The following is a 49,833-nucleotide window of genomic DNA, read 5'->3' on the forward strand; positions in this document are numbered from 1 at the left end:
AGGTTCGGGCGATTGGAGAGTCCTACTATCGCTTCTATCTGGAGGAATCGGACTATTTCTCGGCGCTGACGACGGCGTCAACCGCCATGGCAGATGCCGACGAGAACCAGGCTGAAGCAATGCTCTGCTCCGAATCCGATCTGATGGAGCTTATGGCGGGAGCCATTGAACAGGGGCTTGAGGACGGCACGATCAACCGAGAGCGCATCACCAACCCCCTCCAGACCGCCCTGTATCTGCGCGGTGCCCTCCACGGGGTCATTCTTCTCTGCCAGTCGGAAATGGGCGAAGGCAATCCGGACTTTCCCGCCGAGCAGCTGATCCGCCACACGATCGATATGCTGACGTCGTCGATCTCCGCCTAGCGCGGTTTAATCCGGAACAGGCCGGAATTGCGGCAGGTTCGCGCCGAACAGATCCAGGCTACCGGGGATGATTCAACGACCCCCCGCCGAGAGATATCAGAGTTTTGGTGGCGTTAACGCAGACACCAGCACACAGGTTTCTTCGAACGGGTTGCGGAAGCGATGTGGTCGGGTGGTTTCGAAGTAGTAACCGTCGCCGGGCTCCAATACGTAATCCTGGCCGTCAATGGTCAGCTCCAGCTTTCCGGAGATGATCAATCCGGCTTCCTCTCCCTCGTGCTCAAATAGCTCTCGTCCGGTATCGGAGCCCGGCGGATAGCGCTCTTCCATGAAGGCCATTTTTCGGTTTGGAAAGTTGTTGCCGACAAGCTTCCAGAGAATACCGTCTTCGGCATCAATAGACTGCATCTCATCCCGGCGATACACCACGGGCGCCGAGGGATGTTCGGTTTCCTCGGTCATGAAGAAATCGAGTAACGAAATGGGGATGCCTGACAGGACTTTTTTGAGCGAGCCGACGCTCGGTGAGACCTTGTTCTTTTCGATCATGGAGATCATTGAGTTGGTGACACCAGCTCGTTTGGCCAGCTCTCGTTGTGAAAGCCCAGCGGCTTGGCGCACGGCGCGCAGCTGGCTACCTACATCATCCAACGGCTTGCTCCTTTCCCAATTCGTGAAGTGATTTTCTATCGGTCAGCACGATTTCAATTGACCAAAATCAAGAACGGTTGTCAATAATAATTAACAATTATGCCTTGTTATCCCACATAGCTTTGTTAAGATCGCTCAAAATATTCACCAGTCCCTGCAGTAAAAATCGGCCGAGAGATGATGCTGAACCCAAAGACCCATCGCCCCACCTATCCCGACTCCTACTATGCCGCCAGTAAAAATCTGAACCTGAACCTCTCCAGCCTGGCGGAGGACATTCAGACAGAAATCTGCGTCATCGGCGGCGGATTCAGCGGCGTGAATACCGCCCTGGAACTGGCGGAGCGCGGCCACAAGGTTGTCCTGCTCGAAGCCTACCAGATCGGCTGGGGCGCCACCGGGCGGAACGGCGGGCAGATGATCCGGGGCATTGGCGAGGATGTCGACAAGTTTGAAAACCAGATCGGACGCTCCGGTGTTGATTCCATCAAGAAGATGGGACTGGAAGCCGTCGACATTGTGCGCGAACGCATCAAACGCTACGACATCAACTGCGATCTGGTCATGGGCTACTGTGATGTTGCCCACAAGCCCCGCCAACTGAAGGCCCTGGAAGAAGACAAGGCCTGGCTCGAAAGCATGGGCTATACGCACGAAGTTCGCATGGTTCAAAAGGAAGAGCTGCACACCATTGTCGGCTCCGACAACTACGTCGGCGGCATGGTGGACATGGGCAGCGGCCACCTGCATCCATTGAACCTGGTTCTTGGCGAAGCAAAAGCGGCCATGGACTGCGGTGCTCAGTTATTTGAACAGTCGGCGGTCACCGAGATTGAGTACGGCCCAACCGTTCACGTGAAAACAGCCAGTGGCTCGGTTCGCTGCGACAAACTGATTATCTGCGGCAACGCCCACGTCGCGGGCCTCAACCCCAAGCTTGAAGGTCGGGTCCTGCCGGCCGGCAGCTACGTGATTGCCACCGAGCAATTGCCCGAAGATCTGGCGCGGAAACTCCTGCCGCAGAACATGGCCGTCTGCGACCAGCGGGTGGCTCTGGACTACTACCGCCTCAGTGCCGACAACCGCCTGATCTTCGGCGGCCTGTGCAACTATTCCGGCCGCGATCCCGCCTCCATTGTCGGCGCCCTGAAACCGAACATGGACAAGGTCTTTCCCTATCTCAAGGACATCAAGGTCGACTACCAGTGGGGAGGCATGATCGGTATCGGCGCCAATCGTATGCCGCAGATCGGCCGCCTGATGGAAAACGTCTACTTTGCCCAGGCCTATTCCGGCCATGGCATCAATGCGACGCATATGGCGGCGCGAGTGATTGCTGAGCACATCGCGGGTGAGTCCGACCGGATGCTGACGTTTGAAAGCATCCATCACATGCGCTTCCCTGGCGGCCGGAGATTCCGCTCGCCGCTGCTGGCTGTCGGGATGCTCTACCATCGGGCGAAAGATCTGGTCTGAGGGCGCGGGAGCGCTTTCAGCGGACTCACCAGCGCTGTCCGCCTCGAACACTTTTTGAGGCGGACGGAAACACTTAAGGTCGGAAAAGTGCATGCCGTGCGCTTCAGCAACGCACCCGAGTTCTCCACGCCCATCGCAGTGATCAATGACCGCCGCTTGCCAGGAGCTTCCTATATGGATAGGTCACGCTTGGCATATACATGACCGTCGCCGTCTCTCAAGGGTGCGCGCACAAGCCGCACCCGATGATGCAATAAAAACCGACTTCAGAATCATTCAGTTCAGGCACCTACCAACGTAACGCTACGCCAAATTGATCCTTGGAATCCGCTTTTTTATTCCCCAGTCGAGGAGTGATAAAGCCCTGCGGTTGCGAGTCTGGCAACTGGCCTGCAAGAAGTACAGGGCCACAGCCGTCAGCGGCGAAATCGCTGGTAGAAAGAAGGTGCCACAGTCGCCCGGGCGCACGAGTTCCCAGTCTGCCTGATTGAAGGAATAGGCGCCTGCCTGCCCGGATACTCCCGCTGCAACAGCTACGGCCAGCGGAAATTTGATCCAGTGGTGCCGTTGTTCTGTTTTTCTTGTCACTGGCAGGTTTCTCCATTGTTGTTATAAGTTGCTTTGCTCATTATTGGTGTACACGATGATTGGAGGTGCCATTCATAGCACTCATAATGCCGACATTGTAGCTGGCGCCATCGAGCACACTGATCAGCCTTGAGGTTTCTGATGCATCATCAGCGCTAGCAGTGCGCCACCACTCGCTGCTACCACCACGTTCTCCCGTCGTTCTGGACACGTATCCGGCTTGTTGTTATGTTCGATCGCATTGGCCAGTATAAATAACAGACCTTCCCAAAGACGGTTTAAATAGGACAGTAAGGCGGAAATTCGAGCCACAAATGGCAATATGAATACAGTCAACAACCTTTACGCCAAAGCGCTGTCGCAATACGCAGAACGTGCAGGCCTTGCAATTCCCCCACCCCTCCAGCAAATGGTTGACCAGAACAACCGCCTTCCGTTGGCGTTACTGGATCAGCTTTGGGATGTCTGTTGCAAAACCAGCAACGATCCATTGTTCGGGCTTCGTATCGGGCTCGAACTGCAACCTGGTCACCTTGACAGTGCGGGGCTTCTGCTGATGACCTGTACCACACTGGGAGAGGCGCTGGAACAACTGACTGAGGTTGCTCCAATCGTTGGTGGAGGGGGTGACTTTATATTTGTGCGTAAAAACGATGGCAAGGCCGCGATTCATTATCAGCCCCGTCTTGCCAGGCGTCAGGCAGAGCGAGTGGAGGCGGCCCTGGCGGCGATTCTCAATCTGGGCCGCTGGGCCAGTGGAGATAAATTTGAGGTGAGCGAATTTCATTTCATGCACTCGCCACTGGCATCCAGAGAGAGCTACAGCAGCCTGTTGGGCGTGAAGACCTATTTCCAGTCAGCAAACAATTCACTGGTTTTTTCTGAAGAGCAGCTTGCCCTGCCTCTGGTTCAGGCCAACAATAACCTGCACAACTACCTTCGACATCTTACTGACCGCACATTGGCTGAACTGGGGTGCCAGGGTTTGAGCGCTGAGACTCAGCGACTCATTGAGCGGCATCCACGCTGGGGAAAGGATCGTATTGCGGCGGAGATGAACTTGAGTGGCCGACACCTCAACCGCAAATTGGCGGAGGAAGGTTGTTCGTTCAAATCCTTGCGTGACAGTACGCTGCACCGGTTGGCTCTGGAGCGTCTTCAGCGGCATGAGCGGCTTGTTGATATTGCAGACGCGCTGGGCTTCTCGGGCGAAAGTTCATTCGCCAAGGCATTCAGACGCTGGACCGGCACCTCTCCTGCCAAGTTGCGCCGACGGCTCCTCTCCGACAAAGACGACCATTCACAACCCGAGCTGATTGAAGGCAGAAATAGATAAAAATTAGGGGGTTACCCATCACGCCCTCCCCTCGGCACTTTCCCCCTCAGCTTTCTCCAAGTACCGAATATATGGATTACTTACTCCGTACTCCGGCATGTAAAACCTGTCTTGCAAAGCCAGACATACCTTTTGGCACAGTAGCAAGTTGTAGGCAATCGGCTCCGGCAGCGTCATGTCATGGCTCGAATTGTCATGACTTGTGTCCCTTCTTGTCAGAAAAAGCAGCGCTTGAAATCGTAAGATGCAGCAACTTAGTAATAAAAGCAGGAATACCATTATGTACGCAGTAATCGGCGCCGGCCCCATGGGCTTGGCCTGTGCTCGCAACCTTCAGAAGCAGAATATCCCCTTTACCGGATTCGAACTCCACAGCGACGTGGGTGGCCTGTGGGACATCGATAACCCCCACAGCACCATGTACGATACCGCCCATCTGATCTCATCAAAACGGATGACGGAATTCGCAGAGTTCCCCATGAAGGATTCCGTAGCCCAGTACCCGAGCCATATTGAGCTGAAAGCGTATTTCCGGGACTTCGTAGATCATTTTGGCCTGCGGGAACACTACGAGTTCAATACCCGGGTGGTCAGGGTTGAACCGGACGGAGATCAGTGGGCAATCACTACTGAACATGACGGGCAACAACAGACCCGCAACTTTGATGGTGTGATGATTGCCAACGGGACCCTGCACACCCCTAACATGCCGACACTCCCTGGCGACTTTGCCGGCGAGGTGATGCATTCCGCCGATTACCGCAGCCCGGAGGTCTTCAAGAACAAACGCGTGCTCATCATCGGCTGCGGCAATTCCGGGGCGGACATTGCGGTGGACGCCGTGCACCATGCCCGCTCGGTGGACTTGAGCCTGCGCCGGGGCTACTACTTCCTGCCCAAGTTCATCAACGGTCGACCGGTCGATACCCTCGGTAGCAAGTTGAAACTGCCCCGCCCCATTAAACAAAAGCTCGATGCCCGGCTGATGCGCATGGTGATCGGCAAGCCATCCGACTACGGCTTACCGGACCCGGAATATCTTATGTACGAGTCGCACCCGGTGATCAACTCCCTGATTCTTCACCACCTCGGTCATGGCGACATCCAGCCTCGCAGGTCCATCGACCGGATCGAAGGCCATACAGTGCACTTCCGCGACGGCGAGTCCGGAGACTATGACCTGATCCTGATGGCTACCGGTTATCTACTGGACTATCCCTTCATCGACCGGAAGCACCTGAACTGGCCTGAGCACGAAGACGCGCCCCAACTGTACCAGAACATGATGCACCCGGATTACGACAACCTGTTCATCATGGGGATGGTCGAGGCCACCGGCCTGGGCTGGGAAGGCCGCAACCAGCAGGCCCGGCTGGCTTCCCTGTTCATCCGGGAACAACAGCGGGGCTCTGCTGCTGCCGCCGACCTGTGCCAGAAAAAGAAAACCCGTGCCGGGGAGCGGCTGGACGGTGGCTACAACTACATCAAACTGGCCCGTATGGCCTACTATGTGAACAAAGACGCCTATTTGGACAGCCTGGCCAGGCACATTGCAGACCTCGAACCTAGCAGTAAGGGGTAACGTCGTATGCAATCGTCCATGACGGTGCAGTTTGACCCCACCAGCCTGGTTCTTTTGAACCTCATTCTTGCGCTGATGATGTTCGGGGTGTCCATGACCTTGAAGCCGGCAGACTTCCGGCGGGTACTCACCATACCTCGTGCACCAGTGGCCGGACTGTTCGCCCAGTTTTTCCTGTTGCCCATGGCCACCTGCATGTTCACCTGGTTCTTCCGCATCGACCCGGACCTGGCACTGGGTATGATTCTGGTGGCCTCCTGCCCTGGCGGCAGCTTTTCGAACATCATGACCTGGCTGGGTAGGGGCAATGTGGCGGTGTCAGTGAGTATGTCGGCAGTCTCCAGTCTGGCGGCTACGGTGATGACTCCCTTCAACTTTGCCCTTTACGGCTGGCTTAACCCTCATACCCGGGCCTACCTTCAAGAAATTACCCTGGAGCCGGGCAATATCCTGCTGCTGGTGTTACTGGTGCTGGCCTTGCCGCTGGTACTGGGCATGATCACGGGCGGACGGTTTCCCAAGCTGGCCATGCGCAGCGAGAAGCCACTGCGCGTTCTCTCGCTGTTGATCTTCATGGTGTTCGTGGCTATTGCCTTCCTGAACAATATGGAGCTGTTCCTGGCCCGTTTCCATAGCTTCTTCTGGCTCGTCGTAGGGCACAACCTGCTGGCTCTGGGGCTAGGCTATGCCATGGCGCGGCTGATGAAGCTGTCAGTGCCGGATCAGCGTGCGGTGACCATGGAGGTGGGCATCCAGAACTCAGGACTCGGGCTGGTTATCCTGTTTACCTTCTTCCCTGATGCCGGTGGCATGATGCTGATCACTGCCTTCTGGGGCGTCTGGCACCTGGTGTCCGGCTTAACCCTGTCACAGATCTGGGCCCGGCGACCTCTCCCTAATCCAATTGAGCAATACTCCTGACCCCATGACCACAGAAAAACGGATACTCATTACCGGCGCTGCCGGCTACATTGGCCACCAGCTGGGCAAGCGGCTCGCCAAGGATTATTTCGTCCTTGGCACCGATATAAGAACAAGGGATGACCTGGATTTCCCGCTGGAAGTGCTGGATGTGCGGGACAACAAACTCGTGCACACTCTGACGGAAAACCGGATTACCCATGTGATCCACCTTGCGTCGATACTCCAGGCATCGCCAGACCGACAGCGTGACTACGATATTGACGTAAACGGTACCCGCAACGTACTGCAGGCGTGTGTCGCCGCCAAGGTGAAGCACATCACCGTCACGAGCTCCGGTGCCGCTTACGGTTACCACCCGGACAACCCGGCCTGGATCGATGAGGATGATCCTCTGCGGGGCAACCCGGAGTTTGCCTACTCGGACCACAAGCGCCAGGTGGAGGAACTGCTGCGGAAATACCTGGACGAACACCCGGAACTACAACAACTGGTCTTCCGACCCGGCACGGTGCTGGGGGCCGAAACCCGCAACCAGATCACCGGCCTGTTTCTGGCACCGCGCCTGTTGGCCATCCGAGGCAGTAACTCGCCGTTCGTGTTTATCTGGGACCAGGATGTCATCGGAGCCATGGAGCAGGGCATACGGGATGACAGGGTTGGCCGGTACAACATGGCCGGTGATGGTGCCCTTACCATTCAGGAGATCGCCCGCAGGCTGGACAAGTCCTTACTGACCATACCTGCGAGTGTGGTGAAAGGCGCATTGCAGGTGGCCAAATGGCTGGGTAAACCGGTAAGTCCGGAGCAGGTCAACTTCCTCCGTTACCGACCGGTTTTGAGCAACCGCCGGCTGAAGGAGGAGTTCGGCTATCGACTGGAAAAAACCTCTGCTGAGACCTTCGAGTTCTTCATCGAACAAGCGAGAAAGAAGGGCGATCTATGACCGTTACTCTGATCACCGGCGCCGCCAGCGGCCTGGGTTGGGCCATGGCCCAACACTGGTTCCAGGCCGGCCACTGCCTCGTGCTGGCGGATATCAACACTGATGCTTTGCTGCGACGGCAGACGGAACTGGGCGACGACTCCCGGGTGCATATTGTTACCGTGGATGTCACCAACACACCGGATCTTGAGCGACTGGTACGGGAGACGGAGGCTGCATTCGGTCGCCTCGACCTGCTGGTAAACAACGCAGGCATTACTCACCGCTCCCCGGCTATCAGCACAAAGCCAGATGTATTCCGCAAAGTAATGGCCGTCGACTGGCAGGGGCCAGTGGAACTGACGCAGCTGGCCTTGCCGCTGCTGGAACGTAGCAAAGGTCAGATTATCTGCATAGGCTCCATGGCTGGCTGGATGCCGGTGCCGGGTCGGGCCGGATATTGCGCGGCCAAGAGTGCCCTGACCCAGTTCTTTGAGGTGCTTCGGCTGGAGCTGGAGCACAAAGGCATTCATCTGCTCATGGTCTACCCCAGCTTTCTGGATACGCCCATAGAGCAGAGTGCCCTGGGGGCCGATGGCAACAGGGCAACTCATGCCCGCTCCACCGTTGGCACCATGGCCAGTGCGGATGATATTGCGCGATTGATCGCCGTGGCCCTTGCCAGTCGCAAGCGCTGGCTACTGCCGGATCGAATATCCCGTTTCGGCAGCCTTCTGTGGCGCATTGCCCCGTCGCTGTACCTTAGAGTCGTGCGCCGAAAATTCGCAGGTGACATTGCGGACCGTACAGCTCCAGCAACCACCACCTCATACGGGAACCCGCCACATGAATGACCCATGGCTGTGGCTTGGCTTGGCCATATTGCTTGCCTACACCATTGAGGCCATAACCGGGTTCGGCTCTATTGTCATCGCCCTGTCCCTGGGTGCCATAGTTCTGCCTATTCCGGAAATGCTGCCAGTACTGGTGCCCCTGAACGTGTTCATGAGCGGCTATCTGACCTGGAAACACCGCCAGCACATCGACTGGCACCTTCTCACAGCCCTGATTCTTCCATTGATGGTAGCCGGTACTTTTACCGGATATGTGCTCACGCCCTGGCTCGGGACCAGCCTTCTCAAAGCGCTATTTGGCGCACTGGTAGTGTGGTTTGCCGGTAAGGAACTCTGGCGACTGTTCAGTGGCCATGTGGCCGAGCTTCACGGCCGGACGACCAGCCGCATTCTCACCTTCGGCGCTGGAATAACCCATGGTCTGTTCGCCTCCGGCGGCCCACTGCTTGTCTATGCTTTGACCGGTATCCAGCAGGACAAAAGCCGCACCCGCGCTACCTTGCTAGCGGTTTGGTTTACTCTGAATCTGACCCTGAGTGTGCTTTACCTATTTGATGGCAGCCTGGTCAGCAGTTTTGGTCGGCTAGTGTGGTATCTGCCTTTGCTGGTGGTTGGTGTTCTGGCAGGAGAGTTTTTCCACCACCGCCTTGACGAAACACGGTTTAGGAAGGCCGTATATGGTGTGTTGCTGGTCACTGGATTACTGCTAATTGTGAGGGCCTAGGACTGGCTTCCCAGGTTTTCAGACTAAAGCCGTGAAGGTTCATCTTCTCGGCCTCGTAGCGAGGCCGAGCCGCTATTACGCTGTGCTTATGTTGTTGGTTGCGCTTTATCCTTAATCAGCACCGCAGTCGCACCTAGTCCCAGCATCAAGGCGCGCTCAGCTTTTTAAATATCGATTTACACAACATCAAAACGAAAAAAGCCCCGGACGCTATTCATCCGGGGCTTTCAATCCGTCACTCACCTGCTCACACAGGTTTGACTCTACGCCAGCGTTCCTAGCTGAACTCCGGATCTTTAGCCGATGCCAGCAGACACACCAGGTTGGTAGCCACCGTCGCACCGGCCAGGGCGGTAACCTCGGCGTGGTCGTACGGCGGTGCCACCTCCACCACATCGCAGCCGACCAGGTTCAACCCTTTCAATCCCTTCAGCAGTTTGATCGCGATCAGCGTATCAAAGCCACCGCATACCGGCGTACCGGTGCCCGGTGCGCAGGAAGGATCGAGGAAGTCGATGTCGAACGTCAGGTAGGCAGGCCGGTCGCCGACGATGGACCGGATCTGTTCAACCGCCGCATCAACGCCGTTTTCATGCAACCACATGGCATCAAACACGTTAAAGCCGGGGTTGCGCTCATTCACGGTACGCATGCCGATCTGAACGGAATCCTCCGGCGACACCAGCCCCTGCTTGGCGGCGTGATAGAACATGGTGCCATGATCGATCCGCCCGTCTTCGTCGGCCCAGGTGTCGCAGTGCGCGTCGAAGTGGATCAGCGAGATCGGACCGTGCTTTTCAGACAGCGCCCGGATGATCGGATAGGTCACGAAGTGGTCTCCTCCGATGCTCAGGGGCGTCACGCCCGCCTCGAGGATCGGCTGATACCATGCCATGACCTCTTCCACGATGCGGTCTGGACGGCCGGGGTCGAACACACAGTCGCCGTAGTCGACCACATTGAGGGTGCGGAACGGGTCCTTGCTCCAGGGCCAGGGGCGCGCCCAGGACAGCTGGGTGGACGCCGCTCGGACCCCACGGGGCCCGAACCGGGCGCCGGGTCGGTTGGAGGTGGCCAGATCGTAGGGAACACCGACGACGGCAACGTCGACGTCGGTGAGATCCCGGGAGTACCGCCGGCGCATAAAGCTGGTGGCGCCGGCGTACATGGCTTCTATCGTAGTTCCGTAGTTGCTCTGGCGCGTAAACGCCAGATCTCCGTTTCCGTATTGGTCAAAGGATTCAGACATGGATATACCCTGACTGACTGCCCCGTCAATTGAAATCAGGACGTGGCTAACTGAGCACTGACTCGATCATTCATCCGTTTGGTGAGGTACCAACTTCCGATGGCCACCAACGAGACAGCGGCAATAATCAATGTGGCCAACGCATTGATCTTCGGTGTAACACCCAGGCGAACCGAACTGAACACTTCGATCGGCAGGGTCGTCGCGCCAGGTCCGGTCACAAAGCTGGCGATAACCACATCGTCCAGAGACAGCGTGAACGACAGCAGCCAGGCGGAAACGATTGCCGGCGCAATGATCGGCAGGGTCACCTGGAAAAAGGTACGAATCTGATTGGCACCCAGATCCAGCGACGCCTCTTCAAGGGAGCGATCCATTTCACGCAGGCGTGAACTGATCACCACCGTGGAATAGGCCAGACAGAAGGTGGTATGCGCAATCCAGACGGTCAGCATGCCCCGGTTTTCCGGCCAGCCGATCATCTGCCCCATGGCCACAAACAGCAGCAACATGGACAGACCGATGATGACATCGGGCATTACCAGCGGCGCGGTGATCATGCCCGAGAACAGCGTACGCCCTTTGAAATTGCGGTGCCGAACCATGATCAGCGAGCCCAGGATGGCCAGTACAACCGCCGCCGAGGCCGACAGGAAGGCGATCTGCAGGGATCTCCAGACTGCCGTCATGATCTGCTGATCCTGGAACAGTTCGACGTACCATTTGCCCGAAAAGCCTGCCCATACGGTCACCAGCCGGCTTTCGTTAAACGAGTACACCACCAGCACGAGCATCGGCACATAAAGAAACGCGATACCAACCCAGAACATCAAGCGGGAAAAACTGAATCGCTGTGGCATTACAAGCCCCCCTCTTTGTTCTGAATGCGGTGGAACAGGCCGATCGGAACCAGCAGGATCAAGACCATGATCAACGCCAAGGCAGACGCCACTGGCCAGTCACGATTGTTGAAGAATTCCTGCCACAACACCTTACCGATCATGATGGTTTCAGTACCGCCAAGCAGTTCAGGGATCACGTACTCACCCACCACAGGAATAAAGACCAGCATCGAGCCCGCAATCACACCGTTCATCGACAACGGGAAGGTGACGGTGAAAAAGCGTTTGATGTGGCCAGCACCGAGATCAGCGGCCGCTTCCAGCAGGCTGTTATCGTGCTTCACCAGGTTGGCGTACAGGGGCAGCACCATAAACGGCAGGTAGGAATACACCACGCCGATGTAGACGGCGAAGTTGGTGTTCAGCATCTGAATCGGCTCGTTAATCACCCCCAGCCACATCAGCGCGTTGTTGATGAGGCCGTTGTTCTTCAGCAAGCCCATCCAGGCATAGACCCGGATCAGGAAGGACGTCCAGCTCGGCAGCAGCACCAGCAACAGCAATACCGTCTGCTTGTCCTTAGGCGCCTTGGCGATGGCATAGGCCATCGGATAGCCGATCAGCAGGCAGTAGACCGTCGACCAGAACGCCATCTTGATGGAATTCCAGTAGGCCTGGATGTACAGCGGATCGTCCAGCAGCCACTGAAAGTTGTAGAAGCTGACGCGGATGTTCAGTACACCGTCGAGCCATTCGATCAAGGCGGTGTATGGCGGGATTGCCAGCGCGCCTTCGGCGACGGAAATCTTGGCGACGAACAGGAACGGCAGCAGAAAGAATATGCCGAGCCAGAGGAAGGGCGCGGCCATCAGGGTATACCTACCCTGAGGCACAAACTTTTTCAGCGTCGGATACGTATTCATGAGCGCATCACCATGCCAGCGTCGTCCTGCCAGTAAACCCAGACGTCCTGCTCCCAATCCGGACGTTCAGCACGACGTTCGGTATTGGCCAGGAAGCAATGGACGATTTTTCCAGATGGCAGTTTGACGTAGTAAACCGTGTGCCCGCCCAGGTAGGCGATGTCCTCGACCACACCGCGGGTCACATTCTTATCCTTGTCCGGACGATCCATGCTGATGAACGTCTTCTCGGGACGCAGGGCGAACAGCATGCTCTTATCGTCAACGGCAGACGACACGCCACGGCCCACGAAGATGTCGCTCTCGACATCCGGTGAACGCAGGACCATGTAGTTTTCCTGGTCGTCGACGATTTCGGATTCAAATACGTTCACCGAGCCGATGAATTCAGCCACCATGCGGTTCATCGGGCTTTCATAGATATCCACCGGTGAACCAATCTGCTGAATCTGGCCTTCGTCCATGATGGCAATGCGGTCTGCCATGGTCATGGCTTCTTCCTGGTCGTGGGTGACCATCACACAGGTCACGCCGACCCGTTCAATGATGTCGACCACTTCGAGCTGCATTTCAGTCCGCAGCTTCTTGTCGAGAGCCCCCATAGGCTCATCAAGCAGGAGCAACTTCGGGTGTTTGGCCAGTGAGCGAACCAGCGCAACACGCTGACGCTGACCGCCGGAAAGCTGATGAGGTTTGCGGCTGGCATACTTTTCCATATGAACCAGCTTGAGCATGCTCTGCACACGATCGTGGATTTCGTCTTTCGACATGCCGTCGTGCTTCAGACCGTAGGCAATGTTTTTCTCCACGGACATATGCGGGAACAGTGCATAGGACTGGAACATCATATTGAACGGACGTTCATTTGGCGGCAGATGGGCAATGTCGTTGCCGTGCAGCATAATCGAACCGGACGAGGGCACTTCGAATCCGGCCAGCATTCTCAGCAGCGTGGATTTACCGGAACCGGATGCCCCCAGCAGAGCAAAGATTTCGCCCTGACGGATATCCAGATTGGTGTCATCAACTGCAAGTACGTTGCCGTAGTATTTGTTGAGGTTACGGATACTCAGCAGAATTTCGTCGTGCTTACGGCCGTCTTTTCGAGCAAGTTCATCAGAAGTCATAACAAAATCTTTTCAAAAAACACCACAGTGAACGCCGGGCACTGATGTGCCCGGCACAGATGCTTAGTCAGATTTGACCGAAGTCCAGGTACGCGTCATGTAACGATTGATTTTCTCTGGCAGAACTTCAAACGTGAACAGCTTGGTACCTTCGGCCGGGTAAATACCTGGATTGGCCAGGATTTCCGGGTCGATGAACTCCTTGGCCGCTTCGTTCGGGGAGCCGTACCAGACATAGTTGGTAATGTCGGCGCCGATCTGGGCGTCCAGAACGAAGTTGATGAACTCGTGTGCCTCGTCGACATTGTTGGCGTCTTTCGGAATCGCCATCATGTCGGACCACATCGCCGTACCTTCCTTCGGAATGTAGTAAGCGATTTCAACACCATTTTCGGCTTCTTCTGCACGTGCCATAGCCTGGAACACGTCACCGCTCCAGCCGATGGCCAGACAGATGTCGCCATTGGCCAGGTCAGAGATGTAGCGAGAGCTGTGGAAGTAAGTGATGCTCGGCTTGATGGACTTCATCAGCTCGCCGGCTTTGTCGTAATCCGCACGATCCTTTGAGTTGGGGTCCAGCCCCAGGTAGGACAGGGCCAGAGGCAGGACTTCACCCGGCGAGTCGAGAACCGCTACGCCGCAGTCGGCCAGCTTTGACGCGTACTCCGGGTTGAAGAACAGGTCCCAGCTGTCGGTCGGTGCATCTTCACCCAGGGCTTCTTCAACCTTGGCAACGTTGTAACCGATACCGGTGGTACCCCACTGGTAAGGAACACCGTACTGGTTGCCCTTGTCGTAGTTTTCCAGGTTGGCCAGCAGCTCGTCGCTCAGGTTGTCCCAGTTGGGGATCTTGGACTTGTCGAGCTTCTGGTAGGCACCAGCAATAACGTGGCGAGCCAGGTAGTCGGATGTGGGTACCACAACATCGTAGCCGGACTGACCGGACAGGACCTTGGCTTCCAGTACTTCGTTGGAGTCAAAGACGTCGTAGGTCACTTTGATGCCGGTGGCGGCTTCAAATTTTTCGATGGTGTCTTCGGCGATGTAGTCGGACCAGTTGTAGACGCGAACAACGCGATCGTCAGCTATGGCAGCTGAGGCGACGGTGCTTGCGACAGCTAACCCGAGAATGGGCTTCATTACTGCTTTCATTGTGCATCTCACCTTTATTGGTTTTTTACTGTCTGGGCACTGATGTGCTTGTTTTTCCCAGTCGATAGTTCGGCGCAACAAGTTGGGTCGAACTAATTCACTTTCGGCAGCGGTGCCACATCCTCTGCCTTTTTTATCGTTTATAACCGCTAACGCCCGGATGTGTTCAAACGCATCCGGGTCATGGATCAGACAGTGGAGAGCAGGTACTGACGCTCCCAGGAACTGATCACCTTCTTGAACCCTTCGTATTCCGCCCAACGGGTGGCCACGTAACCATCGACGAAGTCGTTACCGAGGATCTCGCGGATTTCTTCGCAATTGCTCATGTTCTCCAGGGCAGCCTCGAGGTTCCATGGCATGGTATCGTCGGCTTCATTGCCCATGCGACCGGTCGCCGGCGTTCTGGGCTTCACTTCGTTGAGCATGCCCAGGTAGCCACACAGCAGGTTAGCTGCCAGCGCCAGGTACGGGTTGACGTCGGAGCCCGGCAGGCGGTTTTCGACACGACGCGCGGCAGGCGGCGCATCGGGTACCCGCAGGCCAACCGTGCGGTTCTCTTCAGCCCACTCAATATTCACCGGTGAGTTGCCATCGGCACCCGGCAGGTAACGGCGATAGCTGTTCACGTTCGGTGCCAGCATCGGCATGACGCTCGGGATATAGGCCTGAAGGCCACCGATGTAGTGATGGAACAGTGTCGATGCAGTGCCGTCCTTATTGGAGAACAGGTTGTGGCCGGATTTCGCATCGACCAGCGACTGGTGCACGTGCATAGAACTGCCAGGCTCACCGGAAACCGGCTTGGCCATAAAGGTGGCATTCATCTTGTGCTTCAGGGCGGCTTCGCGAACCAGACGCTTGAAGATAAACACCTGGTCGGCCAGCTTCAGTGCATCGCCATGGCGGAAGTTGAACTCCAGCTGGGCGGCCCCTTCTTCATGAATCAGGGTGTCAATGTCCAGGCCCATGTCCTCGGCCCAGTCATAGATATCTTCAACAATCGGATCAAACTCGTTAGCGGCATCGATGCTGAAACTCTGACGCCCGCTCTCCTGGCGACCGCTGCGGCCATAGGGAGGCTCCAGAGGGATATCCGGATCCGTGCAGCGCTTGGTCAGATAAAACTCCACTTCCGGCGCAACAATCGGCTGCCAGCCTTTCTCTTCATACAGATTGAGAATCTTCTTCAGGACCGCCCGCGGCGAGAGCTCCATCAGGTTACCCATGGAGTCGTGACAATCATGAATGATCTGCGCAGAAGGTTCTGCGGCCCAGGGAATGGTAAAGGGAACACCGTCCGGGCGCAGCAACATATCAATGTCACGTGGATCGAGCAGTCTGTAGAAAACGTCATCGTCGGGATAATCACCCGTCGCGGTCTGCAGCAAAATACTCTCGGGCAGACGAATACCGCCTTCCGCCAGGAACTTGTCCGTCGGCATGATCTTGCCGCGGGCGATTCCGGTCTGGTCCGGCGTGATGCATTCGATCTCAGTAATCTTGTGCTCGGTTAACCACTTCTTAAGTTCTTCCATACATCCTACTTTGACTGTCGCGCACGACACGCATCGCCAAAGGCCTCGAAAATTAGCTTTTGTTCTTGGTTTTCCATGACTTTCCATTCCGGATGCCACTGCACGGCCAGGCCAAAGGACAGGGCGTCGATGGAAAGGGCTTCAATGAGTCCATCCGGAGCATTCGCCTCCACGGACAGACCCGACCCCAAGCGGTTAATGCCCTGGGAGTGAAGCGAATTCACATTCATGGACGGACGGTCGACGATGCGCTCCAGCAGGCCGCCGGACACAACGTCGACCTGATGTGCGGCGGCATACTGCTCTGGAAGAGAAAGCGACTTGTCTTCCCGGTGATCGTTCAGCCCGTCAACGTCCTGCACTGCCTGGTGCAAGGACCCGCCCAACGCCACATTAATATCCTGGAAACCACGGCAGACACCGAACAGGGGCAGATCCGACGCAATCACTGCATCGATCAGCGCCTTCGCCAACGCATCGCGACGGGTGTCGTAGCGGTAAGGAAGGTCGATTCGGGATTCGCCGTACAGGGAGGGCTCGGCCATTGAATACGAACCGGTCAGGAAGATGCCATCCAGGCGGCTAAGATAATCGGTGACCTGAACATCTGGCAATAAGGAAGGCAGAATGACCGGCACCACGCCAGACGCCTGCGCCAGTGCGTTGAGATATTTGTCGCCCGCCGTGTGAAACACATGCGGATCAATCGTCTGGGTGTCGCTGACGACCCCAACCAGCGGTTTTCGATTTAAATTCATCATTGTAGGCTGCACTCAAATCTTGAACACCCTCAGCATACACAACCATAAATTATTTTAAACACCAATTTCGTCTTTTTGTTGAAAAAACGGTTACACGTGCAGAATACTGAATTCGACTGCCCCATTATTGGGCGAGCAGTCCCCATTTTGTGCATTATATTGATCGAAAGGTGTGGGTTTTGTTTGAACTCACCCAGAAATGGCGTTAACTTATGTTCAATATATAGATCACTTGTAACGCAAGCATGCGCAGCCAGGCTGCGGAATAACACGGGCCGAACTCTATGACTGAGAATGAAGTCTCTGCTTTTTTAAAACGTTATCCGAAGGTCACCACCATCGAGCTGCTGATCAGTGACCTCAATGGGGTTCTGCGCGGAAAGCGAATCGAACGCAATCTGCTGGAAAAGGTAGCCACCAAGGGCTTCTATCTGCCCGGCTCCGTGATGTCTCTGGACGCCACCGGAACCACCGTGGAAGAGGCAGGCCTGGGCGTGAACGTTGGCGATCGCGATCAGAAATGCTGCCTGATTCCGGAAACCCTGGCCATCGTTCCCTGGATTGAGGACGGCAGTCGTGCGCAGGCACTGTGCACCATGGTTGATGACAACGATGAACCGTTCTTCAGCGACCCCCGCCAGATTCTCTGTAACGCCCTGGAACGTTTTGACGAACTGAACTATCAGGTGGGCTTTGCCGCCGAACTGGAATTTTACCTGGTGGATATCGACCGGGATGCCGACGGCCGGTTACAGCCACCGGCATCGTCGAAGACCGGTCGCCGTATGGGCTCCTGTCAAGTTTACTCCATTGACGATCTGAACGAGTACGATGCCTTTATCCAGGATGTCATCCAGACGGCCCGGGCCCAGGACATTCCGGCTGACACCGTAATTGCCGAGTACGCACCCGGTCAGTTCGAGGTGAATCTGCACCACTCGGACAACATCGTACGGTCGGTGGATCATGCCATTCTGCTCAAGCGGGTTATCCGTCATGTTGCCAAGCGGCACGGAATGGAAGCCACCTTTATGGCAAAACCCTATATCGAAGAATCGGGCAACGGCCTGCACATGCACCTGAGCCTGATGCAGGATGGGAAGAACATCCTGGCCGCGGACAACCCGGTGAACAATCCGACCATGCGTCATCTGGTCGCAGGCCTGTTGAGCATGGCCGACAGCACCCAGGCGTTCATGGCCCCGAACATCAACAGCTACCGGCGCCTGGCACCGGGCGCCTTCGCGCCGACCGCCAAAAACTGGGGCTACGATAACCGCACGGTCGCGTTGCGCATCCCCTCCGGCGGCAAAGCAGCCACCCGCATTGAACATCGCATGGCCGGCGCCGACGCCAACCCCTACCTGGTAGCAACAGCGTTGATTGCCGGTGTGGCCGAAGGTATCCGCCATCGGATGGAACCGCCCGAACCGGTCACCGGCAATGCCTACGATCAGACACATCCGCACGTGGCCGACAACCTTCGTGATGCCTTGCGCAACATGGAAAAGGACGTACGCGTCGCGGACTGGTTCGGCGAATCCTTTGTGAAGGTCTATAAAACCTGCAAATGGCACGACCTGCACCTGTTTGAACAACAGGTCACTCAGATGGAGTACGATCTGCTCCTGGGTTATGCCTGAGTCAACAGCGGTTCCCCAGAACCTTCTCTGGTGGCAGGGGCTGCCGGAACCCGAGTCCGCAGCCCCCTGCCCCGACCTGCAGTCTCTAGATGCCGCCATCGTCGGTGGCGGCTTCACCGGTCTCTGGACCGCCTACTTTCTCAAGCAACTGCGTCCGACGTGGCGCATCGCCATTTTTGAACAACACTACGTGGGCTATGGGGCCTCCGGGCGCAATGGTGGCTGGCTGATTGGCGGCATGGCCGGCCAGGAGGATTGGCTTGGCAGCCTACCGGACAGTCAGCGGCAGCAAAGCCAACAGCTCCTGTATGGCATTGTTGAGAGCGTTCGCGCTGTCTGTGATGCCCATCAGATCGATTGCGACTTCAACCACGCCGGCGTACTGTACGCCGCCGCACGCTACCCCGAACAAGCCCACTCGGCCCATGCCTGGCTGAAAGCGATTCAGGCCAGCGGACAGCCGGAGTCAGCCTTCCACTGGCTAGCCAAACCGGACGCAGAAAACCTTCTGCACATGCCCGATCTCTATGGCGGCCTGTACTCACCCCACTGTGCCACGATCAACCCGGTGAAACTCTGCCTGGGATTGGCTTCCACCCTGAGGGAGATGGGCGTTCAGATTGTTGAACGGGCACGGGTTGAAGAAGTATCGAACCGACGTGTGACGGTGAACTCCCAACCCCTTCTGTGTGGCCACATTGTGCTGGCCAGCGAAGCCTTTCCTCCTGCCTGGCAACCGCTGTCCAGAAAGCGATTGCCGGTTTACTCCAATGTGATTGCGACCCGGAGCCTGTCGGACCACGAATGGCAGCAGACCGTCAAGAAACCGGGACTCGCCTTCAGTGACCTGTGCCGGAGCATTACCTATGGCCAGCGAAGCCAGGGTGGTCACATGGTGTTTGGCGCGCGAGGTGGCTATCAGTTTGGTGCCAAAGCACGGTTTGAATTCACACAGAACGACCCGGCTTTCCGTGCACCGACCACCTTCCTCCAGCGTTTGTTCCCCAGCCTGACCGAACAGGACATCCAGTACCGCTGGGCCGGCTCGCTGGCCATGAGCAGAGGCTTCCGACCTTTCGCAGGATTCGATAAAGACAGCGGCATTGCCTATGCCGGCGGCTATGGTGGTGAAGGCGTTGGTGCCTCACACCTGTTTGGACAGACGCTGGCCGAGCTGATCACAGAGACCGGCAGCGTCTTTACGGAACAGCCCTGGGTGATTCGGGGTAAACCCAGCCAACTAAAAAACTGGGAAGCCGAACCGATGCCCTGGCTGGGTTTTCACACCCTCGGACGACTGTTCGCGCTGGAAGACTGGCTTTGCCATGAGAAGAAACTGCCGTGGCTGCATAAGCCCCTCAACACTCTGAGTCGTTTCGCGAGCGGACTGATCAGCTAACCCCCAGAAATAAGAAAGCCGGTCACACGTCTGTGCTACCGGCTTTTTTGTCAGAACTTAAACCTGATCAGTTACCAGATTTAATGGTCTGCCAGGAGCGCGTCACGATGCGATCGATCTTGCGCGGCAAAACCTTGAACGTGTAAAGCTTTGCTTCGACTTCCGGGGTTGGGTAAATGCTCGGGTCACCCGTCACTTCCTCATCGATCAGCGGCGTGGAAGCGCTGTTGCCGTTGGCGTACCAGACGTAGTTGGAAACGCCGGCAATGACTTCGGCATCCATCAGGTAGTTAATCAGCTGGTGAGCTTCGTCTACGTTGGAGGCATCCGCCGGGATGGTCAGCATATCGAACCACATGCCTGCGCCTTCTTTCGGAATGGTGTACGCCACTTCAACACCGTTAGCCGCCTCTTCTGCACGCGTGGCAGCCTGAAGAATGTCACCACTCCAGCCCACGGCAACACAGATGTCACCATTCGCGAGATCGGAAATGAAGCGAGAGCTGTGGAAGTACGTAATGTGCGGCGCCAGCTCGCTCAGCAATGCTTCGGATTTCTCATAGTCTTTCGGGTTTTCGGAGTTCGGATCCAGCCCCAGGTAGTGCAGCGCGGCGGGAATAACTTCCGCCGGCGCGTCCAGGAACGCAACACCACAGCTGTTGAGCTTGGCCAGGTTCTCCGGCTTGAACACAAGATCCCATGAGTCGGTCGGTGCATCTTCGCCCAGCACCTCAGCCACCTTTTCAGGGTTATAACCGATACCGGTGGTACCCCACAGGTAAGGGACGGAGTACTGGTTGCCCGGATCGATGGTTTCGATCACTTTCATGATCACCGGGTTGAGATTATCCCAGTTGGTGAGCTTGCTCTTATCCAGCTTCTGATACGCGCCAGCGGTGATCTGTTTGCCCATGAACGATGCAGAAGGCACAACCACATCATAACCGGATGAACCGGCCAGCAGCTTCGCCTCCAGAACCTCGTTGCTGTCAAAAACATCGTATTTGACATTGATTCCGGTTTTCTCGGTAAACCCGGGCAGGGTTTCCTCAGCGATGTAATCGGACCAGTTGTAAAAATTAACGTTACCCGCTGCCATGGCGTTGCCAGCCATCGTTACGCCGAGCAGTGACGTGGTGGCCAGTGTGGTGAGTTTCTGTTTCAACATGCTTTTACGTTCCTTTTTTTAATAATTTATAGATCGTTGCTGTTGACGAGTACGTCCCTGCGTTTCTCTTTTTTTATGTAAACGATGGCATCCATGCCATCGCCTGGGTTCAGACAAAAAAAATCAGGGCCAAGGCCCTGATTTAGAGTGTCATGATCATCTGTACAGCGCGGGCTCCATAGCCTTTTTCCGCCGCCACAGGGGTCGTGATTTCAAACCCCCGGTGCTGCCAGTAATCCTGGGAATCGTTCACGGCCACCAGAGCAAGGGTTGTCAGGTTTTCTCGTCGAACCTGTTCTATTAATGCCTGCCAAAGCAACCTTGAAAGCCTCCTCCCTCGGGCGCTCGGTGCGAGCGCCATGTCGTGGATATACATAACATTACCGCCAACGGCTGGCAATGGCTGATCGAGCGCTGGCACCTCCGTTGTGCTTTGCCAGCGATGGGCGAGCAGATAGCCCTGAACCTCGCCACCACCATCCACGACCACCCAGCAAGTGTCGGGTGACAGCTGCTGCTTGTGACGCAGAACCGCAATATCTTCATGCAGGTCGTCGGGGTAAGACTGCCATTGAATCTTATCAATGGCAGTCCAATCTGAGTCTTGAATTGCGCGCACTACAGCTGTCACAACCTGCACTCCACCTTAAATACCGAGCTTGTCGCGCAGCCCGTAATAAACTGCACCAATCGCGGTATAAGGCGCCCGGAACAGACGCCCGCCAGGGAACGGGAAGTGCTTCAGCTGCCCGAAGGCATCGAATCGCTCAGCCTGGCCTTTTAGAGCTTCTGCAACGAGACGACCGGCCAGATGCGTGGTGGTCACACCGTGACCGGAGTATCCCTGCGCGTAGAAGATCTTGGGTGTCAGACGGCCAAACTGCGGCAAGCGGCTCATGGTCAGCAGGAAGTCGCCACCCCAGGCATAGTCAAACTTCACACCTTTGAGCTGCGGGAAGGTTTTTTCCAGATGTCCACGCACGAAGCGCTCGATCGACGCCGGATCGCCTCCACCGTAGGTCACACCGCCACCGTACAGCAGTCGGTTATCCCCGGTGACACGGTAGTAATCGAGCTTGTAGTTGCAGTCTTCGACACAGTGGCCGCCCGGAATCAGTGACTTCGCCACCGACTCGTCAAGCACTTCGGTGGTGACGATCTGGGTGCCACAGGGCATGGCCTTGGCGTCAAGCTCCGGAACCAGCCCACCCATGTAGGCGTTGCCAGCCAGCAGAACATAGTCGGCGGTTACCTGGCCGGTCTCGGTCTTGACCACAGGACGTTCGCTGCGCACCAGGTCGACCACTTTGGAATCTTCGAACACCTGGCCACCCAGGCTTTCAAACGCAGCCACTTCGCCCAGCAACAGGTTCAGCGGATGAATATGCCCGCCGGTATGATCAAGCAGGCCGCCGAGGTAGGCATCACTGGCAATGTGCTTGCGAATGCCCTCGGCATCCAGCAGTTCCAGGTTGCTGTGACCGAAGCGCTCCCAGAGCTTTTTCTGTTCGCTCAGTTCATGCATCTGGCGCTTGTTGAACGCGGCGAAAATGCCACCCGGCTTGTAGTCGCACTGAATGTTATATTTTTCGATGCGTTCGCGGATGATGTTGCCGCCTTCAAACGCCATGTCACCCAGCGCCTTGCCAAGCTCTGCGCCATAGTTGTTTTCGATGGTGTCGATGTCACGACTGTAGCTGTTAACCAGCTGACCACCATTGCGACCGCTGGCTCCAAAGCCGATACGTGCCGCTTCCAGAACCACGACTTTGAAACCGGCTTCGGCCAGGTGCAGGGCCGATGAAATCCCGGTAAATCCGCCGCCGACAATACAGACATCGGCTTCGATGGCTTCGTTTAGCGCCGGACGATCGGTCTTGTCGTTACGTGTGGCGGCGTAATAGGAGCCCGTATGTTCGGTGCGTTGTGTCATAGTCAATCAGGCCTCGTAAACGACATAGATTTTCTTGCAGTACGATGGCACTGACCAGGTACCCTCGAACCCGGCAGGCATGACAAACTGATCCCCTGCCTTCACGGTTTTCTGATGGCCGTCTTTGTCGGAAATGACGGATTCGCCTTCCAGAATCAGACAGAATTCGTTTTCGCTGTAGCTGACGGTCCATTCGCCGGCCTGAGAGTCCCAGGTGCCGACGTGGAACTTCTCATCGCCTGACGAGAAACAGTTCCAGACATTCTGCTCGGGTTTTCCGGAAAGAATTTTGCCGGCGTCCGGCAGGAAGTTTTCAGCGTCGATGCCAGTAGTTGCGACATCGACGATGCCAGAGATTAGGCTCATAACCAGTCCTGTTCTTTATGGCTAACGGAGAGTCTGATGATGAAACGCAGAAAAGGTCACCCCCGACCCTGTCAGGGGTGACCTTTTCATCTTATTTCATGGTCGGCATCACGAATTCTGCGGTACCGATATCGCCTTCCGGCCAGCGTGCTGTCACGGCCTTGCGGCGGGTATAGAATTTCACGCCTTCCGGACCATGCATGTGATGACCACCGAAGAGTGAACGCTTCCAGCCACCGAAGGAGTGGAACGCCATGGGGACCGGAATCGGCACGTTTACGCCAACCATGCCCACCTGAATGTCGTGGGTGAACTTGCGCGCCACGGAACCGCTGCGGGTAAAGATAGAGGTGCCGTTGCCGTATTCGTGATCGTTAATCAGCTTTGCGGCCGTCGCGTAGTCATCCACGCGTACCACACACAGAACCGGGCCGAAAATCTCTTCCTGATAGATGGTCATGTCCGGGGTAACGTTATCGAACAGGCAACCACCCAGGAAGTAACCTTCCTCACAGCCGTCAACGACCAGATTACGGCCATCGACAACGAGTGTGGCGCCCTGTTCCACACCGGCGTCAACATAGCCCTTAACCTTCTCATAGTGCTCTTTGCTGATCAGCGGGCCCATATCCAGGCCGTGGTTTTCACCGTTGCCGATCTTGAGGCCACGGGCTTTCGCCGCCAGCTTGTCGACCAGCTCGTCGGCAATATCACCCACCGCAACGGCCACGGAAATGGCCATGCAGCGTTCACCCGCCGAACCGTAGGCGGCCCCGGTCAGTGCGTTAACGGCCGCGTCGATGTCGGCATCCGGCATCACGATCATGTGGTTTTTCGCACCACCCAGAGCCTGCACACGCTTGCCGTGGCTGCTTGCAGTGCTGTAGATGTATTCGGCAATCGGCGTGGAGCCAACGAAGGAAACCGCTTCAATATCCTGATGGCTCAGCAGAACGTCCACCGCTTCCTTGTCGCCGTTAACCACGTTGAACACACCGTCGGGCAGACCGGCTTCTTTCAGCCACTCGGCGACGACCAGTGCCGCCGTCGGGTTCTTTTCAGACGGCTTCAGGACAAAAGTGTTACCGCAGGCAATCGCCACCGGCCACATCCACATCGGCACCATGGCCGGGAAGTTGAATGGCGTAATACCCGCCACAACACCCAGAGCCTGATTTACCGAGTAGGCATCGACACCGGTACCGACCTGTTCGGTGATTTCACCTTTCAGAATCGACGGTGCACCACAGGCAAACTCAACCACTTCCATACCGCGGATAATTTCGCCCTTGGCATCTTCAAAGACCTTGCCATGCTCAGCGGTGACGATCTTGGCCAGTTCATCGATGCGCTCTTCCAGCATCATCTTGAAGCGGAACAGGATGCGCGAGCGAACCAGCGGGCTGGTATTGGACCAGGCCAGGAACGCGGCTTTCGCCGACGCGATGGCCTGCTCAACTTCACCGGCAGAGGCCAGTGACACGTTCGCAGTCTGTGCGCCCAGGGCTGGATTGAATACCGGCGCGTGCCGTTCACTGGCTGACGTCAGCTCTCCGTTAATAAAGTGGTTGATCGTTTTCATAATTCTCCTGATGTCCGGACGATTCCGGATTCTCACTCTCTTTTACTGGTTAAAAAATTCGGGTGATCAATACAGCGCCTTGATGCCATTTCGCAGGGCCGTAATGGCTTCATCGATATGCTCTTTCTCGACGATGAGCGGAGGCGACATGGCAAGAATGTCCATGGTGTAGCGAACCATCACGTTGCCTTTCCAGAAGCAGTGTTCGAATACGTCGTAGCCACGCTGCCCCGGTTTGTCGCCGGTGTGGAATTCAATGCCACCGACCAGGCCGTAATTGCGGATGTCCTTGACCACATCAAACTCTTTCAGACTGTGCAACTGTTCCTGCCAGTACTCGCCCAGCTCATAAGCCTTGTTGAACAGGTTTTCCCGCTCATAAATATCGAGGGTGGCCAGCGCTGCTGCGCAGGCGACCGGATGCGCGGAATAGGTGTAGCCGTGGAACAACTCAATGGCTTCTTCCGGGCCGGTCATGAACGCATCGTGAATGTCGTTACTGACAAACACCGCGCCCATCGGAATCGCACCGTTGGTGAGGCCTTTGGCCGAGGTCATCAGGTCCGGCGTGATGTCGAAATGGGTGGAGGCGAAGGCGCCGCCGATGCGACCAAAGCCAGTGATGACTTCATCAAAGATCAGCAGGATGCCGTGCTTGCGGGTGATGTCGCGCAGACGCTGCAGATAGCCCTTGGGTGGAATCCACACACCGCCGGAACCGGCAATCGGCTCAACAATAACCGCGGCGATGGTTTCCGCGCCGTGCAGGGCAATGATGCCTTCCAGTTCATCGGCCAGGTTGGCTCCCACCTCTGGCTGGCCTTTGGTGAACTCAGTGCCCGGAGTCCAGGCATGCTTCAGATGATCCACGCCAGTCAGCAGTGAGCCAAACGCCCGACGGTTGTTCACCAGACCGCCTACGGAGATGCCACCGAAGCCGGTGCCGTGATACCCCTTTTCCCGACCGATAAGACGCGTCCGACCGGAATCCCCTTTTGCCCGGTGATACGCCAGAGCAATTTTCAGCGCAGTATCCACCGACTCGGAACCGGAGTTACAGAAGAAGACATGATCCATGCCTTCCGGCGACAACTTACTCAGACGCTCAGCCAGTTCAAAGGCCATCGGATGGCAGAGCTGGAACGTCGGTGCAAAGTCCAGATTCTGAACCTGACGACTGACGGCTTCCGAGATCTGCGTGCGACAATGCCCGGCGTTCACACACCAGAGACCGGCGGTGCTGTCGAGCACGGAACGCCCGTCCGGCGTTTTGTAGTACATACCTTCGGCAGACTCGAACATCCGGGGATTGGCTTTGAATTGACGGTTTGCCGTGAACGGCATCCAGAAAGAGTCCATAGAGGGGGCTGAAGTCATACTCATTTCTTGCACCTGCTGTGTTTTTACATGCCGTGTTCTTTTTTTTGAACGATTTGACCCGAGTGTATGTTAAATAAAATAAACATCAACCCTAACCCCAACCTAAACGTCAAAAAAACTGAATTTTATTGTGAGATAAGCGGTCATTTTCAGCTTAATGTTGAATTATGTTCAATATATTGAAACAACCCCCCGAATTGCAGTATGTTGGCGACTGCTCTTATTTAAACAATGCAACAGTCGAGGCATGACATGGCAGAAAAGCACACCTTCGAACACTGGCAATCCCTAGCGGCAAGCCTCGAACCCGAGGGTCGCGCCTATATAAATGGCCATTATGTTGATGCGCTGGGCGGCGAGACCTTTGATACCGTCTCCCCAATCGACAATCGCGTGCTGGCCAAGGTTGCTTCCTGCCAGGAAGCGGATGTGAACGTCGCCGTGGAAGCCGCGCGTGACGCGTTCAACCGTGGTGTCTGGAGCGAACTGGCGCCAGCCAAGCGCAAATCGGTGTTGCTCAAGTGGGCCGATCTGATCGCGGCCAACGCCGACGAGCTGGCGCTGCTGGAAACGCTGGACATGGGCAAGCCCATTGGCGACTCCCGCGCTGTGGACGTTAACGCCACCGTGCGCGCCCTGCGCTGGACTGCAGAAGCCATCGATAAGCTGTACGACGAAATCGCACCGACCCCGCACGACCAGCTGGGCATGATTACCCGCGAGGCCGTGGGCGTGGTAGCGGCCATCGTACCCTGGAACTTCCCGATGATTATGGCGACCTGGAAGTTTGCGCCCGCGCTGGCCATGGGTAACTCCTTCATTCTGAAGCCTTCGGAAAAATCGCCGCTGACCGCCCTGCGCCTGGCGCAGCTGGCAACCGAAGCTGGTATTCCGGACGGTGTGTTCAACGTTCTGCCCGGTTTCGGGCACACGGCCGGTAAAGCACTGGCCCTGCATATGGACGTCGACACCCTGGCCTTTACCGGTTCAACCGCCATTGCCAAGCAGCTGATGATCTATGCCGGCGAGTCCAACATGAAACGGGTATGGACCGAAGCAGGCGGCAAGTCGGCCAACATTGTCTTCGCCGATGCGGACCTGGATGCCGCAGCAGCCGGTGCTGCCGGTGGCATCTGCTTCAACGCCGGCGAAGTCTGCACCGCCGGTTCCCGCTTGCTGGTGGAAGAAAGCGTGGCCGACGAGTTCATGGAGAAGGTGCGCGCACTGGTGGCGAAATGGCGCCCGGGGCACCCGCTGGATCCGAACACGAATGTCGGCGCGATTGTCGATAACGCGCAGATGGAGCGCGTACTGAGCTTCATCCAGATCGGTCAGAAGGAAGGCGCAAAGATGACCGTCGGCGGCCAGCAGGTCATGCCGGTGGAAGGCGGCCTGTTTGTCGAACCGACCGTATTCGAAAACGTGAACAACGACATGACCATTGCCCGGGAAGAGATCTTCGGACCGGTTCTGTCGGTCATTCGCTTCAAGGATGAAGACGAGGCGCTGCAGATTGCCAACGACTCCATTTACGGGCTGGCTGCCGGCCTGTGGACCAACAATCTGTCACGTGCGCATCGGGTTGCCCGCAAACTGCGCGCAGGCTCCGTCTGGGTCAACGAATACGACCTTGGCGACATGACGGCACCGTTCGGTGGCTACAAGCAGTCCGGTAACGGCCGTGACAAGTCGCTGCACGCCTTCGAAAAATACAGCGAAGTGAAGGCCACCTGGTTCAAGCTCTGAACCACAGCGGATCGGGAGCAGGGTTTCGTGACCCCTGCCCCCGATTCACCGCTGCTGCCTCCCTGCCTTTATCCATTACCCGACAGTCAGAATAAGAAGCGCGCATGAGTGAACCAAGAACGGGCGCCTATTACACGGCGACCATCAAAGAAGATTCCAACTACCCACCATTGACCGGCGATATCCAGGTGGATGTTGCCATCGTCGGCGGTGGCTTTACTGGTGTAAACACCGCACTTGAGCTCTCCGAGCGTGGCTACAAAGTGGCTCTGGTCGAGGCGAACCGCATTGGCTGGGGCGCCACCGGGCGCAATGGCGGCCAGATTACCGGCTCGCTGTCCGGCGACGAAGCCATGCGCAAACAGATGCGCAAGACGCTGGGCAGTGAGGCTGAGGATTTTGTCTGGCAGCTGCGCTGGCGCGGGCACGACATTATCCGAAACCGGGTGGCGAAATATGGTATCGACTGCGACCTGAAACACGGCCACCTGCATGCGGCCTACAAGCCGTCGCACATGAAAGAGCTGCAGGCCAGTTATGAGGAAGCCCTCAAACGAGGCATGGGTGACGAGGTCACGCTGCTGGAGCGCGAAGATATTCCGGATTACCTGGAAACCGACATCTACCACGGTGCGCTCTACAACCGCAAAAACATGCACGTGCACTCGCTGAACCTGGTGCTGGGCGAAGCACGGGCTGCGGTTCAGCTGGGTGCGCAAATCTTTGAACAGTCCAAAGTCATCGACATTGAGCATGGTGAAAAGCCGGTGGTTATTACCGACGGAGGTCGGATCACGGCAAACCGTGTGGTGTTGGCGGGCAACGCCTATCACCGTCTGGAACGGCGAAAAATGAGCGGGAAGATCTTCCCGGCCGCCGGTGGCATTGTCGCAACAGCGCCGCTGTCTGACGAAGTCGCCCAGGCGATCAACCCGAAAGACCTGGCGGTGTACGACTGCCGTTTCGTGCTCGACTACTACCGCCTGACGGCGGACAAGCGTCTGCTGTTCGGTGGTGGCGCCAATTACAGCGGACGCGAAAGCCGCGACATCGAAGCGGAACTGCGCCCGGCACTGGAACGCACCTTCCCTCGACTGAAAGGCGTCGACATTGATTTTGCCTGGAGCGGCATGATGGGCATCGTCATCAACCGGATCCCGCAGCTCGGCAAGCTGTCAGAGAATGTGTTCTACGCCCAGGGCTATTCCGGTCACGGCATCGCCACATCACACATTGTGTCTGAAGTGATGGCCAAGGCCATCGACGGACATCTGCGGGACTTCGACACCTTTGCGGCGTGCAGCCATATCCGGATTCCCGGCAGTGAATGGCTGGGCAATCAGTTTCTGGCCATCGGCATGTGGTACTACCGCCTGATGGAGACGCTGCGCTGAACCGCGGGCAACGGAAGGAAGGAGCCCGTTGGATTTGAGATTGAACAGGCTGCTCTGATCCCTAGCGGATCGGCCCTGAAAAACGAAGAGGCGAGGCAAGGATTGGCGCAAACCGCGTCACCCTTCCCTCGCCTCTTCACTTATCGGGCTCTCGACAGGCCCTCTCTGATCAGGCAGAGGTGTCTCAGAGCTGGAAGTCGTAGATGGAACCGAGCCCCAGGATACCGGTCAGCTCGTCCAGCGCTTTGCGAACCTCGTCCAGCAGCATCGGATCCGCCAGGTCCTCACGAGTCAGTTGATCACGGTAGTGAGCATTCACCCAGGTGGTCAGACGCTCGTACAAGGCGTCCGTCAGCAAGACCCCCTGGTGCATGGCTTTCAGTTCGTCGTCATTCAGCACCACACGCAGACGCAGGCACGCCGGCCCACCGCCATTGCGCATGGACTGCTTCACGTCGAATACTTCTACCGCCGTGATCGGGCCACCGGACTGAACCAGCTGATCCAGGTAGTTGCTCACCGACTTGACCTCGCGGCACTCGCCGGGCACGGCCAGCATCATGCCATCCGGCGTGTTCAGCAGCTGACTGTTGAACAGGTAGGACGCCACCGCATCCTGAATGGGCACCTCCGCACTGCTGACCTTGACGGCCTGAAGCTCGGTACCCTTCAGACGGGCCCGGATATCATCGAGAACTTTCTGCTCATCCAGGAACGCCATGTCGTGATAGAACAGCGTGTTGCCGTTACCCACCGCAATGACGTCGTTGTGGAAGACGCCAGCGTCAATGGCCTCCGGATTCTGCTGGGCAAACACCGCGTGGGCGTCAGACAGGCCGTGCAGGCGGGCAATCGCCTGAGAAGCTTCCAGGGTCTGGCGGGCCGGGAACTTCTTCGGCGCCGGAGCCTGTTCATTGAACGCCACCTGACCGTAAACAAACAGCTCCACACCCGGCTCACCATAGCCCCCGCACAGGCGGGTATGGTTGGCCGCACCTTCGTCACCGAAGTGACTGACCGACGGCAGCGCCGGATGATGGGCAAAGTAGGCGTCATCGGCAAAGATGGACTTCAGTGCGCGGCCCGTCACCACATGCTCGATCGAGCGGTGGAACTTGGCGCTCAGGTTTGCCGGCGTGAAGTGCACGCGACGGTCTTTGGTGTCGGCACTCGGCGACACCGTGGCCGCATTCGCCGTCCACATGGTGGAGGCTGAGGAAACCGCCGCCAGAATGGTCGGGCACTGCTTCGCCGCGTCTTCCAGTATTTTCTGGTCCGATCCCTCAAAGCCCAGGCCACGCAGGGTCGGGATGTGGGGCCGCTCGTGCGGCGGCAGAATGCCCTGCACGAAACCACGGTCCGCCAGCGCCTTCATTTTTGCCAGCCCCTGAAGCGCGGCTTCCTTGGGGTTGGACACCGCCGACTCGTTGGACTTGGACGCCACGTTACCCCAGGACAACCCGGCGTAGTTGTGAGTAGGTCCCACAAGGCCGTCAAAGTTCGCTTCTACTGCGTGCTTTACCATTGCTGGTAATCCCCTGTTACTTGTCGAAGTTCAGGCCGGGCGACAACGCCTCTGGCATTTCGGTCTTGGTCGCTTCTACCGAGGCCATCGGCCATGCGCAGTAATCGGCTGCATAGTAGGCACTCGGGCGGTGGTTACCGCTGGCACCCACACCACCAAACGGTGCTGCGCTGCTGGCGCCGTTGGTCGGACGGTTCCAGTTCACGATACCGGCACGGATCTCTTCCACCATACGGTCGTAGAGTTTGCGGTCGTCACTCAGCAGACCAGCGGACAGGCCATAACGGGTGTTATTGGCCAGCTCCAGGGCTTCATCGAAGCTCTTGTAGCGGTATACCGTCAGCAGCGGGCCGAAGTACTCCTGATCCGGCAGTTCAACGCCCGTGGCGTCGACGATACCCGGGCTGAGCAGTCCGGTACCTTCTTTGAGCAATTTAACCTCAAGCAGAGATTTGCACCCTTTTTCCAGCATGCTGGCCTGGGCCTGAAGGATCGTCTGTGCGGCCTCCGGAGACACCACCGACCCCATGTACGGCTGAGGGTCTGCATCAAACTCACCCACGCGAATACGGCCGGCCAGCTCGATCAGGCGATCCAGGAATTCATCGCCCTTGGTTCCCTTGGGCACCATCAGGCGGCGGGCACAGGTGCAGCGCTGTCCGGCGGACAGAAAGGCCGACTGCAGGGTGTGATGAACTGCGCCATCGATATCAGACACGTGCTGCACGATCAGCGGGTTATTACCACCCATTTCCAGGGCCAGGATTTTCTCCGGCTGACCGCCAAACTGCTTATGCAGAATGTGGCCAACGTTGGAGCTGCCGGTAAAGAACAGGCCATCGATCATCGGATGCCCCGCCAGCGACTTACCGGTTTCCATGGCACCCTGAACCAGGTTAATCACGCCTTCCGGAATGCCGGCCTTTTCCCACAGCTTGATGGTCATTTCAGCCACGCCCGGCGTCTGCTCGCTGGGCTTGAACACCACGGTGTTACCCGCCAGCAACGCCGGAACAATGTGCCCGTTCGGCAGGTGTCCCGGGAAGTTGTAGGGGCCAAACACCGCGACCACGCCGTGCGGACGGTGACGCAGGATGGCGCGGCCACCCGGCGCTTCATTTTCCGTATGACCAGTGCGATCGTGATACGCCTTGACGGAAATCGCCACCTTGCCAATCATCGCCGCAACTTCAGTGCGGGATTCCCACAGCGGCTTGCCGGTTTCCAGGCCAATCTGATGGGCCAGTTCTTCCTTATGGGCCTCCAGCTGATCGCGGAACGCCTCGACAATGGCCTGGCGCTCTTCAAAGCTCTTTCGACGCCAGCCCAGGAAGGCTTTGCGTGCTTCGCGCACGGCGGCATCCACATCTTCCAGATTTGCGCTGTTGCCGTCCCAGACGGTTTCGCCGGTGACCGGCTGAATAGACTCAAACGGAGCCCCGTGGCCCTGCAACCAGAGACCATCGATGTAAAGCTCACCTGTCAGGTTTGCCATGAAAACGCACCTCCAAAATCAGAATTCTTGTAACGTCAGGGCACTCTCCTGACGACCGGAACATCACTGCTAACGCGGTGACTATGCCCCCAGTCGTCGGCCCTGCCTTGCGCCCCGGGTACCACTCAGGGACCGGGAGCCTCTGTCTTTCAATGATGTCACGCGCACGGAATCACCGGACTCTACCTGCAGCGCTTCGGCCACCTCTGGCGGTAACTTGACCGTATCCGGCCCCACGCACGTGGCCGGCACTGTGGTCACCCGGAAATCCCGGAACGACCGGTTGGACACCATCACTTTCTCGTCAGCTGGCACGTCCAGTTCCACCGGCTTGCGCGTCACCATGACATGGCGATTGGCGGAATCCCGGACGGTACGAATGCTCGGAATGAACGCTTCCACCACCGGACCGCCGTCGAAGATGTCCACCAGCCCGTTGAAGTTGAACCCTTCCGCCTGGAGCATCTTCAGCGCGGGGGCGGTGTTGTCGTGCACCCGGCCAATCACCGCACGGGCGGAACTCGGCAGCATCGGCAGGTAGATCGGGTACTTGGGCATCAACTCTGCAATAAACGCCTTGTTGCCCAGACCGGACAACACATCGGCCTTGCTGAACTCCATATCGAAGAACTTGCTGCCCAATGCGTCCCACAGGGGGCTGTTACCCTCTTCGTCGGATACCCCCCGCATTTCCGCAAACACTTTCTCCGAGAAGTGGCTGCGGAACTCGTCCAGGTACATAAACCGCGAACGGGACAACAACAGGCCGTTACCACCGCCCTGATAATCCTTGGACAGCAAAAGCGAGCAAATTTCACTCACGTCCGTCATGTCGTTGGAAAGGTGCAGCGTGGGCGTACGCACATGGACGCCCAGCTCGCTGGACGCGTTCACGGTGACGCTGAGACGGTAGTTGTAAAACACTTCATCCAGACCAACACGGGCCTGGATACCGCTGATACCAACCGTTTTCTTGGCTTCCACGTCTTCCATGGCGAACAGGTACAGGGCCGCTTCCGGCGCGCACCGCTGCCGGAAACTTTCACGGGCCATGTCGATCTTGCGCTGCAGCAGCTCCCGATCGGCCGGCAGTGTGGTCAGGCCCTTACCGGCCTTTTGAGCCATTTCGTACAGGTCGTCGAGGTCTTCCTGCTGCAATGGACGGATCACCAGCATGTCGCGGTCTCCTTCCTGGTAATCATAGTCATAACGGCGCAACCCTCACTGCTTCGCCGGCGCTCTTGCCCAGCAGGTTCCAGGTTTTCACAGGCACTTTCAGCTCATTCTCAAGGGTGTCTTCAATGCCTGCCAGAACACACCGGAAGTCAGCACCTTCACCAGCGGCAACCAGGCAGTTTTCGCCATCATCGTCATGGCGTCCGTGCAGGATTTTCCGGTGACTGGTGACCAGGGTATGGAGGCTGTCGGTGCGAGCTTCCAGAACCGGGCCGGCGTCAAAGATGTCGAGGTAACATCCCTCCTGGAACCCTTCCCTACGCAACAGCTCGTAATTGCCGGAAGTGACGTCGTGGGGTTTGCCCAGCGCCTCCCGTGCCGCATCAGACAACAGGCTCACGTAGATCGGGTTATGAGGCATCATCTCGGCAAGGAACGTCTTGCTGAGTGAGGCGGAATACCGGTCAGCGTCTTCGAACGTCATATTGAAGAAATGACGGCCCAGGCTATCCCAGAACGGCACACTACCGTCGTCGCTCTGCACGCCCTGAATTTCCACCACCACACGGGAGGTGAACAGGTCACGGTGTTCCGCGATGAACAGAATCCGGGCCCGGGACAGAAGCTCAAAAGCCTCGGTGCCGCGCAACTCCGGACGGATCACGAACGAACACAACAGGGTCTGGTCAGTCAGCGAATGGGAGGGATACAGCACCTCGACCCGCCGGGATACACCCAGTTCGTGAGAGGCATGAATCAGGGCATCCTTGCGGTAGCTGTAGAACGGCTCGCCGCTGCCGGCACGGGCATCGATACCTGCCACACCGCCGATGGTACCGTCGTCGGTGTTTTCCAGAACAAACAGAAATCGGGGAGCCTGGTCTTCGGGCAATGAGCTCTCGAACGAGGCCACCGACAATTCAATTTTACGCGCAAGGCTATCGGATTCTTTCGGCAGCGTAGACGATAGACGGGCACCCTGGGTGCCCGCTATCGTGAGGATCTGCTTCAAGTCATCCAGCTGCGCCGGACGGACAAGCCACATAAAGACTCCTTAGGCCGCAGTCAGCTTCTTGACGGCGGTTTCGAAGCGCTCCAATGCCTCATCAATATCTGCTTCCGGGATGATCAGCGACGGTGCCAGACGGACCACGTCCATACCCGCAACCAGAATCATTACGCCTTCATCGAGGCCAGCGTTGAGGAAGTCCTTGGCACGGCCTTTCCACGCGTCGGTCAGTACGCAGCCGAGCAGCATGCCCGCACCACGAACCTCGCTGAACACGCCGTAACGCTCACCGATTTCCATCATGCCTTTTTGCAGGCGCTCGGAACGGGCGACAACGCCTTTCAGGATCTCCGGCTGGCTAACGGTGTCGATGACCTTCTGGCCAACGGCACACGCCAGTGCGTTACCACCGTAGGTACTACCGTGGGTGCCAACACCCAGACTGGCAGCCACTTTGGCGGTGGTCAGCATGGCCGCAATCGGGAAGCCGCCGCCCAGGCTCTTGGCGCTGGACAGGATGTCCGGAACCACATCGTACATCTGGTAGGCGAACAGGTGGCCGGTACGGCCTACGCCAGTCTGAACTTCGTCGAAGACCAGCAGGGCGTCATTCTCATCACACAGCTCACGCAGACCTTTCAGGAACTCGGGGTCAGCCGGAATAACGCCGCCTTCACCCTGGATCGGCTCAACGATGACCGCGCAGGTCTTGTCCTTGGAGATCAGCTGCTTCACAGACTCCAGGTCGTTGAAATCGGCATGAACTACACCACCAGGTGCCGGCTCAAAGCCTTCACGATACTTGGGCTGGCCACCCACACTTACGGTGAACAGGGTGCGGCCGTGGAAGGATTTTTTGAACGCGATGATCTCGTTCTTCTGCTCGCCGTAGTGCTCCCAGGCATAACGACGGGCCAGTTTCAGGGCAGCCTCGTTGGCTTCGGCGCCGGAGTTGGCAAAGAATACGCGCTCTGCGAAGGTCTGGTCACACAGAGTCTTGGCCAGGCGCAGCGCCGGCTCATTGGTCATGACATTGGACAAATGCCACAGCTTGCCGGCCTGCTCCTGCAGTGCACCAATCAGCCCCGGGTGAGTGTGGCCGAGGCAGGTAACCGCAATACCGCCCTGCAGATCGATGAATTCCCGTCCTTCCTGATCCCAGATCCGGGAGCCCTCGCCACGCACTGGAATAATGGAGCCAGGAGCGTAGTTGGGAACCATGACCTCATTAAAAAGTTCTCGAGTTAAGCTTTCTTTATTCATTACTGTTTCTCTCGGGATACACGGATGGAAGCATAACCATAGTGAAAGTGACGCAAGTCACAAGTAGGTACCTTTCCGGATATTCACCTAACTATAGGACACTCATGGCATTACCACATCGGGGCGTTTCAGGGCAGGCAACTCGATAATCCTGCGGTCATGACCATCGCGCCCGAGAAGCGCTTTTACCAGTAACTTGTAGGAATCCAGATCAAAGGTAACCGACGCTCCGCCAAGGGCCAGGTCCTGCAGATCCTGCTCCTCGTGCACCGTGGTTACATGGATCCAGTTGTAGATCACCAGGAAGTCGGTCTGGCCGGTAAACTGGTTGTGCTCCACCACACTGACCGGCCCCTCCCAGGGCCAGGTTTTCAGCCGCAGCCCGTGAAACGCAATCTGCATTCGCAGGTTGTAACGGGTGCGATCCTCACCGCCCTCGCAGGCCCCCTTGCAGCGCCCCAGAGTACGCTGAAAACAGGGGCCATCGTGGTCGGGTTCCAGACCCAGCAGTTTGTTGCACAGCTCGTTCTTTGCCGCGATGCCACTGAGCGCCTTTTCGGCATCCCGCTTGCTGCGGAACAGTCCGAAATACTCACCCAGTCGATGCGGTTCCAGTTCACGCACCAGGTGCGCCTGCAGGAAACCCTGCTCATTCTCCACCAGCTCAATGGTGACCAGTCGCTTGGCAGCCCGGGAGCGACGATTGTAGAGCGGGTTCAGGCTCTTGATCTGTTTCAGCTCCAGCAACAGCGCCCCCAGTTCGCCAGCGGTTTCCGTCCACTCCACCCGCCGGAGACTCTCCGACATCCGAACACCACGACTGGAGTTGTGATCTCCGGAAAAGTGCGATGCCACCCGCTGGGCGATGTGGGTGCTCTTGCCTACGTAGAGCAGCGCGTCGTTTTCCCCGTAGAAACGATACACCCCGGGACCGGTCGGCAGTTCATGCAGGATATCCGGAGGCAGATGAGAAGGCACACTGGGGGTTTGCAGCAGGTCACCGATAGCGCGCTCCAAAACCTCATCACCCTTTTCCACCCGGGCATGGAGGAAAAACGACAGCATGGCTTCGACGTCGCCCATGGCCCTGTGACGCTGCACCTGACCCAAACCGTGCCGCTCGATCAGCGAGTCCATGTTGTGGCGACGGAACTCCGGGTACAGCCGCCGGGACAACTTCACCGTGCACAGCACTCTCGCCGTAAACAGTCGCCCCAGCCGGCGGAACTCCTGCTTTATAAAGCCGTAGTCAAAGCGCGCGTTGTGGGCGACGAACACGGTGCCCTCCAGCTGCGATTCCAGTTCATCGGCGATGTCCTCGAACCGGGGGGCATCGGCAACCATCTCGTTGGTGATGCCGGTGAAGTGTTCGATAAAGGCAGAGATTCGAACGTCCGGATTGAGCAGGGTCTGCCACTCGCCTACCTGCTCCCCCTGCCGCCAGAACCGGATGCCGATTTCGGTGATGCGGTCCCGCGCAGAACTTCCGCCCGTGGTTTCAATGTCCAGGAAGGCGAAGGTGGTCTTTTTGAGGTGTTCTGTCTGTTTGGCCATATCTCATCATATATCCCCGCGGCAAGCCGGTCAGATCCATCTGTGTACGCACTTTCCTTAGACATTGGTCTAAGCAACGCCTGATTTCATTTGAATGACAGTCCCAGTGGCAATACCTTGTCGTGGGGTCCAACAACAATAAAACCAGTGGAGATAAAAACATGCAGAGCAACAAGCTAAGAACCGCGATTAAGGCGACAACAGCAGTGTTAGTGCTGGGTGTTGCTGGACAGGCTAGCGCAGCGAACTTCAGCGCTGGCGAATACGACATGTCTGTATACGGCTATGCACGCCTCAATGCCAGTTACGATATTGACGAAGAAGTAGGTATTTCAACGCGCTCAGGCGCATACAGCGCTATCAACACCACCGATGCCGACGAACCGACCGGCGTTTTTGGTGCTGACGCAGTACAAACCCGAATCGGGGTAAAAACCACCACTCCGGAAGGCGTCAACATTACCGTTGAAGGTGACTTCCGTGGCGGCACGCTTCGTCTGCGCCACGGCTTCGGCGAATACAACGGCGTTTTGATGGGGCAGACCTGGTCCAACTTCAACAGCTTCGTGGGTAATACTTCGACTCTGGACTTCGACTCACTGCCGGGCCTCGCTGGTCTGCAGGGCCGTGTTGCCCAGGCTCGTTACACGACAGGCCCGCTGTCTTTCTCTCTGGAGCAGCCCAACAACTTTGTTCTGGACTCCGGCGGTATTGAAAAAGACGGCATGCCAGCTCTGACGGCGCGCCTGGAAGACTCGCAGGGCGGATTCTCGTACGCTGCCGCTGTGCTGGCGCATCAGGTCGGCATTGATGATGGCACCGTAGACGAATCCACTTTCGGTTTCGCCACCTTCGGCGCCGCCAAGATCGCACTGTCTGACATGTTCACCATCCAGGGCACGGTGTCTTACACCGATGGTGCCAACAGCTACCTGTATCGCTCCGGCGATAACTTCGGTGCTGCCAGTGCCTATCTTTCCGGCGGTGATCTGGAAACCATCTCGGGCTACGGCGCCTCTGTCGGTACTGGCATAAGCCTCGGTGGCGGTCGCAGCGTTAACATCGGCTACGGTCTCGCTACTGTAGACTGGGATGACGCCGAAGCTGACCTCGGTGCAGCTGCCGTTGCCGACGAGAGCGAAACCAACTCAGCCATTATGGCTAACTATCAGTGGACCCCGGTAAACAACGTCATGATGGGCGTTGAATACCAACTCCTGAGCCGTGAAAACGTTGACGGCAGCGATGGCGACGCCAGCCGCGTCCTGTTCGCTGCGCAGTATAACTTCTAAACCCCCTTTAGAAGTTACCTCAGGATTTGCCCCGGCACTATGCCGGGGCCTTTTGGCTCCAGACCGGTGCATTCGCTGGTCTGGCCAGCCCAGCCCTCAAGCCACCCCCCCCAAAACACGTGACTTTTCATCAGCTTACTAAATTCACCATCTCTGGCATGACGAATGCATCAGAACAGGCAGAGAGCGGAAGGATTTCGCCCTCAGCAACAGATTCAGAGAGGTGACACCATGAAACAAGCTAAAGATTCCGACCTGCTGTTTGAGCTGACTCAATCCTGGGAAGAGGATGCGCTGCAAGCCATGCACGACTATTTCGACTGGATGTTCTTTGCAAACTGATATGCCAGAGGACACAAAAAAGGCCGGGAGCCAACAGCTCACCGGCCTTTTTAATTTGGGAGCGCGACGCCAGCAACGCTCCTCACCCGCGCCTAGAGAAGCAGGGTGCGGATATCACTGAGCAATTGAGACAACACGCTGGTGAAGCGCGCCGCATCGGCCCCGTTCACCGCACGGTGGTCGTAGGACAGGGACAACGGCAGCATTAGCCGCGGCAGGAAATCGCCACCGTCCCACACCGGTTTCATAGCCGCCTTGGACACCCCAAGAATAGCCACCTCTGGTGTATTCACGATCGGCGTGAACGCCGTGCCGCCAATACCGCCCAAGCTGGTAATGGTAAAGCAGGCACCCTGCATTTCCTTCGGTTTGAGCTGCTTGTCCCGCGCCTTCTGTGCCAGCTCGGCACTTTCGGCCGCCAGCTCCCACAAGCCCTTCTGATCCACATCACGGATGACGGGAACCATCAGCCCGTGAGGCGTATCCACGGCAATACCAATGTGGATGTACTTCTTGCGGACCACTTCCTTCTTGTCCATGTCCAGCGACACATTGAACTGGGGCAGTTCCGCCAGCGCAACGGCACAGGCCTTGAGCAGGAATGGCAGCGGGGTCATTTTCACGCCACGCTTTTCGCCTGCGGCCTTCTGGGCCTTGCGGAACGACTCCATATCGGTGATGTCCGCTTCGTCGAACTGGGTAACGTGCGGAACGTTCAGCCAGCTTCTCTGCATGTTCGTTGCGGTTGCCGACATCATGCGGGACATAGGCTCCCGCTCGATATCGCCAAACTGGCTGAAGTCCGGCAGTTTCACACCCGGTATGCCGGAACCGGTGGCAACACCACCGCCCTGCTGGACCTGCTGAAGCTGGCTCTTCACGTAGGCGTGAACGTCGTCTTTCAGGATTCGGCTCCTGGGTCCCGAGCCCTTCACCCGGGCGAGATCCGCCCCCAACTCCCGGGCCAGTTTTCGGACTGCGGGTCCTGCGTGGACCTTGGCACCGGGCGATGGCGGCTCATAAGTCGAACGCTGCGGCTCGACAGCATCGGCCTTCGACTCACCACCACCCGACTCAGACGCCCTGGATCCAGACTTCGACTCGGACTTGGATGCCGGTTCTGCCTCTTCAGAAGCTTCACCTTCACCACCCTCTTCCTCAATGGTCATCTCCAGCAGATCATCCCCTTCGGACAGCTTGTCGCCCTCCGAGACGAGGATCTTGCCAACCTTGCCCCCAAAGGGCGACGGGATTTCCATGGTGGCCTTGTCGGATTCCACCGTGACCAGCGGGTCCTCGGCTTCAATCGTGTCACCTTCCGACACGTTGATCTCAATAACCGGAACATCTTCAAAGCCGTCCAGCGAGGGCACCTTGACGGTTTCCTTGCGGGAACCACCAGAAGACTTGGCCGGCTTTGGCGCCTCTTCTTTCGTCTCCTCCGAAACGCTTGATGCTTCGTCGCCGCCTTCGGAGGCACTGGCATCGCCCGAATCGGCGCTTTCGGTGTCAGAAGAATCGTCGTCACCACCACCAGACGCATCCAGGGTACCTACCACATCTCCTTCCTTCACCTTATCGCCGACTTTCACGGAAATGCCCGTGATTTTGCCGGCCGCAGGCGCTGGCAACTCTACCGATGCCTTGTCCGACTCGACGGCCAGAATCGGGTCTTCGGCTTCAACCGAGTCACCTTCGCTGACGAGAACTTCAATAACCTCGACCTCATCCGCTCCGCCGAGATCGGGAACCTTGATTTCCTGTTCACTCATGGCGGACTCCTTAGCTCAGCACCGGGTTCGTTTTATTACGATCGATTCCGTACTTACGCATCGCTTCAAGGACCACATCCTGTTTGATGTCGCCGTCCCGGGCCAGGGCTGCAAGCGCGGTCACGGCCACATGGTAGCGATCCACTTCAAAGTGGCTGCGCAGTCGCTCCCGGGTATCGCTGCGACCGAAACCATCGGTGCCCAGGGTCAGATAGGTCTTCGGAATGTAGGCACGAACCTGTTCAGACAGCAGCTTCATGTAGTCGGTGGAGGACACGACCGGACCGTCCTGCTTCTCCAGGCACTGGGTGATGAACGGCTTCTTGGGCGTATCGTCCGGATGCAGCCGGTTCCAGCGCTCGATGTGCAAACCATCCCGCGCCAGCTCGTTGAAGCTGGTCACGCTCCAGACATCACTGGCCACACCAAAGTCGTCTTTCAGCAGTTCAGCCGCCGCCCGGACTTCGTTCAGGATGGAACCGGCGCCCAGCAACTGGACACGCGGTGATTTCTTACGGCCCTTGGTCTCGACCGACTCAAGCTGGTACATCCCCTTGATGATGCCCTCTTCGACCTTCTTGCCTTTCGGCATGGCCGGCTGCTCGTAATTCTCGTTCTCAATGGTCAGGTAATAGAAGACGTTCTGGTTATCCTCGAACATCTCCTTGATGCCGTGCTGAACCACCACCGCCAGCTCATATCCGTAGGCCGGATCATAGGACTTACAGCTCGGGATGGTTTGCGCCAGGATGTGACTGTGGCCATCCTGGTGCTGCAGCCCCTCGCCGTTCAGTGTGGTGCGGCCTGCCGTGCCACCCACCAGGAAGCCCCGGGCCTGGATATCACCAGACGCCCACGCCAGATCGCCAACCCGCTGGAAGCCGAACATGGAGTAGAAGATGTAGAACGGCACCAGCGCAAAGTTGTTGGTGCTGTAAGAGGTGGCCGCCGCCATCCAGGCCGCCATGGAGCCATCTTCGTTGATGCCCTCTTCAAGGATCTGGCCTTTCTTGTCTTCCCGGTAGTACATGATCTGGTCACGGTCTTCCGGGACGTATTTCTGACCCTCGGACGTGTAAATACCGAGCTGACGGAACATGCCTTCCATACCGAAGGTCCGAGCCTCATCCGGCACGATGGGGACCACACGCTTGCCAATGCGTTTGTCCTTGGTCAGCGCGGTCAGCAGGCGCACGAAGGCCATGGTGGTGGAAATCTTCCGGTCGCCGGAACCTTCCAGCAGTGCCTTGAACGTATCCAGCGGCGGCGCATCCAGCGGCTGGCAGTCTTTGCGCCGCTTGGGATAGAAGCCACCCAGTTCCTGACGCCGCTTCTTCATGTAGACCATTTCAGGGCTGTCCGGCGCCGGACGGTAGTAAGGCACCTTTTTAAGATCTTCATCTTTAATCGGCACGCCAAAACGATCACGGAAGGCTTTCAGCTGGTCCATGTCGAGCTTCTTCAGGGAGTGCGCCGTATTCTGCGCTTCACCAGCCGTGCCGAAGCCATAGCCCTTGATGGTGTGGGCAAGAATGACGGTCGGACGGTTGCCATGATCGTTCACCGCCTTGTGGTAGGCCGCGTAGATTTTGTACGGATCGTGACCGCCGCGATTGAGCTTCCCGATGTCCTCGTCCGACAGAGTCTCGACCAGCTTGGACAGCTCCGGATACTTACCGAAGAAGTGCTTGCGGGTGTAGGCCGGGCCGTTACTCTTGAAGTTCTGCAGGTCACCATCGACCACTTCGTCCATGACCCGCTGCATGATGCCGTCCTTGTCCTTCTCGAACAGTGGATCCCACATGCGGCCCCAGACCACTTTGAGCACGTTCCAGCCAGCACCACGGAAGATACCTTCGAGCTCCTGGATGATCTTGCCGTTACCCCGTACCGGCCCGTCCAGGCGCTGCAGGTTGCAGTTGACCACGAAGATCAGGTTGCCGAGGTTCTCCCGTCCCGCCATCGAAATGGAGCCCAGGGTTTCCGGTTCGTCACACTCACCATCGCCCACGAAACACCAGACTTTCCGGTCACCCATATCAATGAGTTCCCGGCTGTGCAGGTACTTCATAACGTGGGCCTGATAGATGGCCTGGATTGGCCCAAGCCCCATGGAGACGGTGGGGAATTGCCAGTAGTCCGGCATGAGCCAGGGGTGCGGATAGGAAGACAGCCCGTTGCCATCCACTTCTTCACGGTATTTATCCAGCTGCTCTTCTTCAAAACGCCCTTCCAGGAAAGAACGGGCATAGATGCCGGGCGACGAGTGCCCCTGGAAATACACCAGATCCGATTCGCGCTCGTCGTCACCGCCGTGGAAGAAGTAGTTGAAACCCACATCGTACAGGGTCGCTGCGGAGGAGAACGACGATACGTGCCCCCCAAGTTCGCCCGGGCGCTGGTTCGCCCGCAACACCATGGCCATGGCGTTCCACCGGATCAACGAACGGATGCGGCGCTCCATGAACAGATCGCCGGGCATCCGGGCTTCCTGGGTAACAGGAATCGTGTTTCGGAAGGGCGTGTTGATAGAGTACGGCAACTCGGTGCCGTCCCGACTGGCGCGCTCCGATAACCGCTCAAGAATAAACTTGGCGCGATCAACGCCCTCATTCTCAATCAGCGACTCAAGCGCATCCAGCCATTCACTGGTTTCGATGGGATCATCGTCCTGGTACATCAAACCCTCCCCCTAAGACCTATATAAAGAAGATGCTGGCGCCCGTTTCCGACTCGGCGCACGACCTGTTTGAATAGCTGCGTTGGATTACAGGGTGTTGCTATGCTCTTGTTTTAGCGTACTCATCCGCGCCATTTTGCGAACACAAAGCTCTCAACAAGCATAGAACAGCTTTGCCACTTTTCCTGCCGCGCACCCTTTACAGAATGGCCCACTCGCCACAAATGCCAGCGAGAGATCCCACGAAGAGGCAAAGCGCCCCACAAAATGTAGTAATTTTTACATCAGGATGAACAAAAATGCGCTTATTTGAGCAAACCTTCCGCAGCCAAATTGCTTTTGTTTAGATTACTTACGGAAGAATGACGACTTTACCCCCCTCAAGCAACCGGACTCAGACCAATGTCTTAGTCCAGCGCCGGTTACACAATTAGTTCAAACTCTAAACAAAAATTACGAACGAACGCCCACCAGCTTTGCTAAAAACCTCGCTCTTTCGATGGCTTACCCTTCACTCACAGAAACCAACTCTTTAGTGACAAAGATTTTTTTAATTAGACCTGAAAACAAAATCCAACTTTTGTATACTCGCTGCCCACTTTTCCACGGGGGCGCCACACCATCCCGCGCTCCCGCTCCAATGACACTTAACCCTGAGGGCGATCTATGAACTCCATCGTCACCTTCCCGAACCGGATTCCTACTACCGAGTTCGAAGAGAGGCGCTTTAAGGTCTACACAGACCGCCAGCTCGACAAAATCGAGGCGATCCAGAGCCTCCCGGAAGACACCCTGTTCGAAATGAAGGTTGTCGCCAGCGTGCTGCCATTCCGGGTCAACGAGTACGTGATCAACGAACTGATCAACTGGAACAAGGTGCCCAACGACCCGATCTACCAGCTGGTCTTCCCCCAGAAGGGCATGCTCAAAGACGAACACTACGAGCGCATGGCCGAGCTGCACCGCAGCGGTGCCGACAAGAAAGAGATTCAGGCGGTTGCCAAGGAAATCCGCGACGAACTGAACCCGCACCCGGCCGGCCAGATGGAAATGAACATGCCGACCCTGGATGGTGAAGTTCTGGATGGCGTTCAGCACAAGTACCGGGAGACCGTGCTGTTTTTCCCGGCCCAGGGCCAGACCTGTCACTCCTACTGCACCTTCTGCTTCCGCTGGGCACAGTTCGTGGGCGACAAAGACCTGAAAATGGCCAGCACCGAAGCCGAGAAGTTGCACAGCTACCTGAAGGAGCACACCGAAGTCACCGATTTGCTGGTGACCGGTGGCGACCCCATGGTGATGAAAACCAAGAACCTGGTGCAGTACCTGGAACCGCTGCTGGATCCGGAGTTTGACCACATCCAGAGCATCCGAATCGGCACCAAGGCCCTCACCTTCTGGCCGTACCGCTTTGTGACTGACAAGGATTCGGATGAACTGATGGACCTGCTGGCCCGCCTCGTGGACGGCGGCAAGCACGTGGCCATCATGGCCCACTACAACCACTGGCAGGAAATCAGCACCGACATCGCCGAAGAAGCCATTCGCCGCATCCGTGCCACCGGTGCCGAAATCCGAGCCCAGGGCCCACTGATCAAGCACGTCAACGACAACGCCGACGACTGGGCCAAGCTGTGGAAGAAAGAAGTCCAACTGGGCATCATCCCCTACTACATGTTTGTCGAGCGGGATACTGGCGCCAAGAACTACTTCGAAGTGCCACTGGCCGAGGCCTACCACATCTATCGCGACGCCATGAAGCAGGTCAGTGGCCTGGCCCGCACCGCCCGCGGCCCCTCGATGAGCGCGGGCCCGGGCAAGGTAGAAGTCCAGGGCATTACCGAAATCAACGGCGAGAAAGTGTTCGTCCTTCGCTTCCTGCAAGGCCGGAACCCGGACTGGTTCCAGCGCCCGTTCTTCGCCAAGTACTCAGACACCGCCACCTGGCTGCACGAACTGGAGCCGGCGTTCGGAGAGGAGAAATTCTTCTTCGAGGATGAGTATGAGGAAATGAAGAAGGGCAACGGCTGATTGACCGGACTGCCCTGAGCAGAAAAAGCCCCGTCACTGACCAAGCCGTTTGGCTTAAGTGTGGCTAGCTTCACTGACAACCCGACCGAAAGCACCTACAATACTGTACATCCAGACAGTGTAGGTGCTTTCAAATATGGGGAAGAAATCTTTCCAAAAACAACCGCCCAGAATCCCCCTTCCTGTTGAAGGCATCCAGGTCAATGGTTGTCGAAACCCGACGTGTAAGAACTTTTTGTCGCTCAACTCGATCAAAAAGTTTGATGGAGATGAAAAAGAGTTGCCAGAGGCCTATCAGCGCGGCGGCTCCTACCGGGTTGCCGGAACAGGAAAACATACCGCCTCTCTAGTTTGTGAAATCTGCTCGGGTCGAAAAAAACAGGGTGAGAACATTACCGCTGTATCGACAACCCTAAAGAGCAATCAAGCCGTTCATGAAGAACTGTCTAGGATCGCAAGCTATCTGGAAGAAAATCCGCTTGTTTGCCCGAATGAAGCCTGTGACAGCAACATAGGGAAAAAGCCGAAAGCCGTCAAGAAAAATGGCAAAACGAGTACTGGCAATCAGCGCTATCAGTGCCTTCATTGTGGCAAAAGCTTTTCCGAGAAACCGAAAACCCGAAAGCAGACGAAACCTCACTTAAACAAGCTTTTATTCAGGCTTTTGGTCAACAAGGAGCCAATCCGAAGAATTGCAGAACTGCTCAAAATCTCGGAAAGCACCGTGTACGACAAGATAAGATTCATTCACCGACAGTGTCTGGCATTTGCCAAGAGTCGTGAAAAAAAGCTAGAGAAAATCGATTTTGAGAGGCTGTACCTGTCGACCGACCGCATAATTCTTATGACGAACTGGTTTCGGAGGAACGACAAGCGGAACTCCGATCTTTACGGAATTGCGACTGCCTGCCTCGATTCAAGTTACGTTTTTGCTTTTAACTTCAACTTTGACGGGGCTGTAAGCCTCTCTGAGGCGGAGAATGACTCCAAGGAAACGGGAGACCACGAACTCGCAAAACACCACAGAAAGCACGCCAGGATCTGGCTGAGCCAAGAGTTTAACGAAGCCGCTAAGAGCCGACCGACGAAAGAAAAACTTCCGGTGGCCGGAAGTCTGAGGGACGAAATTCAGATTAAGGTGTTGGTCGACGCAAAATACAATGCTTCAGGTGGATCAGAGCAAATCGATCCAACGAAGCAATTACCTGCTCGCGGAGCCATGGTGCATAACGAATACACCATGCTCGCTCACTTCTTTTTGCTGAAGCGCTTTTTTAAAAATACTGAGAAGACTCGCTTCTTCCTCGATCTCGACAGCGGTATGAAGACCGCTTATATCTCAGCGTTTCGCGAAGAGATCGCTGAGGGACGCTCAGATGGATTTCTGGTGCGAACCTCAAAGAACAAGACGAATGATGAAAAAGAAAAGCTGGTTGCCGAATTTCGCAAAATGGCCTCTGAGTCGACGGGTATACCAGTGAGAAAACTGACACACCAAGACCTGAAGGGAGTCACGAACAATCTCATCGTCGAGCGCCTGGAACTGCCTATTAGAATTCCAAATTCTCCGGAGCGGTGGATAGAGCACCCGTGGGTTTCAAAAGCAGAACCCGAGAAAATGGTGGCCGCTGTGACCGACCTGTCAAAGTACGATGTCATGCATCAGGCCAATCTCTACCGAAAGGTGACTCTCGCTCCGGCAGATCGGTTCTTCATGAACATTCGGCGAATGTCGACGTACTTTGAGAGGCCTTTTCAATCAGGCACGAGCATGAGTCGGATTTGGCATGGATACTCGGCCTATAACCCTGAAATGTATACGATCATTGGCGATATATTCCGGGTTCATTACAACTACTGCGGGAGGTCGTCCAGGAAGGTTACGCCAGCGATGAAGCTCGGGCTTGCCAAAGCCCCAATTCCTGAGGAGAAGATTCTGTATTACAAAAAGTACTAGCAGGAGCTTTCCACTGTAATAGCACGACTCAAATCTGGCATCGTTTTTTGAAAACGTGAGGTTTAATGCAGTTTAAATGAGTCTGCACTTTTGCTTTTGTTAAAGAATATCCCGGTCCACGCAAACCCAACTGTGTGTCGATATTTTTTACATATCCAGCTAACGCTAAAATTGGATAAGTCAGTATAAGATTACGAATTAGCTTGATAAAAGCATTTTTGGTCCATTGCTTGCGTAAATCTTGCTAATTTAAATACGACCTACACTTGAGGGATGGTCATGAAAGGACTCAAAGCAACAATAAATAAGATTTTGGCGTTTTCTCTATTTGTGTTCTCGGGCGCTGCTTCAGCTGGCTTTATAAATTCCGGTTTCGAGACGGGAGATTTTACCGGGTGGACGGTCGGTGGTACCGCTCGTGACCATGGCGTAGCTGTAGATGGCACGCCGATATCATCGGCCCATTTTTCTTTTCAACCGTCGCATGTCAATGTCCATAGTGGTCAATACGCAGCCTACGGCACAACGGCTGCGCATTACGGGGAGTTCTTGTCACTGTCGCAAACCGTAAATGTTAGACCAGGACTACATACGATTGGCTTTTATATGGGGCATGCTACCGGTGGTGACTATTGGTTGGGGACTGATCCCGATGACAGATTCAAGATCGGTATTGATTTTGCGATCGAGCGCCATCAACTGGGCATCTTCATAAATGGCGTTTATGTTCCCTTCACAGAGCGCCATCCTGTAAATAACTTTCCTACAGGTTCAACCCCCCAAGACATGTATTTGTTCGCATCGAATTTTATTTTCCGAGGCCCCCCGGGGACGGCGAACATTGAGTTTCGAATCAGCGGGAGCGGATCAGGGGCTGCTGTGCTTTCAATCGACGACACATTCATTACGAGGGTTCCTGAGCCAAGCTCAATGGTATTGCTGAGCTTAGGTTTACTCGGGCTAGCTGCGGCTCGATATGGGCGGAACTGATCCCAGCTCTGAGTTCGGGAGGGCTAAGCCGTCCAACTTTTTGCGCTAGGTTTTAGGTTTAGTAGGGTCAACTACAGTTAGGGACTGGTCAGGTTGATAAAAAATACAAAGATCGCAATAGCGATGACCTCCGACCAATTGCTGCTAGCACTACAAATGATACAGAGGACGTATGATTTACGAGGCCCTAATAGCACCGTCAGAAACCCCCAACACTCTGTTGGAGATAAAAAGAGCGCTACTGACCTACGATAAAGTCAAACTGATTGATCCTAGTGATAGAGATGTTATACCGAGTATTGCATATGTAAGCGCTATCATGGGTATGCCTTTATTTGGATTCGATATTGGGGCAGTTAGGCCAATGGGAAAGACAATTGGCTATGACGATATTTTTGAGAAAATAATCGAATCTTGCCGGCCCGCTATTAAGCAAGGTTTGATCGAAGTAATAACAACATACAATATGGCGGATACGAAAGGCACGATTTCAGTAGGAACTGTACCAACTGGGGGCTACCCACTCGATACTCAGTTCGTTTTTTGGCTATATCGGAGCATGGCTCAGGATCAAGATTTTTTATCAAGTGCTATTTCCAATAGTAAAACAGAACTGCTATCCAACATGGAAACTTCCTACGACATAGCATTAAAAGGCGTCGGAGACGGAAAAGTAATAAATTTCGACGCGTTACCACTGATAGATGATGTCAATCTAAACGACAACCAAAGAGAATACCTAACAGAAATTTCCCGTGCGAGACTTGCTTCCGTTATAAAGTATTCGGGTTACTGTGAGGCTAAAGAACTTGTTCCAGTATTTAACGGGATTACATACGGAAGTATTGTGGCTAAAGTTCTTGAAAATGCACGTATAGTCCTTTCTGATGTTAAAGAAGATCCATTTTGGATGAAGAGGAATCGCATACTAGATCTTTGTCATGAGGAGTTTCTGGATGAAGTAATATTGGACTCGATGTCAATTGATGAAGTGCTAAAATTCAGATCAAAATCGTGGGGAAAACAAGCTAAAGTGTAACCATCCCCTAAAATCGGTGCATGCGTAATTAGAGTTCTCCGGCCTACAATGAGGCAAACGGAGAACAGCATGAAGAAATCACG

39 protein-coding genes and 1 pseudogene (1 of these 40 cut by a window edge) are annotated in these 49,833 nt (G+C 56.3%); 17 read left to right on the top strand and 23 right to left on the bottom strand.

All coding sequences use genetic code 11. The annotated features are described in order from the left end of the window. Positions 1-365 carry the 3' portion of a TetR/AcrR family transcriptional regulator gene (locus tag K8I84_RS09235; RefSeq protein ID WP_223794455.1) on the top strand. The gene continues 271 nt to the left of window position 1, outside the view, so 365 of the gene's 636 nt are visible here — the last part of the coding sequence; the start codon falls outside the window, past its left edge; the stop codon is at positions 363-365. 96 nt (positions 366-461) lie between these two features. Here the strand turns inward: K8I84_RS09235 and K8I84_RS09240 are convergent, their stop codons facing one another. Then, positions 462-1,016, bottom strand: a complete 555-nt coding sequence (locus tag K8I84_RS09240) for a cupin domain-containing protein (protein WP_223794456.1) — start codon at positions 1,014-1,016, stop codon at positions 462-464. A 183-nt stretch (positions 1,017-1,199) separates the two neighbouring features. Here K8I84_RS09240 and K8I84_RS09245 point away from each other — a divergent pair, with 183 nt between their 5' ends. After that, positions 1,200-2,492, top strand: a complete 1,293-nt coding sequence (locus K8I84_RS09245; protein ID WP_411722669.1) for an NAD(P)/FAD-dependent oxidoreductase — start codon at positions 1,200-1,202, stop codon at positions 2,490-2,492. Positions 2,493-2,784: 292 nt separating this feature from the next. Here the strand turns inward: K8I84_RS09245 and K8I84_RS17045 are convergent. Then, positions 2,785-2,984, bottom strand: a pseudogene (locus tag K8I84_RS17045) (DUF1302 family protein); the annotation flags it as partial. A gap of 418 nt (positions 2,985-3,402) precedes the next feature. Between K8I84_RS17045 and K8I84_RS09255 the strand changes: the two are divergent. The 6 genes from K8I84_RS09255 (at position 3,403) to K8I84_RS09280 (ending at position 9,422) form a co-directional block, all read left to right on the top strand. Next, the gene (locus K8I84_RS09255; RefSeq protein WP_223794458.1) at positions 3,403-4,416 is read left to right on the top strand and encodes an AraC family transcriptional regulator; all 1,014 of its coding nucleotides are present in this window, start codon (positions 3,403-3,405) and stop codon (positions 4,414-4,416) included. A 280-nt stretch (positions 4,417-4,696) separates the two neighbouring features. Continuing rightward, the gene (locus K8I84_RS09260; RefSeq protein WP_223794459.1) at positions 4,697-5,998 is read left to right on the top strand and encodes a flavin-containing monooxygenase; all 1,302 of its coding nucleotides are present in this window, start codon (positions 4,697-4,699) and stop codon (positions 5,996-5,998) included. Between the two features lie 6 nt (positions 5,999-6,004). Next, a complete protein-coding gene (locus K8I84_RS09265; protein ID WP_223794460.1) occupies positions 6,005-6,919 on the top strand; it encodes a bile acid:sodium symporter family protein in 915 nt (304 codons plus the stop codon). A gap of 4 nt (positions 6,920-6,923) precedes the next feature. Continuing rightward, on the top strand, positions 6,924-7,865 hold the full coding sequence (locus tag K8I84_RS09270) for an SDR family oxidoreductase (RefSeq protein ID WP_223794461.1): 942 nt from the start codon (positions 6,924-6,926) through the stop codon (positions 7,863-7,865). Next, the gene (locus tag K8I84_RS09275; RefSeq protein ID WP_223794462.1) at positions 7,862-8,698 is read left to right on the top strand and encodes an SDR family oxidoreductase; all 837 of its coding nucleotides are present in this window, start codon (positions 7,862-7,864) and stop codon (positions 8,696-8,698) included. The genes K8I84_RS09270 and K8I84_RS09275 overlap by 4 nt, the downstream gene beginning before the upstream one ends. Further along, the gene (locus K8I84_RS09280) at positions 8,691-9,422 is read left to right on the top strand and encodes a sulfite exporter TauE/SafE family protein (RefSeq protein ID WP_223794463.1); all 732 of its coding nucleotides are present in this window, start codon (positions 8,691-8,693) and stop codon (positions 9,420-9,422) included. The genes K8I84_RS09275 and K8I84_RS09280 overlap by 8 nt, the downstream gene beginning before the upstream one ends. A 277-nt stretch (positions 9,423-9,699) precedes the next feature. Here K8I84_RS09280 and speB read toward each other — a convergent pair whose 3' ends face one another. The 7 genes from speB to K8I84_RS09315 form a co-directional block, all read right to left on the bottom strand. Beyond that, positions 9,700-10,671: an agmatinase gene (gene speB, locus K8I84_RS09285; RefSeq protein WP_223794464.1), complete on the bottom strand. Its 972-nt coding sequence runs from the start codon at positions 10,669-10,671 to the stop codon at positions 9,700-9,702. Between the two features lie 35 nt (positions 10,672-10,706). Continuing rightward, a complete protein-coding gene (locus tag K8I84_RS09290; protein WP_223794465.1) occupies positions 10,707-11,531 on the bottom strand; it encodes an ABC transporter permease subunit in 825 nt (274 codons plus the stop codon). After that, positions 11,531-12,436 carry an ABC transporter permease subunit gene (locus tag K8I84_RS09295; protein ID WP_223794466.1) on the bottom strand — a complete coding sequence of 302 codons (906 nt, stop codon included), beginning with the start codon at positions 12,434-12,436 and terminating at the stop codon, positions 11,531-11,533. The genes K8I84_RS09290 and K8I84_RS09295 overlap by 1 nt, the downstream gene beginning before the upstream one ends. Next, entirely contained in the window at positions 12,433-13,563 is a 1,131-nt protein-coding gene (locus tag K8I84_RS09300) for an ABC transporter ATP-binding protein (protein WP_223794467.1), read from the bottom strand. The genes K8I84_RS09295 and K8I84_RS09300 overlap by 4 nt, the downstream gene beginning before the upstream one ends. A gap of 63 nt (positions 13,564-13,626) precedes the next feature. Then, on the bottom strand, positions 13,627-14,715 hold the full coding sequence (locus K8I84_RS09305; RefSeq protein ID WP_223794468.1) for a polyamine ABC transporter substrate-binding protein: 1,089 nt from the start codon (positions 14,713-14,715) through the stop codon (positions 13,627-13,629). A gap of 188 nt (positions 14,716-14,903) precedes the next feature. Then, complete coding sequence (locus tag K8I84_RS09310; protein WP_223794469.1) at positions 14,904-16,253, bottom strand: glutamine synthetase family protein; 1,350 nt, start codon at positions 16,251-16,253, stop codon at positions 14,904-14,906. Positions 16,254-16,258: 5 nt separating this feature from the next. After that, positions 16,259-17,014 (bottom strand): gamma-glutamyl-gamma-aminobutyrate hydrolase family protein, encoded by a 756-nt coding sequence (locus K8I84_RS09315; RefSeq protein ID WP_223794470.1) that lies wholly within the window; start codon positions 17,012-17,014, stop codon positions 16,259-16,261. Positions 17,015-17,298: 284 nt separating this feature from the next. On the opposite strand from K8I84_RS09315, the gene K8I84_RS09320 reads away from it, so the two are divergent. Both K8I84_RS09320 and K8I84_RS09325 read left to right on the top strand, forming a co-directional pair. Continuing rightward, a complete protein-coding gene (locus K8I84_RS09320) occupies positions 17,299-18,657 on the top strand; it encodes a glutamine synthetase family protein (protein ID WP_223794471.1) in 1,359 nt (452 codons plus the stop codon). Continuing rightward, complete coding sequence (locus tag K8I84_RS09325) at positions 18,650-20,056, top strand: NAD(P)/FAD-dependent oxidoreductase (RefSeq protein ID WP_223794472.1); 1,407 nt, start codon at positions 18,650-18,652, stop codon at positions 20,054-20,056. Before K8I84_RS09320 ends, K8I84_RS09325 begins: the two co-directional genes overlap by 8 nt. A gap of 67 nt (positions 20,057-20,123) precedes the next feature. Here the strand turns inward: K8I84_RS09325 and K8I84_RS09330 are convergent, their stop codons facing one another. The 6 genes from K8I84_RS09330 to K8I84_RS09355 form a co-directional block, all read right to left on the bottom strand. Continuing rightward, on the bottom strand, positions 20,124-21,224 hold the full coding sequence (locus K8I84_RS09330) for a polyamine ABC transporter substrate-binding protein (protein WP_223794473.1): 1,101 nt from the start codon (positions 21,222-21,224) through the stop codon (positions 20,124-20,126). Between the two features lie 142 nt (positions 21,225-21,366). After that, positions 21,367-21,855, bottom strand: a complete 489-nt coding sequence (locus K8I84_RS09335) for a GNAT family N-acetyltransferase (protein WP_223794474.1) — start codon at positions 21,853-21,855, stop codon at positions 21,367-21,369. A gap of 15 nt (positions 21,856-21,870) precedes the next feature. Further along, entirely contained in the window at positions 21,871-23,157 is a 1,287-nt protein-coding gene (locus K8I84_RS09340; protein ID WP_223794475.1) for an NAD(P)/FAD-dependent oxidoreductase, read from the bottom strand. A 6-nt stretch (positions 23,158-23,163) separates the two neighbouring features. Next, positions 23,164-23,523: a cupin domain-containing protein gene (locus K8I84_RS09345; RefSeq protein WP_223794476.1), complete on the bottom strand. Its 360-nt coding sequence runs from the start codon at positions 23,521-23,523 to the stop codon at positions 23,164-23,166. A gap of 91 nt (positions 23,524-23,614) precedes the next feature. Next, entirely contained in the window at positions 23,615-25,105 is a 1,491-nt protein-coding gene (locus tag K8I84_RS09350; RefSeq protein WP_223794477.1) for a CoA-acylating methylmalonate-semialdehyde dehydrogenase, read from the bottom strand. 66 nt (positions 25,106-25,171) lie between these two features. Further along, a complete protein-coding gene (locus K8I84_RS09355) occupies positions 25,172-26,488 on the bottom strand; it encodes an aspartate aminotransferase family protein (RefSeq protein ID WP_223794478.1) in 1,317 nt (438 codons plus the stop codon). Positions 26,489-26,737: 249 nt separating this feature from the next. On the opposite strand from K8I84_RS09355, the gene K8I84_RS09360 reads away from it, so the two are divergent. Beyond that, positions 26,738-28,231, top strand: a complete 1,494-nt coding sequence (locus K8I84_RS09360; RefSeq protein WP_223794479.1) for an aldehyde dehydrogenase — start codon at positions 26,738-26,740, stop codon at positions 28,229-28,231. A gap of 104 nt (positions 28,232-28,335) precedes the next feature. After that, positions 28,336-29,625 (top strand): NAD(P)/FAD-dependent oxidoreductase, encoded by a 1,290-nt coding sequence (locus K8I84_RS09365; protein ID WP_223794480.1) that lies wholly within the window; start codon positions 28,336-28,338, stop codon positions 29,623-29,625. 184 nt (positions 29,626-29,809) lie between these two features. On the opposite strand, the gene astB is transcribed toward K8I84_RS09365, so the two are convergent. The 6 genes from astB to K8I84_RS09395 all read right to left on the bottom strand — a co-directional run bounded on the left by astB (position 29,810) and on the right by K8I84_RS09395 (position 37,647). Further along, positions 29,810-31,150 (bottom strand): N-succinylarginine dihydrolase, encoded by a 1,341-nt coding sequence (astB, locus tag K8I84_RS09370; RefSeq protein ID WP_223794481.1) that lies wholly within the window; start codon positions 31,148-31,150, stop codon positions 29,810-29,812. A 16-nt stretch (positions 31,151-31,166) separates the two neighbouring features. Further along, on the bottom strand, positions 31,167-32,645 hold the full coding sequence (gene astD, locus K8I84_RS09375) for a succinylglutamate-semialdehyde dehydrogenase (RefSeq protein WP_263283021.1): 1,479 nt from the start codon (positions 32,643-32,645) through the stop codon (positions 31,167-31,169). 81 nt (positions 32,646-32,726) lie between these two features. Next, entirely contained in the window at positions 32,727-33,821 is a 1,095-nt protein-coding gene (gene astA / locus K8I84_RS09380; RefSeq protein WP_223794482.1) for an arginine N-succinyltransferase, read from the bottom strand. A 28-nt stretch (positions 33,822-33,849) separates the two neighbouring features. After that, a complete protein-coding gene (locus tag K8I84_RS09385; protein ID WP_223794483.1) occupies positions 33,850-34,866 on the bottom strand; it encodes an arginine N-succinyltransferase in 1,017 nt (338 codons plus the stop codon). Between the two features lie 9 nt (positions 34,867-34,875). Beyond that, positions 34,876-36,093, bottom strand: coding sequence for an aspartate aminotransferase family protein (locus K8I84_RS09390; RefSeq protein ID WP_223794484.1), 1,218 nt, complete (start codon positions 36,091-36,093; stop codon positions 34,876-34,878). 102 nt (positions 36,094-36,195) lie between these two features. After that, positions 36,196-37,647: an exonuclease domain-containing protein gene (locus K8I84_RS09395; protein WP_223794485.1), complete on the bottom strand. Its 1,452-nt coding sequence runs from the start codon at positions 37,645-37,647 to the stop codon at positions 36,196-36,198. Positions 37,648-37,808: 161 nt separating this feature from the next. On the opposite strand from K8I84_RS09395, the gene K8I84_RS09400 reads away from it, so the two are divergent. Then, positions 37,809-38,939 (top strand): DcaP family trimeric outer membrane transporter, encoded by a 1,131-nt coding sequence (locus K8I84_RS09400; RefSeq protein WP_223794486.1) that lies wholly within the window; start codon positions 37,809-37,811, stop codon positions 38,937-38,939. A 434-nt stretch (positions 38,940-39,373) separates the two neighbouring features. On the opposite strand, the gene aceF is transcribed toward K8I84_RS09400, so the two are convergent. Then, entirely contained in the window at positions 39,374-41,053 is a 1,680-nt protein-coding gene (gene aceF / locus K8I84_RS09405; RefSeq protein ID WP_223794487.1) for a dihydrolipoyllysine-residue acetyltransferase, read from the bottom strand. A 10-nt stretch (positions 41,054-41,063) separates the two neighbouring features. Continuing rightward, positions 41,064-43,733: a pyruvate dehydrogenase (acetyl-transferring), homodimeric type gene (gene aceE, locus K8I84_RS09410; RefSeq protein ID WP_223794488.1), complete on the bottom strand. Its 2,670-nt coding sequence runs from the start codon at positions 43,731-43,733 to the stop codon at positions 41,064-41,066. Between the two features lie 666 nt (positions 43,734-44,399). Here aceE and K8I84_RS09415 point away from each other — a divergent pair. The 4 genes from K8I84_RS09415 to K8I84_RS09430 all read left to right on the top strand — a co-directional run bounded on the left by K8I84_RS09415 (position 44,400) and on the right by K8I84_RS09430 (position 49,750). Continuing rightward, a complete protein-coding gene (locus K8I84_RS09415) occupies positions 44,400-45,764 on the top strand; it encodes a KamA family radical SAM protein (protein ID WP_223794489.1) in 1,365 nt (454 codons plus the stop codon). A 136-nt stretch (positions 45,765-45,900) separates the two neighbouring features. Continuing rightward, complete coding sequence (locus tag K8I84_RS09420) at positions 45,901-47,721, top strand: hypothetical protein (RefSeq protein ID WP_223794490.1); 1,821 nt, start codon at positions 45,901-45,903, stop codon at positions 47,719-47,721. A 279-nt stretch (positions 47,722-48,000) separates the two neighbouring features. After that, positions 48,001-48,711 (top strand): PEP-CTERM sorting domain-containing protein, encoded by a 711-nt coding sequence (locus K8I84_RS09425; protein ID WP_223794491.1) that lies wholly within the window; start codon positions 48,001-48,003, stop codon positions 48,709-48,711. Positions 48,712-48,883: 172 nt separating this feature from the next. Further along, positions 48,884-49,750 (top strand): hypothetical protein, encoded by an 867-nt coding sequence (locus tag K8I84_RS09430; protein ID WP_223794492.1) that lies wholly within the window; start codon positions 48,884-48,886, stop codon positions 49,748-49,750. Positions 49,751-49,833 lie beyond the last annotated feature (83 nt).

Origin of the sequence: Marinobacter sp. F4216 (genome assembly GCF_019931195.1) — a bacterium.
Taxonomy (GTDB): domain Bacteria; phylum Pseudomonadota; class Gammaproteobacteria; order Pseudomonadales; family Oleiphilaceae; genus Marinobacter; species Marinobacter suaedae.

What these genes read in the sequence shown, in the direction of transcription:
- K8I84_RS09255 (WP_223794458.1), top strand. Translation starts at nt 3,403, where the DNA reads ATGAATACAGTCAACAACCTTTACGCCAAAGCGCTGTCGCAATACGCA.
- K8I84_RS09260 (WP_223794459.1), top strand. Translation starts at nt 4,697, where the DNA reads ATGTACGCAGTAATCGGCGCCGGCCCCATGGGCTTGGCCTGTGCTCGC.
- K8I84_RS09265 (WP_223794460.1), top strand. Translation starts at nt 6,005, where the DNA reads ATGCAATCGTCCATGACGGTGCAGTTTGACCCCACCAGCCTGGTTCTT.
- K8I84_RS09270 (WP_223794461.1), top strand. Translation starts at nt 6,924, where the DNA reads ATGACCACAGAAAAACGGATACTCATTACCGGCGCTGCCGGCTACATT.
- K8I84_RS09275 (WP_223794462.1), top strand. Translation starts at nt 7,862, where the DNA reads ATGACCGTTACTCTGATCACCGGCGCCGCCAGCGGCCTGGGTTGGGCC.
- K8I84_RS09280 (WP_223794463.1), top strand. Translation starts at nt 8,691, where the DNA reads ATGAATGACCCATGGCTGTGGCTTGGCTTGGCCATATTGCTTGCCTAC.
- speB (WP_223794464.1), bottom strand. Translation starts at nt 10,671, where the DNA reads ATGTCTGAATCCTTTGACCAATACGGAAACGGAGATCTGGCGTTTACG.
- K8I84_RS09290 (WP_223794465.1), bottom strand. Translation starts at nt 11,531, where the DNA reads ATGCCACAGCGATTCAGTTTTTCCCGCTTGATGTTCTGGGTTGGTATC.
- K8I84_RS09295 (WP_223794466.1), bottom strand. Translation starts at nt 12,436, where the DNA reads ATGAATACGTATCCGACGCTGAAAAAGTTTGTGCCTCAGGGTAGGTAT.
- K8I84_RS09300 (WP_223794467.1), bottom strand. Translation starts at nt 13,563, where the DNA reads ATGACTTCTGATGAACTTGCTCGAAAAGACGGCCGTAAGCACGACGAA.
- K8I84_RS09305 (WP_223794468.1), bottom strand. Translation starts at nt 14,715, where the DNA reads ATGAAAGCAGTAATGAAGCCCATTCTCGGGTTAGCTGTCGCAAGCACC.
- K8I84_RS09310 (WP_223794469.1), bottom strand. Translation starts at nt 16,253, where the DNA reads ATGGAAGAACTTAAGAAGTGGTTAACCGAGCACAAGATTACTGAGATC.
- K8I84_RS09315 (WP_223794470.1), bottom strand. Translation starts at nt 17,014, where the DNA reads ATGATGAATTTAAATCGAAAACCGCTGGTTGGGGTCGTCAGCGACACC.
- K8I84_RS09320 (WP_223794471.1), top strand. Translation starts at nt 17,299, where the DNA reads ATGACTGAGAATGAAGTCTCTGCTTTTTTAAAACGTTATCCGAAGGTC.
- K8I84_RS09325 (WP_223794472.1), top strand. Translation starts at nt 18,650, where the DNA reads ATGCCTGAGTCAACAGCGGTTCCCCAGAACCTTCTCTGGTGGCAGGGG.
- K8I84_RS09330 (WP_223794473.1), bottom strand. Translation starts at nt 21,224, where the DNA reads ATGTTGAAACAGAAACTCACCACACTGGCCACCACGTCACTGCTCGGC.
- K8I84_RS09340 (WP_223794475.1), bottom strand. Translation starts at nt 23,157, where the DNA reads ATGACACAACGCACCGAACATACGGGCTCCTATTACGCCGCCACACGT.
- K8I84_RS09345 (WP_223794476.1), bottom strand. Translation starts at nt 23,523, where the DNA reads ATGAGCCTAATCTCTGGCATCGTCGATGTCGCAACTACTGGCATCGAC.
- K8I84_RS09350 (WP_223794477.1), bottom strand. Translation starts at nt 25,105, where the DNA reads ATGAAAACGATCAACCACTTTATTAACGGAGAGCTGACGTCAGCCAGT.
- K8I84_RS09355 (WP_223794478.1), bottom strand. Translation starts at nt 26,488, where the DNA reads ATGAGTATGACTTCAGCCCCCTCTATGGACTCTTTCTGGATGCCGTTC.
- K8I84_RS09360 (WP_223794479.1), top strand. Translation starts at nt 26,738, where the DNA reads ATGGCAGAAAAGCACACCTTCGAACACTGGCAATCCCTAGCGGCAAGC.
- K8I84_RS09365 (WP_223794480.1), top strand. Translation starts at nt 28,336, where the DNA reads ATGAGTGAACCAAGAACGGGCGCCTATTACACGGCGACCATCAAAGAA.
- astB (WP_223794481.1), bottom strand. Translation starts at nt 31,150, where the DNA reads ATGGTAAAGCACGCAGTAGAAGCGAACTTTGACGGCCTTGTGGGACCT.
- astD (WP_263283021.1), bottom strand. Translation starts at nt 32,645, where the DNA reads ATGGCAAACCTGACAGGTGAGCTTTACATCGATGGTCTCTGGTTGCAG.
- astA (WP_223794482.1), bottom strand. Translation starts at nt 33,821, where the DNA reads ATGCTGGTGATCCGTCCATTGCAGCAGGAAGACCTCGACGACCTGTAC.
- K8I84_RS09385 (WP_223794483.1), bottom strand. Translation starts at nt 34,866, where the DNA reads ATGTGGCTTGTCCGTCCGGCGCAGCTGGATGACTTGAAGCAGATCCTC.
- K8I84_RS09390 (WP_223794484.1), bottom strand. Translation starts at nt 36,093, where the DNA reads ATGAATAAAGAAAGCTTAACTCGAGAACTTTTTAATGAGGTCATGGTT.
- K8I84_RS09395 (WP_223794485.1), bottom strand. Translation starts at nt 37,647, where the DNA reads ATGGCCAAACAGACAGAACACCTCAAAAAGACCACCTTCGCCTTCCTG.
- K8I84_RS09400 (WP_223794486.1), top strand. Translation starts at nt 37,809, where the DNA reads ATGCAGAGCAACAAGCTAAGAACCGCGATTAAGGCGACAACAGCAGTG.
- aceF (WP_223794487.1), bottom strand. Translation starts at nt 41,053, where the DNA reads ATGAGTGAACAGGAAATCAAGGTTCCCGATCTCGGCGGAGCGGATGAG.
- aceE (WP_223794488.1), bottom strand. Translation starts at nt 43,733, where the DNA reads ATGTACCAGGACGATGATCCCATCGAAACCAGTGAATGGCTGGATGCG.
- K8I84_RS09415 (WP_223794489.1), top strand. Translation starts at nt 44,400, where the DNA reads ATGAACTCCATCGTCACCTTCCCGAACCGGATTCCTACTACCGAGTTC.
- K8I84_RS09420 (WP_223794490.1), top strand. Translation starts at nt 45,901, where the DNA reads ATGGGGAAGAAATCTTTCCAAAAACAACCGCCCAGAATCCCCCTTCCT.
- K8I84_RS09425 (WP_223794491.1), top strand. Translation starts at nt 48,001, where the DNA reads ATGAAAGGACTCAAAGCAACAATAAATAAGATTTTGGCGTTTTCTCTA.
- K8I84_RS09430 (WP_223794492.1), top strand. Translation starts at nt 48,884, where the DNA reads ATGATTTACGAGGCCCTAATAGCACCGTCAGAAACCCCCAACACTCTG.